The sequence below is a fragment of the Eudoraea algarum genome (genome assembly GCF_050589645.1).
In the GTDB taxonomy this organism is placed as follows: Bacteria; Bacteroidota; Bacteroidia; order Flavobacteriales; family Flavobacteriaceae; genus JBNGOQ01.
This window is the reverse complement of sequence record NZ_JBNGOQ010000005.1, coordinates 90,314-147,984: the sequence shown is the minus strand read 5'-3', so window position 1 is coordinate 147,984 and position 57,671 is coordinate 90,314. Positions and strand designations below refer to the sequence as shown.

Annotated in this window: 48 protein-coding genes and 2 tRNA genes (1 of these 50 cut by a window edge); 17 read left to right on the top strand and 33 right to left on the bottom strand. The window is 45.1% G+C overall.

What is annotated here, in order from left to right; all coding sequences use genetic code 11:
- Positions 1-24 carry the final stretch of a phosphoribosyltransferase family protein gene (locus ACRD67_RS18990; protein ID WP_430968841.1) on the top strand. The gene continues 474 nt to the left of window position 1, outside the view, so only the last 24 of its 498 coding nucleotides appear in the window; the start codon falls outside the window, past its left edge; the stop codon is at positions 22-24.
- Here the strand turns inward: ACRD67_RS18990 and ACRD67_RS18985 are convergent.
- Complete coding sequence (locus ACRD67_RS18985) at positions 16-531, bottom strand: shikimate kinase (protein WP_430968839.1); 516 nt, start codon at positions 529-531, stop codon at positions 16-18. The two genes, ACRD67_RS18990 and ACRD67_RS18985, sit on opposite strands and share 9 nt — an antisense overlap.
- Before the next feature lie 160 nt (positions 532-691).
- Between ACRD67_RS18985 and ACRD67_RS18980 the strand changes: the two genes are divergently transcribed.
- A tRNA-Lys gene (locus ACRD67_RS18980) sits at positions 692-764 on the top strand.
- A 431-nt stretch (positions 765-1,195) separates the two neighbouring features.
- Here ACRD67_RS18980 and ACRD67_RS18975 read toward each other — a convergent pair.
- Both ACRD67_RS18975 and ACRD67_RS18970 read right to left on the bottom strand, forming a co-directional pair.
- Positions 1,196-1,654 carry a RidA family protein gene (locus tag ACRD67_RS18975; protein ID WP_430968838.1) on the bottom strand — a complete coding sequence of 153 codons (459 nt, stop codon included), beginning with the start codon at positions 1,652-1,654 and terminating at the stop codon, positions 1,196-1,198.
- A 16-nt stretch (positions 1,655-1,670) separates the two neighbouring features.
- Complete coding sequence (locus ACRD67_RS18970; protein WP_430968836.1) at positions 1,671-2,738, bottom strand: alkene reductase; 1,068 nt, start codon at positions 2,736-2,738, stop codon at positions 1,671-1,673.
- A gap of 107 nt (positions 2,739-2,845) precedes the next feature.
- Here ACRD67_RS18970 and ACRD67_RS18965 point away from each other — a divergent pair, with 107 nt between their 5' ends.
- Entirely contained in the window at positions 2,846-3,193 is a 348-nt protein-coding gene (locus ACRD67_RS18965) for a winged helix-turn-helix transcriptional regulator (RefSeq protein ID WP_430968834.1), read from the top strand.
- A 1-nt stretch (position 3,194) separates the two neighbouring features.
- A complete protein-coding gene (locus ACRD67_RS18960) occupies positions 3,195-4,688 on the top strand; it encodes an amidohydrolase family protein (protein ID WP_430968833.1) in 1,494 nt (497 codons plus the stop codon).
- Between the two features lie 54 nt (positions 4,689-4,742).
- On the opposite strand, the gene ACRD67_RS18955 is transcribed toward ACRD67_RS18960, so the two are convergent.
- The 5 genes from ACRD67_RS18955 to ACRD67_RS18935 are packed head-to-tail and all read right to left on the bottom strand — an operon-like array spanning position 4,743 to position 10,383.
- Entirely contained in the window at positions 4,743-5,219 is a 477-nt protein-coding gene (locus ACRD67_RS18955) for a nucleoside deaminase (protein ID WP_430968832.1), read from the bottom strand.
- A gap of 41 nt (positions 5,220-5,260) precedes the next feature.
- The gene (locus ACRD67_RS18950; protein WP_430968830.1) at positions 5,261-6,211 is read right to left on the bottom strand and encodes an XdhC family protein; all 951 of its coding nucleotides are present in this window, start codon (positions 6,209-6,211) and stop codon (positions 5,261-5,263) included.
- Positions 6,212-6,214: 3 nt separating this feature from the next.
- Complete coding sequence (locus tag ACRD67_RS18945; RefSeq protein WP_430968829.1) at positions 6,215-6,730, bottom strand: hypothetical protein; 516 nt, start codon at positions 6,728-6,730, stop codon at positions 6,215-6,217.
- On the bottom strand, positions 6,720-8,972 hold the full coding sequence (locus tag ACRD67_RS18940; protein ID WP_430968827.1) for a xanthine dehydrogenase molybdopterin binding subunit: 2,253 nt from the start codon (positions 8,970-8,972) through the stop codon (positions 6,720-6,722). Before ACRD67_RS18940 ends, ACRD67_RS18945 begins: the two co-directional genes overlap by 11 nt.
- Positions 8,973-8,976: 4 nt before the next feature.
- Entirely contained in the window at positions 8,977-10,383 is a 1,407-nt protein-coding gene (locus ACRD67_RS18935; protein WP_430968825.1) for an FAD binding domain-containing protein, read from the bottom strand.
- Between the two features lie 392 nt (positions 10,384-10,775).
- On the opposite strand from ACRD67_RS18935, the gene ACRD67_RS18930 reads away from it, so the two are divergent.
- The 3 genes from ACRD67_RS18930 (at position 10,776) to ACRD67_RS18920 (ending at position 13,768) form a co-directional block, all read left to right on the top strand.
- A complete protein-coding gene (locus ACRD67_RS18930; RefSeq protein WP_430968824.1) occupies positions 10,776-11,549 on the top strand; it encodes a MerR family transcriptional regulator in 774 nt (257 codons plus the stop codon).
- A gap of 22 nt (positions 11,550-11,571) precedes the next feature.
- Positions 11,572-12,426: an alpha/beta fold hydrolase gene (locus tag ACRD67_RS18925; protein WP_430968822.1), complete on the top strand. Its 855-nt coding sequence runs from the start codon at positions 11,572-11,574 to the stop codon at positions 12,424-12,426.
- A gap of 187 nt (positions 12,427-12,613) precedes the next feature.
- Positions 12,614-13,768, top strand: coding sequence for a phosphatidylserine decarboxylase (locus ACRD67_RS18920; protein ID WP_430968820.1), 1,155 nt, complete (start codon positions 12,614-12,616; stop codon positions 13,766-13,768).
- Between the two features lie 191 nt (positions 13,769-13,959).
- On the opposite strand, the gene ACRD67_RS18915 is transcribed toward ACRD67_RS18920, so the two are convergent.
- Genes ACRD67_RS18915 through ACRD67_RS18905 form a run of 3 tightly spaced genes read right to left on the bottom strand, consistent with a single transcriptional unit; the run spans position 13,960 to position 17,945 of the window.
- The gene (locus ACRD67_RS18915; protein ID WP_430968819.1) at positions 13,960-16,512 is read right to left on the bottom strand and encodes a TonB-dependent receptor domain-containing protein; all 2,553 of its coding nucleotides are present in this window, start codon (positions 16,510-16,512) and stop codon (positions 13,960-13,962) included.
- Positions 16,513-17,418: a FecR family protein gene (locus ACRD67_RS18910; RefSeq protein ID WP_430968817.1), complete on the bottom strand. Its 906-nt coding sequence runs from the start codon at positions 17,416-17,418 to the stop codon at positions 16,513-16,515. It lies immediately after the preceding gene.
- 11 nt (positions 17,419-17,429) lie between these two features.
- Positions 17,430-17,945 carry an RNA polymerase sigma factor gene (locus tag ACRD67_RS18905; RefSeq protein ID WP_430968815.1) on the bottom strand — a complete coding sequence of 172 codons (516 nt, stop codon included), beginning with the start codon at positions 17,943-17,945 and terminating at the stop codon, positions 17,430-17,432.
- Positions 17,946-18,279: 334 nt separating this feature from the next.
- On the opposite strand from ACRD67_RS18905, the gene ACRD67_RS18900 reads away from it, so the two are divergent.
- The 3 genes from ACRD67_RS18900 to ACRD67_RS18890 all read left to right on the top strand — a co-directional run bounded on the left by ACRD67_RS18900 (position 18,280) and on the right by ACRD67_RS18890 (position 20,647).
- Positions 18,280-19,335, top strand: coding sequence for a hypothetical protein (locus ACRD67_RS18900; RefSeq protein ID WP_430968814.1), 1,056 nt, complete (start codon positions 18,280-18,282; stop codon positions 19,333-19,335).
- A 53-nt stretch (positions 19,336-19,388) separates the two neighbouring features.
- Positions 19,389-19,823: a DUF6438 domain-containing protein gene (locus ACRD67_RS18895; RefSeq protein ID WP_430968813.1), complete on the top strand. Its 435-nt coding sequence runs from the start codon at positions 19,389-19,391 to the stop codon at positions 19,821-19,823.
- 134 nt (positions 19,824-19,957) lie between these two features.
- Positions 19,958-20,647 (top strand): dioxygenase family protein, encoded by a 690-nt coding sequence (locus ACRD67_RS18890; protein ID WP_430968811.1) that lies wholly within the window; start codon positions 19,958-19,960, stop codon positions 20,645-20,647.
- Positions 20,648-20,669: 22 nt separating this feature from the next.
- Here the strand turns inward: ACRD67_RS18890 and ACRD67_RS18885 are convergent, their stop codons facing one another.
- The 10 genes from ACRD67_RS18885 to ACRD67_RS18840 form a co-directional block, all read right to left on the bottom strand.
- Positions 20,670-21,827, bottom strand: coding sequence for an alpha-hydroxy acid oxidase (locus ACRD67_RS18885; RefSeq protein WP_430968809.1), 1,158 nt, complete (start codon positions 21,825-21,827; stop codon positions 20,670-20,672).
- 32 nt (positions 21,828-21,859) lie between these two features.
- Positions 21,860-22,195 carry an L-rhamnose mutarotase gene (locus ACRD67_RS18880; protein WP_430968808.1) on the bottom strand — a complete coding sequence of 112 codons (336 nt, stop codon included), beginning with the start codon at positions 22,193-22,195 and terminating at the stop codon, positions 21,860-21,862.
- An 11-nt stretch (positions 22,196-22,206) separates the two neighbouring features.
- The gene (gene fucP, locus ACRD67_RS18875; RefSeq protein ID WP_430968806.1) at positions 22,207-23,529 is read right to left on the bottom strand and encodes an L-fucose:H+ symporter permease; all 1,323 of its coding nucleotides are present in this window, start codon (positions 23,527-23,529) and stop codon (positions 22,207-22,209) included.
- Between the two features lie 20 nt (positions 23,530-23,549).
- Positions 23,550-24,329: an L-fucose dehydrogenase gene (locus ACRD67_RS18870; protein WP_430968804.1), complete on the bottom strand. Its 780-nt coding sequence runs from the start codon at positions 24,327-24,329 to the stop codon at positions 23,550-23,552.
- A gap of 11 nt (positions 24,330-24,340) precedes the next feature.
- Complete coding sequence (locus tag ACRD67_RS18865; RefSeq protein WP_430968803.1) at positions 24,341-25,174, bottom strand: amidohydrolase family protein; 834 nt, start codon at positions 25,172-25,174, stop codon at positions 24,341-24,343.
- Complete coding sequence (locus ACRD67_RS18860) at positions 25,164-26,030, bottom strand: fumarylacetoacetate hydrolase family protein (protein ID WP_430968802.1); 867 nt, start codon at positions 26,028-26,030, stop codon at positions 25,164-25,166. The genes ACRD67_RS18865 and ACRD67_RS18860 overlap by 11 nt, the downstream gene beginning before the upstream one ends.
- A complete protein-coding gene (locus tag ACRD67_RS18855) occupies positions 26,031-26,807 on the bottom strand; it encodes an SDR family NAD(P)-dependent oxidoreductase (protein ID WP_430968801.1) in 777 nt (258 codons plus the stop codon).
- Positions 26,808-26,812: 5 nt separating this feature from the next.
- Positions 26,813-28,147 (bottom strand): alpha-L-fucosidase, encoded by a 1,335-nt coding sequence (locus ACRD67_RS18850; protein WP_430968799.1) that lies wholly within the window; start codon positions 28,145-28,147, stop codon positions 26,813-26,815.
- 10 nt (positions 28,148-28,157) lie between these two features.
- Complete coding sequence (locus tag ACRD67_RS18845; protein ID WP_430968798.1) at positions 28,158-29,483, bottom strand: L-fuconate dehydratase; 1,326 nt, start codon at positions 29,481-29,483, stop codon at positions 28,158-28,160.
- A gap of 73 nt (positions 29,484-29,556) precedes the next feature.
- Positions 29,557-30,450, bottom strand: a complete 894-nt coding sequence (locus tag ACRD67_RS18840) for an AraC family transcriptional regulator (protein WP_430968797.1) — start codon at positions 30,448-30,450, stop codon at positions 29,557-29,559.
- A gap of 320 nt (positions 30,451-30,770) precedes the next feature.
- Here ACRD67_RS18840 and ACRD67_RS18835 point away from each other — a divergent pair, with 320 nt between their 5' ends.
- From ACRD67_RS18835 to ACRD67_RS18825, 3 genes are all read left to right on the top strand, one after another.
- A complete protein-coding gene (locus ACRD67_RS18835) occupies positions 30,771-32,006 on the top strand; it encodes a ComEC/Rec2 family competence protein (RefSeq protein ID WP_430968796.1) in 1,236 nt (411 codons plus the stop codon).
- A 169-nt stretch (positions 32,007-32,175) separates the two neighbouring features.
- Positions 32,176-33,603 (top strand): alpha-L-fucosidase, encoded by a 1,428-nt coding sequence (locus ACRD67_RS18830; protein WP_430968794.1) that lies wholly within the window; start codon positions 32,176-32,178, stop codon positions 33,601-33,603.
- Between the two features lie 47 nt (positions 33,604-33,650).
- The gene (locus ACRD67_RS18825; RefSeq protein WP_430968793.1) at positions 33,651-33,998 is read left to right on the top strand and encodes a ribose-5-phosphate isomerase; all 348 of its coding nucleotides are present in this window, start codon (positions 33,651-33,653) and stop codon (positions 33,996-33,998) included.
- Between the two features lie 157 nt (positions 33,999-34,155).
- Here ACRD67_RS18825 and ACRD67_RS18820 read toward each other — a convergent pair whose 3' ends face one another.
- Together ACRD67_RS18820 and ACRD67_RS18815 are read right to left on the bottom strand one after the other, a co-directional pair.
- Positions 34,156-34,548: a response regulator gene (locus ACRD67_RS18820; protein ID WP_430968791.1), complete on the bottom strand. Its 393-nt coding sequence runs from the start codon at positions 34,546-34,548 to the stop codon at positions 34,156-34,158.
- A 247-nt stretch (positions 34,549-34,795) separates the two neighbouring features.
- Positions 34,796-35,569 (bottom strand): NUDIX hydrolase, encoded by a 774-nt coding sequence (locus tag ACRD67_RS18815; protein ID WP_430968790.1) that lies wholly within the window; start codon positions 35,567-35,569, stop codon positions 34,796-34,798.
- Positions 35,570-35,712: 143 nt separating this feature from the next.
- Between ACRD67_RS18815 and ACRD67_RS18810 the strand changes: the two genes are divergently transcribed.
- Positions 35,713-39,138, top strand: coding sequence for a ThuA domain-containing protein (locus ACRD67_RS18810; RefSeq protein WP_430968788.1), 3,426 nt, complete (start codon positions 35,713-35,715; stop codon positions 39,136-39,138).
- Positions 39,139-39,226: 88 nt separating this feature from the next.
- Here ACRD67_RS18810 and ACRD67_RS18805 read toward each other — a convergent pair whose 3' ends face one another.
- From ACRD67_RS18805 to ACRD67_RS18785, 5 genes are all read right to left on the bottom strand, one after another.
- Positions 39,227-39,901, bottom strand: coding sequence for an ion channel (locus ACRD67_RS18805; RefSeq protein ID WP_430968787.1), 675 nt, complete (start codon positions 39,899-39,901; stop codon positions 39,227-39,229).
- The gene (locus ACRD67_RS18800; RefSeq protein ID WP_430968786.1) at positions 39,898-43,008 is read right to left on the bottom strand and encodes an efflux RND transporter permease subunit; all 3,111 of its coding nucleotides are present in this window, start codon (positions 43,006-43,008) and stop codon (positions 39,898-39,900) included. Before ACRD67_RS18800 ends, ACRD67_RS18805 begins: the two co-directional genes overlap by 4 nt.
- Before the next feature lie 100 nt (positions 43,009-43,108).
- The gene (locus ACRD67_RS18795; RefSeq protein WP_430968785.1) at positions 43,109-44,194 is read right to left on the bottom strand and encodes an efflux RND transporter periplasmic adaptor subunit; all 1,086 of its coding nucleotides are present in this window, start codon (positions 44,192-44,194) and stop codon (positions 43,109-43,111) included.
- Between the two features lie 21 nt (positions 44,195-44,215).
- Positions 44,216-46,561 carry a TolC family protein gene (locus tag ACRD67_RS18790; RefSeq protein WP_430968784.1) on the bottom strand — a complete coding sequence of 782 codons (2,346 nt, stop codon included), beginning with the start codon at positions 46,559-46,561 and terminating at the stop codon, positions 44,216-44,218.
- 313 nt (positions 46,562-46,874) lie between these two features.
- Positions 46,875-49,109: a carbohydrate binding family 9 domain-containing protein gene (locus tag ACRD67_RS18785; protein WP_430968783.1), complete on the bottom strand. Its 2,235-nt coding sequence runs from the start codon at positions 49,107-49,109 to the stop codon at positions 46,875-46,877.
- A gap of 187 nt (positions 49,110-49,296) precedes the next feature.
- Here ACRD67_RS18785 and ACRD67_RS18780 point away from each other — a divergent pair, with 187 nt between their 5' ends.
- Positions 49,297-50,001, top strand: a complete 705-nt coding sequence (locus ACRD67_RS18780) for a DJ-1/PfpI family protein (RefSeq protein ID WP_430968781.1) — start codon at positions 49,297-49,299, stop codon at positions 49,999-50,001.
- Positions 50,002-50,007: 6 nt separating this feature from the next.
- Here ACRD67_RS18780 and ACRD67_RS18775 read toward each other — a convergent pair whose 3' ends face one another.
- The 5 genes from ACRD67_RS18775 to ACRD67_RS18755 form a co-directional block, all read right to left on the bottom strand.
- On the bottom strand, positions 50,008-51,120 hold the full coding sequence (locus tag ACRD67_RS18775; protein WP_430968780.1) for a serine hydrolase domain-containing protein: 1,113 nt from the start codon (positions 51,118-51,120) through the stop codon (positions 50,008-50,010).
- A 171-nt stretch (positions 51,121-51,291) separates the two neighbouring features.
- Positions 51,292-52,395: a hypothetical protein gene (locus ACRD67_RS18770; protein WP_430968779.1), complete on the bottom strand. Its 1,104-nt coding sequence runs from the start codon at positions 52,393-52,395 to the stop codon at positions 51,292-51,294.
- 29 nt (positions 52,396-52,424) lie between these two features.
- Complete coding sequence (locus ACRD67_RS18765) at positions 52,425-53,285, bottom strand: TolB family protein (protein WP_430968778.1); 861 nt, start codon at positions 53,283-53,285, stop codon at positions 52,425-52,427.
- 12 nt (positions 53,286-53,297) lie between these two features.
- Positions 53,298-54,455, bottom strand: coding sequence for a hypothetical protein (locus tag ACRD67_RS18760; RefSeq protein WP_430968777.1), 1,158 nt, complete (start codon positions 54,453-54,455; stop codon positions 53,298-53,300).
- Positions 54,456-54,466: 11 nt separating this feature from the next.
- Positions 54,467-55,561, bottom strand: coding sequence for an Ig-like domain-containing domain (locus ACRD67_RS18755; RefSeq protein WP_430968776.1), 1,095 nt, complete (start codon positions 55,559-55,561; stop codon positions 54,467-54,469).
- A 387-nt stretch (positions 55,562-55,948) separates the two neighbouring features.
- Here ACRD67_RS18755 and ACRD67_RS18750 point away from each other — a divergent pair, with 387 nt between their 5' ends.
- Both ACRD67_RS18750 and ACRD67_RS18745 read left to right on the top strand, forming a co-directional pair.
- Positions 55,949-57,313 (top strand): helix-turn-helix domain-containing protein, encoded by a 1,365-nt coding sequence (locus ACRD67_RS18750; RefSeq protein WP_430968775.1) that lies wholly within the window; start codon positions 55,949-55,951, stop codon positions 57,311-57,313.
- Between the two features lie 214 nt (positions 57,314-57,527).
- Positions 57,528-57,614: transfer RNA gene (locus ACRD67_RS18745), tRNA-Leu, on the top strand.
- Positions 57,615-57,671 lie beyond the last annotated feature (57 nt).

Genomic DNA, 57,671 nt, shown 5'->3' with positions numbered 1-57,671 from the left:
GATGATACGGTTTCCCTAGGATAGGGCAGTCTTGATTTCTCCCACCACTGCTTCCAGCGGTTTGTTATCGATCAGAATCGTATGAGGGGCTCTGGAATAGAAAGGGCTACGTTCAAACATGTGCTTACCGATAAACTCTGGAAAATCTTTCTTGGAAATGTTCCGAATCAGTGGTCTCTGCTCCTTTTCGGTGAAAAGTCGATCTACCAGGGCGGGAATACCCATTTTAAGGTAGAACACGGCTTGGGTGTGTTCCAGCATCATTCCCATATTACCAGCATAGCAGGGGGTGCCTCCTCCGGTGGCCAGTACAAAATGGTCTTTGGTCTGTAGGATTTCCTGAAGGCTCCCATGCTCGGCTTTCCGGAAAAAAATCTCTCCTTTGTCCTTAAAAATACTGGATACCGAAGTTTTGTGGACCTCTTCTATATAGGTGTCCAGATCCAGAAATTCAAGGGCCAGTTCATCGGCCAATTGTTTGCCCACAGTGGTTTTTCCACTGCCCATATACCCTATTAAAATGACCTGCATGCGACAATTTTTGGTAAAAATGTAGTAAATCGATGGGATTTCAAAACGAAACTGAAATTTATCTGAAAATCGTCTTGTTAAATAAATTATTGATATTATATTTGCACCCTCCTACTCCCGCCTTGGGCGGGATTCGGAGGGCGAAGCCCTCTAATTTAATGACCTGGTAGCTCAGTTGGTAGAGCATCTCCCTTTTAAGGAGAGGGTCCTGGGTTCGAGCCCCAGCCAGGTCACGGAGTGAAATGGAAACCTGCCTTTCGGCAGGTTTTTTTATGAAATAAAATGGGGCGAGAAGTTTATGGCGAGCGCAGCCGAGGTGAGCCCCAGCCAGGTCACCAGAGGACCAACACAGTTCAGGAATACAAAGCGAGCAAAAACAAATGCTCGCTTTTGTTTTTTGGGAGTGAATGTGGGGGCGAGTCAACCTCGGCCGTTTTTTAATAATATGCGATATCTTCGCCGGCGCGCCACCTGGCCCCTCGCTATAAAAGTCCACTGGACTTTTACTATTTCGCTCGGTCCGGTTTTGACCTTGGGACGGTTGGGTCAGACGAGCGAGACGTCGTCAGCGCCAAGGCGCGGACGGGAGTGAGCCAACCCCAGCCAGGTCACCAGAGATAGTAAAACCCCGACGCTTCCGTCAGGGTTTTTGTTTTAGGGGTTATTATTGCTTTAAGGTAAACGAGGTGGTCAATCCCACACTAAAATTGCGCGGCAGTTTTTCCACTCCAAAAATGGCCCTGGAGTGTTTACCTCGTTCTCCCAAAACACTTAGGAACAGATCGGAGGCGCCATCCACTACAACAGGTGCATCGTCCCAGTTTTCATCGGATTGGTAATAAGCATCTATATGATTTAGTCCCGCTATCCGATTAAAACCAATCTTCTCATTTATTTGGGCCAGTACGTTCAAAGCACATAGCTCCATGGCTTTGGCACCTGCTTCGGTAGTTATTTCCTTTCCCAATCTTCCCTGATATAGGTAGGTTCCATTTCTAATGGGAAATTGTATGGCAATATATGCTGTGTTTCCCCTAATATTTACAGAGACATAGGAACCGCCTGGAGTAGAAGCCTCGGGCAGTTCCAGTCCCAATTTTGAAAGTGCTGTTATTGGATCCATATATCGTGTTTTTGGTTTAATAATCCGTGTATCCCTTTTCCCCTGGGGTATAAAAGGTATCAAAATCCGGCGATACCAATTCGGTCTCGTTCTGTAGCTTTGCCACCAAATCCGGATTGGATATAAAGGGTCTGCCTACATAGACCAGATCCAAACCGCTCTCCAAAATGGCTTCGCCCTTTTCCCGGGTATCCACATCCCCACCGGAAATTACAATGCCTTTGAAGTGTTCTTTGATCGCCTTTTTAATATCCGTCGTAAAATCCGGTGCTCCGAAGGCCACGCGTTGGTCTACAACATGCACATATAACACGCCTATTTTGGCCAACTGCTGGGCCAAATAAATAAAGGTGTTTTCAAGTTGGTCATAGTCAGATTGCATATCGTTGAACGCTCCATAGGGCGAAAGGCGAATGCCCACTTTATCCTCCCCGATTTCAGCCACCACTTTCCTGGCTGTTTCCAGCACAAACCGGGTTCTATTCTGAACGGAACCCCCATACTGATCTTCTCTTTGATTGGATCCGGGATTAATAAATTGGTTCATTAAATAGCCGTTGGCTGCGTGCAGTTCCACGCCGTCCATACCCGCTTCGTTCACCAACCGCTTGGCGGCCAATGCATACTCACTTTGAGTGGTCTCTATTTCCTTAAGACTCATCGCTTTTGGTATTTCGTGGGGTGCCGTACCCTGTTCCGTAAAGATTTCCCCGGCAGCCTGAATGGCAGATGGTGCAAGGGTAATACTCCCTTCGGGCATATTTGCCCTCGCCGTAATTCTACCGGTATGCATAAGTTGCACAAATATCTTCCCACCTTCTGCATGAACGGCATCGGCTACTTTTTTCCATCCCTCGATCTGCTCGTCCGAATAGGCCCCGGGAATACGCGGATATCCAATACCATTGGGTGATGGCGAGGTACCCTCCGTAATAATGAGCCCTGCACTTGCCCGCTGCCGGTAATAGGTCGCCATTAATTCGTTGGGAATGTTGTTGATAGCCCTGGAGCGCGTTAAGGGCGCCATCACAATTTTATTATCGAGCTTTAATTGTCCTAATGTCTGTGGTTCAAATAAGTTCATTTTATGTTTTTTGCTTTAATTAGTTTCCAAAAGTAACTAATATTAGTTCATAAAATGAATTATTGTATCTTTGTCAACGAGAAAGTAGTAACCAAAAGGTAACCCATATGGCTAGAAAACTGATCGAGAACCCGAACGAGTGTCCCATTACCCATTCCATGAACATCATTGGGAACAAATGGACCTCCATCATCGTATACATGCTGGCCGACCGAAAACTCAGGTTTGGGGAGCTGGCCGTTCGCATAGACAAGATAAGTAGAAAGGTCCTTACCGATCAATTGAGGGAAATGGAACTCCGGGGCATTGTGGTGAGGGAATCCTATGCAGAAACGCCCCCCAGAGTAGAATATTCCTTAACAGAAAAAGGAGCTAGACTAATCCCCATATTAAACCAACTATGTGCATGGAGCAAGGACATCGAACTTGATTTAGCAGATGAAAAGGTGCGCTGATTTGGAAAAACACAACATCTCTGCCATAGGAAGCGCACTAGTATACATGGCCGTTATACTTGGCTGTTTCTACGGGTGCAAACAAGAAGAGACTGGTGATTTGTTGTTACGTGACATCCATGTTGTCAATGTAATTCGCGGCGAGCTAATCGAATCTCAAGATGTTTTGATTGTAGATGGCCGGATTAAGAGAATAATACCGCACGGACAAGGTAATATAACCGCCAATTTGGAAATCAAGGCCACCGGGAAGTATGTAATGCCCGGATTTTGGGATATGCATGTACATTTTCGTACCCGCAAATTGGAACGGGATTCCTTTAGCTCTCAATTACTTGAAGAAAACAAGGATTTACTTCCTTTATATGTTGCTAATGGAGTTACCAGTGTATATGATATGGGCACGGATATCATTGATTCCTTGCGCCTTTGGCGTGACCAAATACATTCGGGCAAAATCATCGGTCCCAACATTTACCTGACCGGCCCCAAGATTGAGGGAAGCAAAGCAATTTTTGCAAGCTCAATTAAAATTGGTGATAGGGATGATGTGAAAAACGCGATAGCACAACTAACAGAAATGGAGGTAGATGGGGTGAAGATCATGGGAGCTGGTGATCTTGAAGTTGAAAACTATTATGAACTTCTAAAATTGGTCAAGAAACAAGGATTACAATCATTTTCCCACGATTTGGAAATTCTTTCCGCAGAAGAATCTTCCAATCAAGGATTAAGTGCTTTGGCACATTTAAGAGGAATCATACATGAATGTTTCGAGGAATATGACTCGGTGGTAGCACAGATGAACACAAAAGGGGTGCGGACACCATTTCATCCAGAATACAATTCCTATGTAGACTTTATGATTTCCAGACTGGACACTACTATTCTAAGGAATAAACTTGATAAGATGGCCTTAAATGGCACGGCATTAATCTCCACAGTACATTACAACGCATACAGAACCACCCCAAGTTCATACGAAAATGTTTTTTTTAAACCCTTAAGATACGTCGGACCTCTATTCCGTAGGGATGTCAAAGCCAGATATGAACGCTTTGGGAAAGCTTCTGCCCAACAAATGGATTATATTAAACAGGTACATCAGGGAAACACCCAAGTACTTAATATGCTCCCAAAGACCAGCGCAATTTTGCTTGTAGGTACTGATGCTGGTTTTGGAAATCGAGCACCAGGTACTGGGTATTTTCGCGAACTGGAAGTACTGGCGTCAGGTGGTCTTTCCAATGCTTACATTCTGAAAGCTGCGACCTGGAATGCGGCCCGGTTTGCTGGGATGAGCGAATCTGAAGGTGCTGTTGACATAGGTAAAAAAGCAGACCTCGTTCTTTTGGAGAAGAACCCCCTAGGGCATTTGCCCACAGAGGAAACACTTTGGGGCGTAATCAGGAATGGCGAATGGTTCGGCGAAGATAGACTGCAGGGTATCTTAAAATCCTTAGAAGAAAAGCACGATAAAAATTCGGGCAATTGATCGTCCAAAGTTCTAGTTAGGAATAGCATCTATCTGGAAACTCCTATCAAACCATCAATATGCCATTTTATCGGTTTTGCCGGCCCAAGCGTCAAAAACAGCCTTTGCCTCCGCCCTTAAAAAATTCACAAACGCAATCTGCCTACTTTCTATAGCTATCGAGATTTCATCATAAATTAACTGGTCATCAAAATCTATTTGGGCAGCGTCTTTTCGGGTGCAGGCATAAAAGACTTTTTTGGGGCGGGCCCAATAAATGGCTCCGAGGCACATGGGACAAGGTTCACAAGACGTATAAATGATACACTCGTCCAATTGAAAGGTGTCCAGTTTTTTACATGCAAGGCGGATGGCCTCTACCTCCGCATGGGCGGTGGGGTCATTGGAGGAAGTTACCCTGTTACATCCTTCGGCAATAATTTCGCCATCTTTGACGATAACACATCCAAAAGGTCCGCCCGCATTGGCGTCCATCCCAGCTTTGGCAACTGCTATTGCCCGCTTCATAAATTTCTCGTCTTCTGTTGTCATCTGCTTTGGGTCTTAATTCACGTTCTTTTTGTAAAAACAAACTACTTTTTATTCATCAGGCCGATAAGCTGTGCCGCAATGCTTATAGCAATTTCATAGGGGGTCTCACTGTTTATGGGCAGACCGATGGGCGCATGCACCTTATCAAGCTCCGCTTCCGAAAATCCTTCCGCAAGCATCACTTTGCGCATCGTAGCTATTTTTGACCTGCTGCCCAAAACCCCTAAATAACCATAATTGGACCGAATTAGTTGGCCCAATACCAATTTATCATCAACAAAGGTATTGGTCATTATGACCACATAATGATTTTTACCTTCCGGAAGGTGTTTTGCAATGTCCTTGTAACTGACCTGTACTTTGCGATGGGCAAAATTGTTATCGCCAAAGGTGTTCACCTGATCGCGATCATCCAATACGCTTACATGAAATCCCAGTTTCGAAAAAACATCGGACACGGCCAAGCTAACATGACCCCCACCAATAATAAAAATAGCGTTTTTAAAACCAATTGCTTCGCTGTACATCCATTCATGGGGACTTGAAATAGCATACTCGAATCTTCGTTCCAGCGTATGATTGTCATAGCCTATTGCATGGTGGCTCAATCGCAGGGTTCCCCTTTTGTTGTTTTGAAGCGCTTCAATAATTTTTTGAACGGTGCTGGATTGCATTTGCTCCAAGGGGTGGAAGACCACCGTTTGCTCCCCGGAACAGATCATCCCCGAGCTGTCCTCTTTACCGCCCCGATGGACCTGCTTTTTTAAATATATTTTCAAATCGTCCCCACGCAAGGCCCGCCTGGCCTCCTCTACCAAATTGTATTCCATGACTCCGCCCCCTATCGAACCATAAATAAAACCATCCTCGGCTACCATCATCTTGAAACCTTGCCGCCCAGGTGAACTGCCTTGGTTGTGTATGGTGGTCAATAAATAGACTTTTTGACCTGTCTGGATTTTCGCCAATATGTGCTGCCATAATGCAATCATTGCCTATAGAAATATGGTTTCACTGAGGGCATAATAAATCGCCATAAGCGCAGAAAAGACTGCGCTGGCCATAAATCGCCAACTCATGTAGATCTTGTTCTGAATGAGGTAATTGGCCACAAGGGAAATGGGAATATTGAAAAGAAAGGACCACCAGGCCACTTTCAACAAATCCCACCCTATCTGATCGAAATGTAGGGAGAAAATCTTTATAAACAACAAATGCCGGGCAATCCAAATCGGATTAAAATACCCCATGGCCAATGCCGTTTTTGTCAAGGTTCTTTTTGTGCCCAACAACCGCTGCGTTTTCCGTTCTATCCATTGGAACACATTGGGTATTTCCAAGGCATACAGGGTAGCGCCAATAAAAATCATCCCCAAAAGTCGGTAAACGGAAAATTCATTGAGGATCAAGGTGGCGATCAAATCGCCCAGGCCATAGATTATGGCTCCCCTGACCACATTGGTTCTTAAATATTGAAGGCTCATTGACGTACTCACAGGCTTATTTTTCATACAGTGCCATCAACACTTTTTCGGGAGTAAAAGGCGCATCGTATTTTAAGTGATAATTCGGGTTGAACGATTTCACCGCTTCTTGTATGGCAAAATAAGTGCCTATGGCATACATAAGCGGCGGTTCTCCCACAGCTTTCGATTTCTTGATCGCGTGTTCATGTCCATCGGTGGCCACTGCAACGGTTTCGATTTTTTTAGGAGCCGAAAAAATGTCCGGAACCTTGTACGTGGAGAGCGCATTGGATAATAGACGACCTTCTTTGTTATATGAGATTTCTTCCATGGTCATCCAACCGATACCCTGTGCCAATCCTCCTTCGACCTGACCAACATCTACGGCCATATTCATGCTGGCACCAAAGTCATGGGCCATTTTTACCTCCTCTACCTCGTAAGTGCCTCGAATACAATCGATGGTGACCGTTGTAATGGCCGTTCCATACACGTGATAGGCAAAAGGATGCCCTTTTTCCTTGCTCTTGTCAAAATGGATCTCTGGTGTGGCGTAATGCGCATTTTCCGACAAGGCCACACGTTCCAACATGGCTTGGGAGACCACTTTTTCCCAGGAAGTGCCCGATTTTTCCCCGTTGACGTAAACACTATCTCCATGAAAAGAAATCGCAGTTATATCCACCTTCAACAAGCTGGCCGCTACAGCGGATAGTCGAGATTTTAAGCTTTTGCAGGCCATCTCCACCGCTTTCCCGTTAAGGTCCGCAGTTGAACTGGCGGCCGATGGCGAAGTGTTGGCAACGCGTGTGGTGTTGGTCGTCTCCAGTTTCACTTTGTTTGCTGAAATGCCTAAGACCTCCTGGGCTACTTGTAGCATTTTTGTATTGACCCCTTGCCCCATTTCCACCGCGGCCGTACTGACGCCCACACTCCCGTCCTGATAGATGTGTACCAGAGCCCGGGCATGATTCATCGGGGTATTGGTAAAGGAAATACCAAAACAGATGGGCATCATGGAGATTCCCTTTTTGAAATGGTCGTTCTTATGATTGAAATCGACTACTCCCTCCCGTAATTTTTCAAAGTTGAACTTCTCCTTGGCCGTTGTCCACGAAGGCCTGGCGATAACCTGTCTGGCTATTTGTCCATAGGGAAACTCGTCATTTTCGTTCAGCAAATTGGCTTGCTGAATTTCATCCCGCCGCACCTGCATTTCCCGGGCTGCATGTGCTATGGCCGACTCTATGACAAACATGCCCTGTGGTCCTCCAAAGCCCCTGAAAGCCGTATTTGGGGGCAAATTGGTCTTGCAACTGTAGACAGTCGCCATGACATTGGGCACAAAATAACTATTGGTGGCATGAAACAGGGTTCGCTCGGCCACAGCCGTGGACAAATCTGCGGCAGCACCGGCATTTTGAAGAAACTCGGCTTCGTAGGCCACGATTTTCAAATCCTTGTTCAGTCCAATTTTATAGGAAGATTCATAGGGGTGACGCTTACCGGTCATGCGCAGATCGTCATGTCTGTTCAATATGAACTTTACCGGTTTTTTTAAGTGATGTACGGCCAAACCCGCCATAACCGACCAGGGGGTGGCCTGGTCTTCCTTGCCTCCAAAACCTCCGCCCAATCGAATGACCTCTACCTCTATCTTATGCATGGGCACGCCCAATACTTTGGCTGTTGTCCGCTGCACCGCCGTTGGTCCTTGGGTGGACGAGAAGATTTTTATTGCCCCATTTTCCAGCGGAAAGGCATAACAACCCTGACTTTCCAAATAGAGGTGTTCCTGCCCATTGGAAAAAGTTTCTCCCTCATAAACAAAATCGCAAGCAGCAAAAGCCCGATCCGCATCGCCCATTTTAAACGTTCGAGGAGGGCTGATCAATGATGCTTTTTCTTTGGCCTCCCTTGCAGTAACGATTACGGGCAACTCTTCGTAGGCAATTTCGATCAACTTTCTCGCCTTTCTGGCGATCAATTCGGTTTCCGCCACGATTAAAGCAATCGGCTGGCCCCAAAAATGCACTTCTTTTTCCGCGAACAGCGGCTCATCGGCAATGATGCCGCCAATCTGGTTCTCCCCTGGTATATCTTGATGGGTGAAAATTTTCACCACGCCGTTAAGCGCTTCTGCTTTGGAATAGTCTATGGAGGTGATGACAGCATGTGCTTTGGAGGCATCAAATACCACTCCATATAAAGTGTCATGGCGGGTGATAATATCATCTACGTAGAGCGACTCCCCGCGAACATGTGTATAAGTATCAATATTTTTCATCGTCTCATGGGGCGCTTAGATTTTTCAGGGAAAAGTGTGACGGAAACAGCTTGATAAAATGGGCGAAAAACAACTGCCTGCCCAAAAGTCTTTTGTATTGCTCCGATCCCCGGACATCGCTTATCGGTGAAATTTCTTTTTGGAGAACCTGTTCTGCCTTAAGAATGTTTATAGGATCGAGTGCTTTACCTTTTAGAAATTCGACTGTTTTATACAGATATTTGGGTATGGGCGCCACCCCGCCCATCGATGCATGCACCTCCTGAATACTATCCCCTTCCACTTCTATTAATAGTGCACTGTTAACGCTGGCAATGTCAAGATGGGTGCGCTTGCTTACTTTTTCAAAATTGAATTGTGCCTTTGGGGAAGGTACGGGAAAGGAAAGCTCCAAAACCAGTTCATCGGCTTTTAAATCAAATTTTTTATAATCCTGATAAAATTCATTGAAAGCCAAGGTTCGCTTTCCCCCTTTTTTGTCCTGTAAGGTAAGCGTCGAATTCAACGCCAGGAAGAAAATGGTCATATCCCCTATGGGCGAGGCGTTGACAAAATTACCTCCCAAGGTTCCCATATTCCTTATCGGTTCCGACGAAACCAATTTGAGATGTTGTCTTAGGTTGGGAATGATCTCCCGTAATCTTCGGTGCTCAAGAATATCGGTTACCGTGGTATTGGATCCCAAAGTACATCGATTATCGGAAAAGGAAATATGGCGCATGGACCGATCCGCAGCAATCAAATGCACGGCTTCCTCGGTTAAACGATCGGCATGGTGCACGTACAGGTCCGTGCCGTTGGCCACTACCGCCCCGTTTGTCCTTGGTTTCAGGAGTGTCAGTTCTTTTAATCTGTTTTGAATTTCCTTGAAATAGGTTGGGATAAATCCTTTTTCCGCCAAGTCTTCAAAATCCTCCGAACCTTGGGTATCCATCAGCTGTTTTTCCAATTCCAGGCCCGCTTTCTCAATGGATTTATATCCGGTACAGCGGCAAATATTACCGCTAATGGCATCATTGCAGGTAGATTGTCTTGTTTTGTTTTTATTGATTGCATATCCGGTCATGGAAACCACAAATCCGGGGGTGCAGAATCCACACTGGGTGGCAAAATGATCCGCCATGGCCTGTTGTGCAACGTTCAGGGTATCGATGAGATTGACCCCCTCAATGGTCACAATATGTTTTCCATTTGCATTGCCCAGGGGAGAAATACAGGAAGTGATGCTTTCATACCGCATCCTGCTCTGATTTTCTTCGCCCACCAAAACCGTGCATGCTCCACAATCGCCCTCCCTACAGCCAATCTTGGTGCCTTTCAGTTGCTTTTGTTCCCGAATGAAATCGAGTAAGGTCATGCCGGGATTAAGCTTGGTTTGTACTAATTCATTGTTTAAAATAAACTTGATCATCGTATAGGCAAGGTAGTAAAAACTTAATTCATGCTTAGGATCGAATCTGAAATATTTATGGAGGAAGGACTCGAACCGCTAGAGCGATTTGGTAGGGAAATTTATACCTGAATGAGCATAGGGATTAAATCGATCTAGGCACCTGCTCCCGGATTGAGTGGTACAAAACCGAAGGTTTAAAGTCATAAAATTGGTATGCACACATGCAAATACCTGCTGGTACCCGCAACACAGGCTAACTTTTTAAGTAGGGCACCCAAAATTACATGACATCAACACCTTGTGAATCAACCGATTATGAATTAATTTTAAAAAAAGTGATTAAAAAGTTTGACTCTAACCTTAGGTCATAGCCTAGCTTTGCATTATTGAATTAAAAAATGTGGATAGCAATGAAAACTTATGGTGTAAAGGAAGTATCCAAATTATCGGGGGTAACGGTGCGTACCCTGCACTACTACGATAAGATCGGCTTGCTCAAGCCTCGCAATCGGACCGAGGCAGGTTATAGGCATTATGGGCAAGAAGAATTGTTACGCCTGCAACAGATCCTCTTTTACAGAGAATTGGATTTTCCATTAAAAGAGATAAGCGAGGTACTGGACAATCCTGACTTTAACTTGGTCGATGCTCTGGAGAGTCATAAATCGGCCCTAAAAAAACGCGGTGATCGCATCACCACCCTGCTAGCTACAGTGGAAAATACCCTAAACCATTTAAAAAAAGGAAAAAAGATGTCAAAACCAGAGAAATTATACGAGGGATTACCCAAAGAAATGGGAACCACGTACAGAAAGGAAGCCATGGAAACCTATGGCAAAGATGCGGTGGAGCACTCGGAAAACGAATTGCTAAAGCTAGATAAAGGAGATTTTGAAAGACTAAAGAAAGATTTGGACCAAATCCTTAAGGATCTCTTCGCGCTGAGAAATGAAGCTCCTGAAAATCAAAAGGTGCAGCAACTTATTGCCCATCACTACAGTGTAATCAGAACTTTTTGGGGCACTTCAAACACTGCGGACAAACAGGCCAAGGCCTATAACGGATTGGGTCAATTATACGTGAACGATCCAAGGTACACCGCCATTGGTGATGAATTCCACCCAGAATACGCCACCTTTCTACAGAAAGCGATGCACTATTTTGCGGACAAAGAATTAAAATGAACGAAATATCAATGATACAAAAATGAAAAACGCATTATTAATTTTATTACCCTTGTTTCTCCTCCTCTCCAGGCACGGGCTTGAGCCGGAACAGTCTGGTGTTGTGCCAAAAGAAGTAAGGACCGAACAGGGCATATGGAGGTACGAGGTATCCAATAAGGGAAAGAAAGCCATACTGTTTCTTCATGGTGCCGGTTCCAGTAAAAAGATCTGGAAAAAGCAGCACTCCGTTGTACTGCAGGGTTATAAAAATATATTTGTAGATCTCCTTGGCTATGGAGCAAGCGATCAACCCGACTCAGGGTATAATCTAGCCAACTGGATCAAAGGCATTCATTTGGTGCTTGAAAACGAAAAAGTGGACGAGGTTTGCATCGTAGCCCATAGCAATGGGGTAATTTTTGCGAAAGAGTATTACAGGGCCTATCCTGAAAAAATTTCTAGCTTACTATTGCTCGACGGTATGCTTAAACAGCTAATCAAGGACGAAATGCTCGCCTGGATGAAATCTACGCTGGAACGAAGCGATTACGAAAGTTTTATGGCAAACAATATTCAGCATATGCCGGTGAAAGGTTTGTCCGACCAGGATGTAACATTACTGAAGACCGATGCCTTAAACACACCCAAAACTGTTACCATGGCGGAGTTTGAGCTGGTAAATGATCCATCTACCTGGGAAGACCTTACCATTGCCTGCCCGGTGACCGTTGTACATTCAAACAATCCGCTTTGGAATGATGCGTATGTTGAATGGCTTCAACATGCAGCTCCAAACCATCAATTTTACCAATGGAATGATTCTGGCCATTTTATTCCCTTGGAACATCCGGAGCGTTTAAACAGTTTAATCACGGAAGTGGTGCCGGGAAAATAGAAGCTACTAAATCAAAGAGATGCAACAATAGCGTTAGTTTTTGCTTCATATTTGGTGGCAGATCTATGGCATTCGCCGTTCTTTTGTATGCGTTTGATTACGCTGAGCCAACGCCCGGAAATCCGTCTGGTTCGGCAAGGCGTCAATCGAAAATCTAAAAATAGAATCAATATTAAATTAAGTTAACATGAAAAGTACTTTGAGCGTAAAATTTATGATGGCCTTCTTTATGGGATGTCTAATGACCGTGCATCTGTGCGCACAGCAAGATGCTTCACCGGTCCAGGAATTGAAGAAGTTGTATGGGACAGACGCTAAATTTAAGAATACCGCCGACGCCATGTTTGAAAATGTCCATCCTCTGGCGGACGGCTCTCCAAATCCCTGGAAGAACAAAGGCATTGAGGATCTATATTCCTTTTTAAACGATTGGTTTTTCTTTCTCCCCAACACCCAGGACGGGCTAGATCGTATCTTGGAGTTTTCCTTTTTGTACTACAAGAATCCAGCGGGCATGAAATTCATCTTAGAGGAGCCGGGTCGAAGTTGGTCTTTAAAATTTATTGAGGAAAGAGGGAAGTACATGGATAGTCCTGCCTCAACCACCAATATTGAACAATGGCTTTCCGACACCGAATTGCCCAATGATGATTTCGTTTTGCCCATAGGCGGGTTCAAGTCTTTTAACGAGTTTTTCATTAGAGACTTAAAACCAGGCAAGCGTCCCATTACATCGGTAGATGATAATTCTATCTTGGTTTCACCAGCAGATGGTGTTATAAACATGATCAACAATGACATCAGGATAGATGATGAAATTCCTACTAAGGGTGGCATGACTTTGAGCCTTACCAAACTATTGGATGCCTCTACCTATTCGGAAAGGTTTGTGGGTGGTACCGCCCTAGCGGTATTTCTTCTACCCACAAATTATCACCATTTTCATGCGCCCATATCGGGTAAGATCATTGAATCCAAACAGGATGTTGGCGATCGTTTGTTTGGCATGCCGGATATTCTTGATATCATCAATGAAGGAAACATTGCCTATAACAAAGATTATAGTGTTTTTCAGGATTTTAGGCATGGGTATTACATCTTTGAAACCGAAGATTATGGCCTTATTGCCATGGTTCCCATTGGGTTGCAGACCATAGGATCTGTTGTTTTTGAGGAAAAATTTAAGAATATTAAGGCCAATTCCCCTGTAGAAGTATACAAAGGGGATAAGTTGGGGCATTTTGCTTATGGCGGTTCAACCGTTTTGTTGCTTTTTGAAAAAAATAGACTTAAGGCAGTCAGTGTTTCCCTAGGCCAAAAAATCGGGGATTTAAAAAAGTAAATTCCCATCCATCAATTGTAGATTTACATTCGGCATTCAGGTCCGGGCCGGACTGCCGAATTAGATCTATTGATGAAGCTAGGCCATGGGAAGAGGCAACTCTTTGATTTTAGGAAACCCAATCCATGAGCCTTGATCTTCAAACCAAGGGGAAATGCAAAAATCCTTTACAGGCATGTATGGATATTGAATTAGAAGCTCAGCCTAAAAACAAGGTTGGTGGTAAGGTTCAGTGAAAATTTACTGATCTCCCTTAATTCAACAGTACTGTTGTTCTGATCATCAAAGACTTCAAACAAGGCATAGTTTCTACTCAGTTCGTTTTTCCTGTCATACAGATTCAATACAGAAAAACCCAGTTTCCCTATAATGGGGCTATCGTTTTTTGAAAGGTTGAATTCATACATTGTGGAAAAATCCATTCTGTGGTAGTCCGATAAGTTGTCGGCGTTTAGCGCGGCATACTCAATGGATGCATTTTCGTTTTCACCCGAAATACCCAATGCCCTGGTATAAGGAATACCCGTCCTATACCGCCATCCCAACGAAAATTGAAAGTTGTTCCATTTATAGGAATGGGACCAGGTCAGGGAATGTGTGATATTGTTATTGCCCTTGAACGGTTCTCCGGCATTGAGGTTTTCAAAAGTAAAATCCGTGGTTGAATAGGTATATCCCAACCAAGTGGCGTACTTGTTTATCTTCTTCTTCAACAACAGGTCTACTCCTGTCGTAGCGCTGCTCCCTTCCGCAAAAACGTTTTCGGTGGATTCAAACCCTCTCGTGAAAGAGGTAAATCCATCAATATTTTTGTAATAGGCATCCACATCAACGTTCCAACCATTTTTGGAGAATTGAAATCCAAAGGAAAGTTGATCGCTTCTCAGCAAAGGAAGTCCGTCCTCCCCGGCCAAGGCCCAAACCTGATTCTCCAGACCAAAGTCTAGGGTGGCAAATTCAATGATTTGACTGATGGCTTGATTTCTGATCTCGGCTGAGCCCTTTAACCTAAAATGTTCGCCGAAAATCCGTTCGGCATATATTCTAGGCTCCACAAAAGCGGAGTTCAGAGCGGTGTAGTAATTTGCTCTAAGCCCCAGATCTACATACCACGCGCTGGACTTGTTGTAGTTTAATTGGCTGTAAATGGCGTGTGTGGGGCTATTTTGATTATCACTTTCGGTAAAACCCCGGTCTGCAAGCAAATACCGTACTTGGTTTGAAAAAAACTGATAGCCGTTGGTAAAGAAAACGGTTTTGTTCAGGGTCCAATCGGTACGCAGATTAGCCCCTATTTCCTTGATATTGTTCTCCTTGGACACGGAGAAATCATCATCAAAAAATCCATTTTCGCCATTGTAATCAAAGTCGTACTCAGAATAATAAAATTGCGCCCGAGATGAAAATTTGTCGCTCCAATCCCTGCTCCATGTGGTATTTGTGCCCAGGTTTCTAATATTTAATCGATCGCTGGAATCAATTTGGAAATCCATATCGCTAAAGGAATAGTCGAGTTTGTTGGTGGTGAAAAGGTTGGACACGGTAAGCTTATCCTTTTGGGAAAGTTGGGCAATGAGCTTGAGGGTGACATCCGCAAAGTAAAAGTCCTCCCTGTTCTCCGAAAATTCGGGTTGAAATATTTGTTGGTTCTCCGTAATGCTGGTGTTCTGAAATACTTTGCTGGAAAAGTTATTGAAAGCGGGTGTGTTTATAATATCGGTTATGGATCTTCTTCCGGAAATCAGAAGCCCCAAATCCTTGGACACCGGAATTTCCAGGTAGGCATCAGCATGGGTCATGTTTGCCCCCAGGCCGCCCTGTATTCTGGAAGGTACGTTGTTCGTGGTCCTAATATCCACTACCCCGGAGACCCGATCTCCGTATTGGGGTTTTACACCGCTTCTGTATATCCTAATATCCTTTGTGATATACGGGTTAAAAGCAGAGATCATACCGAAAAAATGATCGGAATTGTACATCTTTATCCCGTCCCAAAGGATTAAATTTTGATCGGGTGAACCCCCTCTGATATACAGGCCGGAAACGGTCTCGGACGGACTTTCCACACCAGGCAGTAACTGAACATGCTGCAAAACATCGGGCTCTACCAATCCCGATAGGATATCCAGGTTCTGGGGATTTATTTTTATGGACCCGTCCTGGGTCTTGACAATTCCCTCGGCCAGATATTCGCGTACCACTACCTCGTTCAAAACATAACCTTCCGAGGACATGGTATAGGTATCACATCTCCTTTCTCGAATTTTGGCCATGGGCAGTTCAAGGGTTCTATATCCTAGAAACGATATGTATAGGGTATCCGACGGGCCGTTGTTCGTAAGTCTGAAAAAGCCAAATTCATCCGAAACCGTGCCGGTTCCCTTGCTTGCATTCATTATGGTGGCCCCTTCTACCGGGTGACCAGCAGTCGCGTCCTTTAAGTATCCGCAGATGGTTTTAAGCTCAAGGTTTTTCAAGGTGTAATAACGCTCATCTACCTGCTCAAAAACCACGTTCAGATCCTTCTCAATTCGGGATAGGGCCCCTTGTAGGGAAACCGTCCGTAAATCCAAGCTGATACGTCGGCCCCCGATAGTTCCGGCGTTGTACGAAAACTTAACGTCATACAAAGCCTCAAGTTCGGTAAGTACAGTGCTCAAGGGAACATTTTTATGGCGCGTATTTTCTTGGGCGCCCAGGCCTAAAGAAAACAGTAAAATGAATAGGATAAAGAATCTCTTCATCTACTTTTCAGCGAGAACTATAGTGTTCTCGTTGATAAAAGTAAACTTAATTTCCAAGGGGTCAAAAACGATGGTCAACGCTTTTCTAAGCTCAGCATGCGTAAAACTTCCGGTAAACCGTGTTGTTTCATTAACTCGTTCACTGTTAATGGAAACATTAAACTGTTTTTCCAAAGCTGTTATCACCTGATGCAGGGGCGCATTGTTAAAGCTACTTTCCCCTTGTGTCCATTGGGGCGAGTTGGTCCCTGGCCTCCAGTTCTCAAAAGCCCCGTTTGCGTATCTCACAGCCTCTCCTTCTTTAATAGTATATGAGCGCTTTCCTTTTTCAACCCTTACACTGCCTTCAAAACACACCACCTCAAAGATTTGGGCCTCTGCATTTACCGTAAACTGCGTTCCCAAAACGGTAACGGAGCCATAATCGGAAGCAACAACAAAAGTGGGTCCCTTGGCGACCTTGAAATAGGCTTCCCCTTTCAAAAATAGGTACCGTTCCTTTTCCCAACCCGACTTCTTATATTCCAGTTTGGATTTTGCATTTAATGTTACGGAAGAATTATCGGGTAGCGTTATTTGCAAACGTTCCCCAAATCCTGTGGTATGGTCCACTGTTTGGTCAAAGAAAACAAAATAGCCGATCAGAAGGGCAATGGAAGCTGCCATAGCATAAGTCCATCTGGGAATAGTCCGAACCTTTTTCCTATCCTTTGCAATTTTTTCCTGTACCCCTTCAAAAAGCTTTTCCTTGTCATGGGAAGGGACTTCCAAAACATCCGTACCCTCCAAAATGGCTTGGTAATACCGATAATCCTCCGTTTTTCTAAAAGCCTCCTTTTCTTCCTCGGACAGCTCCCCACTTGCCCATTTGGCTAAAAAATCGTCTATATTGTAAAAATTTTCCATTTCCCGATCCTTTAAATAGCAGTTCCGATTTTTTCCCGTAGTTTCAATAAGGCCAAATGCATCCTTCGTTCCACCGCTTTTTGTGTTATTCCGATAATTTCGGCTATTTCACGATATGTTTTTTTATCCTTTCGGCTCAATAAAAAAACCTCTCGTTCCTTAACGGGAAGGCTGGCTATGCTCTGTTGCAACCTTGCCATAAATTCTTTTTCTTCCATTAGGAATTCGGGGCTGTTCGCATAGGACGGCAGCGAGGCTGTTCGTTGATTGTAGTTAAGAACTACTTTTTGATGTGCTACTTCGTTAAAAAATGCATTTTGAGCTACCTTCATCACAAACGACTTTGCTTTTTCGAAAACTACTTTCTTACAGTTCTTCCATAGCTTTACGAATGCATCCTGGGTGATATCCTCGGCTTGTTGCATGTTTCCACACTTGTAGTAGATAAAGTTGCGGATGACCTCTGAATGATCATCAAAAATTAGCCTAAAGGTCTTTTCATCACAAACAGATTTTTTCTGCGTCATCGTTAAGGTAACATTTCACTTGTCAAAGCTAAATATTAAAACGAATAATTGCCCTTTAATCTGTTTTTTATCGACCAATATCCCTGTTTTGAAACCTAGGCATCTGCCTTGTGGTTGAATCAGGATATGAAATAGGACGAATCGTATTGGTGCTACATAAACCTATGTTTAATACTGTTCATCAATACAACAGGATACTTTTCGTTTACCCTATTTACTTCAAAAAAAAAACATCGCATCCTCCCTCTTCCCTGTCTGGTTTCAAAAAAAAATAGGGTGTTTTAAAAATTGCCTGTTGTGTAAGAAAGAAAACGTTCAATTTAAAATGATACTTATGAAGAGCTTAAAAAACTGGCGATTACTTTTAGCGCTGTTCTTGGCAATGGCTATCGCACAATCCTGTGAAAAAGATGAACTTCCTATAGACCAGGGTAGCGTAACGGACACTACGGGAACGGATACTGGCACAGGTACGGATAATGGCGATGGCAATCCGGATACGGGGGGCAACACCGGAACCGATAATGGGGGCGATACCTCCGGTGATGGCGATGGTGCCCAAGGTGATGCCGGGAGCATAACCCTGTATACCGTAAATGGGGACAACATTTCCAAAGTAACGGACTACAAGGTCAGTGGAAAAGAGCTGGAGTTTCAAAAGGACACACAAAAGCACCAGGAAATCTGGGAGCTGGTCAAGAAGATTATTCCCCTGAACCACCGATCTAAAATGAGCCGGTTTATGATTTTTGCCGGTGAGGGCGATGGAACAGCCGGTTATGTGTACAATACCTCCCAAGATCTTTCCAAATGGGAAATGGGCATTGCCATTGATTTTGCGTATCAAGGCGGATTTAATGCCGGTGGGGAACTGGCTTATACGATCATCCATGAATTTGGACATATATTGACCCTGGATAATACACAAGTGGATGCCTCGATATCGGAAGCCAACTGTAATAACTTCTTTACCGGGGAAGGCTGTGCGAAGACCGAGTCGTACATCAATAAATTGTACACAAGATTCTGGGCGGATATCTGGGGGGAATTTACCAATTTGGGGCAAAGTCAAAGCGCACAGGAAGCATTTTATAACAAATATCAGGATCGCTTTGTCACCGGATACGCCTCCACCAATCCTGGAGAGGACATCGCAGAGGTGTTTGCCACTTTTGTGACCAGGAACGGGGGTCCCAGCGGAAACTCCATCGCGGAGCAAAAAATACAGCTCATGTATGATCATCCGGAGCTCATTTCCCTGCGAAACTATGTCAGGGATAACATGGCCTCAGCAAAAGGAAGGAGTTTCTTGCCCGCTGCCGGAAAATGGAAAAAGGCCAATACGTTTGGCGATCCCAAAAAGACACACTGTTCAAAACCTACAAGGTAAACATAGGCCAGAGTCCCGAAACTTTTCCGGGACTCTGGTCAAAAAAAGTATGGATGAAAAAAGCAATGATGTTATTGATTTTAGTTGTGCTCTCCTGCAAGTCGGGCAAAAATGGAGCTATGGATACGAACAACGAAAATACGCTTCTCTATTACTCCAAGGGCCCCTGTTTGGGCAAGTGCCCTGTATATGATCTATGGGTGTTTACCAACGGGACCGTACTGTTCAAGGGAGTGGACAAGGTAAAGCATAAAGGCGAGGTTACAATGGAACTGTCCTCGGAAGAGATAGGGAACCTGGCCTTGCTACTGGAACACAATTTGGCCGAACCTACGATTTTCGGAAAAGTCAGGGATCTGCCCGTCACCACCTTGCGGTATGAAGGAAAGGAATATGAATACTATGTTACAAAAATTGATGGGCAACTAAAAGAAGTTAACTCAAAAATTGAGCAGTTGGTAAACCGAATCCTATCGCATTCCGATTGAATGTATTTTAAAAGTGTTGCGGGCTGTAATCCATCCACGGAAGGCAGTCCGGCAACCACAAATCATGTGTCTTTTAAAAATAATGAAAAATAAAATTTAACCATAAAATCCTTCAATCCTAAATCAATATCAACATGGACAGAAAAAAATTCATTAAAAATCTGGGCATGGGTGCCGTAATAGCCCCTATAGTACCTGTAGCACTGGTCTCGTGTACCAAAAGCAATGACAATCCCGACATAACACCTAGCGGTTGTGCCGTATCTCCCTCGGAAACCGCTGGTCCGTTCCCGATAAAGACCCCGGCAGACTGGGTTAGGGAAAATATTGTCGGTAATCGGAAGGGGGTTGCCTTACGCATCAATTTGACGGTTCAAAACACCAACAATAATTGCACTGCTTTGGAAGGGGCCCTGGTAGATCTCTGGCATTGTGATGCTGCCGGCAATTATTCGGAATACAACAACCAACTGGATGGAAGTTTTACCAGTGCGCATTTTCTTAGGGGAAGACAAACCACCAATGCCAACGGACAAGTGTCTTTCATCAGTATTTTTCCGGGCTGGTATCCAGGAAGGGCACCTCATCTTCATCTGGAAATCCTGGATAGAAGTGGTAAGTCCTTATTAATTACCCAAATTGCGTTTCCCGAAGATGTTTCCAAGAAAGTGTATGCAACATCTGGATATAAGGGTGATTTTGATACTTCCAACACACAAGACGGCATATTCACGGACAGCTTGGCCCAAAATATGGCGGATGCCGTAAGCGGCAATACCGCCGATGGATATACTTTGACAAAAATTCTTAGGGTTTCCGTATAAAAGCGGAATACCAACCGGCCTGTCAAGAAACCAAATGATCCGGTAAATCCTTAATCTTTTCACAGCATATTTGCTCCAATACCTGCTGCAATTGGGCCTTTAACAAGGAAATAGTGTGATCCCCTCCCCTGGTTCCCAATGCGGCAACACCGTACATAAATGCACGGCCCAGAAAAGTAAATTGGGCTCCGCTGGCCAGGGATCTTGCCATATCCGGGCCCGAACGGATACCACTGTCCATCATTACCGTGATTTGGTCGCCATAGGCCTCCGCAATCCTGGTCAAGGGCTTAATGGTAGATTCCCCGGCATCCAATTGCCTTCCCCCGTGATTGGACACGATAAGGCCGTCCAATCCCAAACGAATGGCTTTCTCCGCATCTGCCTCGTTAGCTACTCCCTTAAGCACCAGTTTGCCCTTCCACATATCGCGGATCGGTGCAATTTTCTCCTCGTTCAATCTGCCGGAAAAAGTTTCATCCATAAACTTGCCCAGCTGTTTCAGGTCCAGGTTTTTGGCCATATACGGTTTTAAGGTCTCAAAATTCGGCTGTCCTTGGGCCAGTGTTTTTAACGCCCATTGCGGTTTCCCCAGAATTTGCAGCATGTTCCTTAGGGACATCTTTGGGGGCATGGCAAGGCCATTTCTAATATCCCGTGGTCTAAATCCAAAAGTGGGCACGTCACATAAAATGACCAGTACAGGACATTCCGCCACTTCGGCCCTTTTGATAATATCATCCCTGAGTTTATCTTCTGTTGGATGGTACAATTGAAACCATGCCTTTCCTTCGGTAATTTCGGCTATGCGCTCAATACTGCTGGTGGTGACCGTGCTCAACACGAAAGGAATATTATGCTCAAATGCGGCCTTGGCCAAAATTTCCGGGGCATTGGGCCACATTAGCCCTTGTAGGCCCACCGGAGCTATTCCAAAGGGTGCATCATAAGTATGGCCGAACAGTTGGGTCCTCATATCGGAACTCGTATGCTGGTTCAAATAGTAGGGCAAAAGTTCTACCTCACGGAGCTCTGAAGTGTTCTTATAGAGGTTTACATCCTCGTTACAGCCGCCGTCCAAATATTCGAACGCAAATTTAGGGATGCGCCTTCTCGCCCTCTTCCTAAGATCTTCCACGGAAGGAAATCTAGCATCGAATTTTATTGTTTTTTTGCCCATGATCGGCTCATAAATACGGTTTTGACTAAAATCTATCCTTCCAGCACAAATATGGGGTGCATTTCCACCCACTTTTCCCCTGGTTTGGCCATGGGAAGTGCCTGTTGATAGGTCCACATTAAATCCTCCCATTCCTGTACTTTGGGATTGTCCTGATCCATCCTGGCTTTTTTTTCCATAGAGAAAGCGTCCTCTGCTTCCAGGTTCATGAACAGCCTGGTTCCCAAGCGGTATATTTCCATTCGTACAATCCCGGCATCCAAGATACTTTTCCTTATCTCGGGCCATATTTTTTTGTGATGGGCCTCATATTCCGCTATCAATTCGCTGTCGTCCTTCAAATCCAGTGCAAATGCATATCGTTTCATTTTATTTTGTTTTAGCCAATAGCATATACCTTAAAAGTTCTATACCCGTAAATGCTCACCACCACAAAGCAGAGCAAGGGAAGAATAAAGGAGAAATTTACTTCGGGCACGCCCAATATCCTGACGTCGGCATAGGCACTACCGCCAATATCCAGAATCAACCCCTGTAGAATGGGCATAAAGGCACCTCCCACAATGGCCATGACCAGGAAGGCCGAGGCAGGTTTGGCATCTTCTCCCAGTCCGGTCAACGCGATCCCATAAATGGTGGGAAACATCAAGGACATACAGAACGAAATCAGCACCAAACAGTAGAGCCCGCCGATGCCCTCGATAAAAATGGTTCCCAAGCAGCATATAATGGCGAACAAGGACAAAAGCATCAGCAATTTTCCCGAATTGATAAAGCGCAACAAATAGGTGCATAAAAAACGGCCCAGTAAAAAGATACCTAGGGCCACATAGGCATAATTCACCGCATTCCTGTTGTTTATCCCTAGATTTTCCGCATACTGATAAATATACGTCCAACACATAATCTGCGCCCCTACATAGAACATCTGTGTTACGACCCCGCCAACAAAGCGTTCCTTCTTAAAAAGGCCTCGAATGGAATCCCACATACCGCTTGTCTGGTCCTTCTTATTTTTCTCGGGCATCTTCACCAGCGCTATGAGGACCAGCATGAACAGTACAAAGAGACCCAGACCCACATATGGATTTCTGATGACCATGAGATCGGACGTCTTTACAGCAGCTTTGGCCGTTCCGGAAAGGGTTTCGTAGATGCTGTTGCCCTGCTCGTCCAGATTATCGGATTGCAGAGCGCCCAAAATAAAGGTTTGGGCCACAAAGAGTCCGGATAGGGCGCCGACCGGATTAAAAGCCTGTGCCAAATTTAGGCGTTGGGTTGCCGTCTCTTCCGCTCCCATGGATAAAATAAAGGGATTTGCCGTGGTCTCCAAAAAGGCAAGGCCAAACGTAAGGATGTAGAGTGCCATCAAAAAGAAAAAATAGTTTTCCAGGGCCGCTGCGGGATAAAAAAGCAATGCCCCCACTGCATAGAGGACCAAGCCCATAAGAATCCCTGCTTTGTAGGTATATTTCTTCACTACAAAAGCGGCCGGTAGGGCCATGGTGAAATACCCTCCATAAAATGCCGCCTGTACCCAAGACGCCTGGGTATTATTGAGCTCCAAGATTTTTTTGAAGGCCGATACCATAGGATTGGTAATATCATTGGCAAAGCCCCAAAGCGCAAAAAGCGAGGTGATCAAAACAAAGGGAAGCAGTACTTTTTTCGCTACGATAGGTATTTTCTTGTCGTTTTTCATGGATCAACGTATCAGCAGCGCTACAGTGTACGGTCTAAATGGGTATAGCCCCCATCCACAAAAAGCAACTGTCCGGTAGTATGACTGGACTTTGGAGATAGCAGAAAGGCTACGGTATTCGCTATTTCCTCTATAGTGGTCATTCTGTTTTCCAAGGGGATTTTAGAGGTAATCTCCTTTCGTTTTTTTTCCGGATCCGGGAAGGTTTTTAACCAACGTTCATATAAGGGTGTTAGGCATTCGGCCACAATCACCGCGTTCACCCGTATTTGGTAAGGCAAAAGTTCAACGGCCCATTCCCGGGTAAGGGCATTACGTCCCCCATTGGCCGCGGCATATCCCGATGTTCCCCCCTGCCCGGTAACCGATGTCTTGGAGCCTATATTGACAATGGCGCCTTTGCTTTTTTTAAGTTCTGTCAGTGCGTAGTGTGCCATAAGGTAGTAATGGGTAAGGTTTCGGTTTATAGAGGTGATAAAATCCTCATAATTCCCTTTCTCCAAGCCTATGCCATCGTTTATGCCCGCATTGTTCACCAAACCGTCTATCCTGCCGAATTTTTGAATTACCGTGTTTACCGCGGCTTTGCATTGATCGGGATCGGTGAGTTCCGCCAGGGCGTAGTATGCCTTTCTATTCTTGGCTTCGATTATTTTTACAGCGTTTAGAACGTGCTCCTTATTTCTTCCAACGATTACCGGAATCGCCCCTTCATCCGAAAGCACATTGACGATACCATTTCCTATGCCCTTGGAACCTCCGGTAACGATAATAATCTTCTCCTGTAGTTGTAAATCCATACGTAGTGCCTTTAAATTGCCAGTTGATATGCAGAGATCGCGTTCTTACCAAAAATCAGGTCTTTTTCGACCCAGGAGCGTTGTTCCATATAACGATCTAGTATCCCCTTTACGTCGCCGTAGGAAGCCGCCAACAAACATACAGGCCAGTCGGACCCGAACAGCACCCTATCCGCCCCAAAAGCTTCCAACACCGTGTCCAAAAATGGAACAAAATCACCTTTTTCCCAATTAAAGCCTTTGGTCTCCGTGACCAATCCCGACAATTTACAGTAAACATTGGGACATTTTGCCAGTTCTTTGATATTTAATTTCCATCCGGGGTCCAGGCCTTTGGAAATCCTAGGTTTTGCCATATGGTCCAAAACAAACGTCTGGGCAGGAAAATTATGTACCAAGGCAATAGCCGAAGGCAATTGTTGTTGATACACCAAAATGTCATAGGCAAGGTCAAACGCGGAGAGTTGTGCTATTCCCCTTTGAAAATCAGGTCTCAGCATGAAATATTCATCAGGTTCATCCTGAACAATATGACGTACCCCCTTGAACAATTTGTTCGACGAGAAGTGTTCCAAACGCTCCCTTACATTGCTCTTCTGTAAATCTACCCAGCCCACAACACCTTTTATAAAATCGTTTTTTGCAGCAAGTTCCAGTAAAAATTCGGTCTCAGCCTCCGACTGATCGGCCTGCACGGCAATACAGCCATCAATGCCGTTTTTTTTGAGGATTGGTAGCAGGTCCGATGGCAGAAAATCCCTTTGGATCGCTTTCATGGATTCGTTTATCCAAGAATACCGCTCGGCATCGTACGCCCAAAAATGTTGGTGACTGTCAATAGTCATTTTTTTGATAGGTCTTTGCACGTTGTTTTGAACTTCCCAGGCCTGTTATTCCCAACTCGACCAAGTCCCCCGCTTTCAGATATCTCGGTGGATCTAATCCCAATCCCACACCGAAGGGAGTCCCTGTGGAAATGATGTCGCCGGGAAGCAGTGTCATAAATTCGCTAATATAGCTTACTAGTTCTGGAATTTTGAATACCAGGTCGGAGGTATTGCTGCGCTGCATGGTCTCCCCGTTCAACTTCAACCAAAGATCAAGCTGGTGCGGATCTTTGATTTCATCCTGGGTAACCAAAAAAGGTCCCAAAGGGGCAAAAGTATCGCAACTTTTTCCTTTTACCCATTGGCCTTCGCGTTCCAATTGATATTCCCTTTCGCTATAGTCGTTGTGCAGGACATAACCTGCAACATGATCCATAGCATCTTTCAGGGGTACATAGGATGTGCGCTTACCGATAACTACGGCCAGTTCCACTTCCCAATCGGTCTTTTTACTCCCCTTGGGAAGTATCAAATCATCATTAGGGCCCACAATGGCCGTTGTTGCCTTAAAGAACAACACCGGTTCCTCAGGGATTTCCATACCGCTCTCGGCAGCGTGCTGCGCATAATTAAGTCCCACACATACCAGCTTGGAAGGACGGCATACGGGTGGCCCTAAACGTGTTTCCTTATCGACCAAGGGGCATGTAGATCCATTTTCCGCAACCCATTTTTGCAAACGTCCTATGCCATCCGTGGCAAAAAACGTTTCCTCGTAATCCTGCCCAAAAGCCGTTACGTCCAAACGTGTACCATCTGGTTGTTCCACCCCTGGTTTTTCCTTGTCCGCTATTCCAAAACGTATTAATTTCATTTATCCATTTAGTTTTATAAATCCGCCATCTATGGGGAAATCGGTCCCCGTTATAAAGGATGCCTCATCGGAGCATAGATAAAGGGCCAGATGCGCCACTTCCCCAGGTTTTCCCATACGACCAATGGGTTGTGTTTTTGAAAGCTTTGCAAACATCTCGTTCTCTTTCCCCGGATATGTCTTTTTAATAAACCCATCAACAAAGGGCGTATGTACCCTGGCAGGGGAAATACTGTTGCAGCGAATGCCATAATCCAGATAATCCTTGGCCACGGAATAGGTCATGGTAAGTACGGCTCCCTTGGACATGGCATAGGCAAACCGATCGGATATACCTACAGTGGAAGCGATCGAGGCCATGTTCAAGATGATGCCCCCATGTTCTTTCATGGTCGTAATACAGGCACGGATACAGTTATACACCCCTTTGATATTGACCTGGTACAATCTATCCATATCCGCTTCTTCCGTAGACTCTACATTTCCCACATGGGCTATTCCCGCGTTATTGACCAAAATATGGATCTTGGCACTCTCAGTGATGGTTTTTATAACCCCCTGTACTTCTTGTTGTGACGACACGTCGCATTGATGGGCCATAGCCCTGCCTCCGGTACTTTTGATCTCATCGACAATGGATAGCGCCCTTTCCAGATTCAGCTCCAAGATATGCACTGTAGCGCCTTGGTCTGCAAATGTTTTTGAAATGGCCCCGCCTATGCCACTCCCCCCACCTGTAATGACCGCAGTTTTACCTTTTAAGCTAAATAGCGACATCTGTATTATTTTAAGGTGATTTCTATTATGGTATCTATATGCTCCCTTTTATTTTCGGGTACGCTAAATTTCAATTCGCCCTTTCTCAAAGTGAAATCTACAGGCGTCTTATCCGTAAAAAAGGAAATCTTTTTTATTTTCCGATCAAAATCAGGAATACGTACCTCCTCACCTGTCAGCTCCAAAATATGCAAATACAGGATATTCCCTTTTTGCGTGGACACAATTTTTTCCTCCACCGTCACATTTCCTTGCCTTGTCCCGTAAATGGTCTCCCCATTGGCCTGTAACCACTTTCCAACCGTTCTTAACCTGGTTTTGTGCTCTTCCTGAATTCCGCCGTTGGGCATAGGCCCTACATTTAAAAGAAAATTGGCATTGTTTCCTGCCGCTTTCACCAGATAGAGAACAAGTTCCTTGACCGACTTGTGTTTTCCGTCCTGAAGGTTAAAGCCCCATGATTGATTAATGGTTTCACAGGTTTCCAAGGGTAAGCTTCCAATTTCCGCACCTCCAAAACCTGTAGTGTTCTTTCCGGGAAGATCTCTTTCGAACATTTGGAAATCCTCCCCGGCAATCGGAAGTTCATGGTGATTGTTTCCAATAAGCAGTTTTGGATCTACCTCGTGGATCATTTTATACGTCCGTTCCAGCTTCCAATCAATTCCTTTTATCCGATATTCCACGGCCTCGTGCCAATCGGTCTTATGGGGTGCCTGATCCCACCATCCATCGAACCAGAATCCTGCGATATCATAGTTCTCCGCAAGTTCCTTGATCTGGGCGTCTTGATAGGCCAAATAAGCCTCCCAATTCCCTGTTTCCGGTCTGCCCGTTTTTCTGCCGGTCCAGCCGCGGGGAAAATAATCGGGATGGTGCCAATCCAATTGCGAATAGTAGGCAAATAATTTTATGCCCTGTTTTTTGCACTCTTGCTCCAACATCCTAAAGATGTCTTTCCCGTACGGCGTGGCCGCCACAATATTGTAATCCGAAACCTTGGAATCGTACATGGCAAAACCATCGTGATGTTTTGTAGTAATGGTAATGTACTTCATTCCCGCTTCCTTGGCCAAGGTCACTATTTCCTTGGCATCAAAATCGATTGGATTAAAAAAAGTGGGCAATAGTTCATAGCGATCTATCGGTATGTCCTGATGTTGCATTACCCATTCGGCATCGCCCAGTAAGCTATAGACGCCCCAGTGGATGAACATGCCGAATTTGGCATCCTCGAACCATGATCTGGCCTCTAAATTCTCTTTGGCGGGAGTATATTTTTCCTGGGAAATAAGGCCTTGACAAATGAGGACGAGGAAGAGGATCACTATTTTTTTCATAAGGTATACTTTAGTGTTTGTCTGCTAATTGTGATTGCCAGATGATGCCTTCCGGAAAGCTATATTGTTCCAAGGAAGCAGGTTTCATGGTTATACTGTACCCAGGGAGCGTAGGCGGCATATAGGCTCCGTTCTTAAGGATTACAGGGTCGTAAAAATGTTCGTGCAAATGATCTACATATTCAATGATCCTATTTTCCAGGGATCCACTTATCGCAATATAGTCTATCATGGACAAGTGTTGTACATATTCGCAAAGGCCTACACCTCCCGCATGTGGACATACAGGAATATTGAATTTAGCAGCCATCAATAAAATGGCCAATATTTCATTTACACCCCCTACCCTGCAACTATCAATCTGGCATATCCCTATGGCCCCTGCCTGCATCAGTTGCTTGAACATTACCCGATTTTGACAATGTTCCCCTGTGGCCACCTTAATGGGAGCAACCATTTTTGCGATTCTGGCGTGGCCCAAGATATCATCGGGACTTGTGGGCTCCTCGATCCACCAGGGGTCGAATTTTTTCAACTCCTCCATGTTCATAATTGCCTCTTCCACGTCCCATTTTTGGTTGGCATCCATCATCAGTTTCAAATCTGGGCCTATTTCTTCCCGGATTATGGCGGCCCTGCGCAAATCGTCCTTCAAATTGGACCCCACCTTTATTTTCATGTGTCTAAATCCAGAAGCTTTGGCTTCTTTGCACAAACGCCTCATTTTATCATCCGAATATCCCAGCCAACCTGCGGAGGTAGTGTATGCAGGATACCCCTCCTTACACAATTCATCTATACGTTCTTGTTTGGTATCTGCATGTTTTTCTAAAATTTCCAACGCCTCCTCAGGACGTATGGCATCTGTAATATAAGTGAAATCGATGCAAGAAACCAGTTCTTTAGGGGTCATATCCGCGAGTAATTTCCAAAGCGGTTTGCCCTCTGCCTTGGCGTAAAGGTCCCAAACGGCATTGACCAAAGCCGCCGTGGCCAAATGAATGACGCCTTTTTCCGGCCCAAGCCAACGCAATTGGCTGTCTCCTGTTATCATTTTCCAAAAGTTTCCCATATTCTCGGTAAAACTCTCAAGCGTTTTCCCAAGGATTAAGTGGGACAGCGATCTGATAGCGGCAACACAAAGTTCATTCCCCCTACCTATGGTAAAGGTGAGACCATGTCCTTCCAAATCCTTGGGATGATCGGTCTTTAAAATGACATAGGCTGCGGAATAATCCGGATCGGGGTTCATGGCGTCAGAACCGTCCATGGTGTCGCTTGTAGGGAAACGAATGTCCTTGACAAGTACTTCCGTAATTGAAGTTGATGGAAACATGAATGGGTTGTTTTTAGACAAAGCTAGGTTTGATGCACGATTTTAACCACCAAATAAGCCACCAAGAACAATACTATTTTTGCCCAAATTGTTCTTGAATTGGTTTTTGGGTATGAAATTGAACAAAGGTACTGGGAGCATTTCCGGTAATCGCCTTGAACTGCCTATTAAAATTTGAAATGTTGTTGAATCCCGATTCGTAGGCTATCGCCGTAATGTTTAGCTTATCTTCCAACAGCAGTTTACAGGAGTACCCTATTCTAATTTCATTGAGGTATCGGGTAAAGGTCTTCCGGTGGACCCGTTTAAAAAATCTGCTAAATGCGGAAGCATTCATTCCAATCACTTCGGCCACATCACTGGCCTGGACAGAATCCTTAAAATTTTTAAAGACGTATTCATATATTTTGTGAAGACGTTTGTTCTCTGTTTTCAGGAAAGAATTTACATAGCCCATACTCGACAGCGGCTTATACCGTTGGTGCCTTGCCAAGACCTGCAAAATTTTAATGAACCTTATCATTCTGTCAAATGGATCTGGATCTAACAGCGCTCTTATCCTTTGTACAAGGCCTGCATCTATTTCTAGAAACAAAATGCCGCGTTCTGCCCTTTCCAAAAGGTCGGCAATGGATCGAAGCTCGGGGGCCGATAAAAAATCGGTGCCCAAAAAATCCTTTTTGAAGTGAACCGCAATCGCCTCGGCTACCTTATTGGAGGCCGTATCGAAATAGGTCTCGTCATTGGACCACATATGCGGGAGGTTTTTACCTATAAGCACTAACTCTCCTTGCTCAAATTTCTCTATGCCATCCCCTATGAATCTCGTTCCCGAGCTTTTTTCTATGAGCACAAGTTCCAGTTCAGGATGGTGGTGCCAAACTTTTAGAAAATGTGGATAATGGTTATGGGTTACCGTAAACGAACTGTTCTCAAAACTGGTTCTATCCAACAAATGCAGTTTCATCTATTCTATTTTATGCTTATTGAACAACATAGGTAACGGGCCTATAACAAAACGGTGCCTATTGCCTCTCCGTGCTACACAATAAAGGTGCACCAAGCATGAACATAAAGATAGGAATACTTACATTAATTATACTCTTTTTGTGTGGGTATCCATAAACTGGCAAAAAAAGTATCGCATTTGGTATATTATTTGGTAGATACCGTCTTCAAATTAATGGACTTTTAGGTGTATCAAAATACCGTTCGTGCGTCCATACCTAAGCTGGGATATGAAGTACGGCCCTTATTTTACATTGACCACAAAAGTAGATAGACTATATGCGAAGAACACCACATTTAATCGCCATTGCATTTTTCATCATCTGCTGGGGGTGCAGTGAAGGGGAATCAGGCGACAAGGAGGCCGAAACGGGAAAAAAGTTGGAACCCTGGGAAACCGGATATCTGGATATCCATCATATCAACACTGGTAATGGGGATGCCTCCTTTATGGTCTTTCCCGACGGAACCAGTCTCTTATTTGATGCCGGCATCCTGGATAAGGAGCAGTTTGAAGCAAAGTATGCCCCTCTCAAGGCTACCGCGACCATCCCAAATGATTCTCTTTCCGCAGCGGAATGGATCGCAAACTATATAAAGCACTGTTTTCCCTCTGATCACAAGCTCAAAATAGACTACGCGTTGGTCTCCCATTTCCATAGTGATCATTACGGAAGTCTGGTTGCACTGGCCCAATTCATCCCAATAGGCAAAATCATTGACCGAGGCTACCCCAAATACGATTTCCCTATAAACCTTCGCGAATATCTCAAAGAGGACAAGCTGTTTCAAGATTATCTTTCCTTCATTGAAGAGCGCAACATTTCAACGGAAATGTTGATTCCGGGCAGCAAGGAACAACTACTGCTGCTCAACAAAAGAAATTCCTTCCCTAATTTCCATGTTCGGAACATAAAGACCAACGCAACTATTTGGACAGGTGTCGCCAATGACACCCTTAACTATTTTACGGCAGAGGATATGCTTTCCCATTACGATGGAAAGTACAACGAAAATCCTTTGAGCCTGGGCATAAAGATAAGCTATGGGTCCTTTGACTATTTCACCGGAGGGGACAACACGGGTTTACAAGGGTACGGACTCCCCTCTTGGTTCGATGTGGAAACCCCTATGGCCAAGGTCATCGGAAAGTTGGAGGTGACCACCTTGAACCATCATAGCAACCGCGACGCGACCAACGAGTTCTTCATAAAAAACACCAACCCCAAGGTTGTAGTACAACAATCCTGGTGTTCGGACCATCCGGGTCAAGAAGTGTATCAACGTCTTATATACAAGGACAGCACTACCGAAGAGCGCGACATCTTTGCGACCAATATGCATCCCGAAACCCTGGTCACCTATGGGCCGTGGTTCAGGGATAACTACAAAAGTTTACGAGGGCATATCGTGGTCCGTGTTTACCCAAAAGGTAATCTATTCAAAGTTTTTATCGTTGACGAGGCCACCCTAGAGATCAAACAGGAATACGGCCCCTATCATTCCAAGAAATAATTAAGCTACGACCAGCTTAGGTATGCCACATTTAAGACAACATAACGTTAAAGCCATAATTTCCCAAAAACCAGTTGAAACGATTTCGTTATATTTCAATAAAAAAGGGAATTGCGTTGAGCAGGTCGCCCTGTCCAGCACCAAAAACAGCAAAACTTAAGTGTAGACTATGAGAACAACGCTATTATTATTAATTCTCTCCTTACAAATCACCATAGCAGGTGCACAGACCTATCAAAATTCCTGGGAAGCACTGGATGCCAGGCCGATTCCCACATGGTTCGAAGATGCCAAATTCGGAATATTTATACACTGGGGCGTATATTCCGTACCCGCTTGGAGAAAATTGGAACCGGGCCTGTATGCCTCTTATGCGGAATGGTACTATGCCAAGGTAATGTACAACCCGGATAATGGTGGGGTGGCCTTTCACCGTAAAAATTATGGGGAAGACTTTGAATATCGCGACTTTGCCCCGCTTTTTAAGGCAGAGCTGTTCCATCCCGAAGCATGGGCCAACTTATTCAAGAAATCAGGGGCAAAATATGTGGTGCTGACCAGCAAGCATCATGATGGCTATTGCCTCTGGCCAACTAAAAGTCCCTATAAAAAAAATTGGAATGCCATGGATATCGGTCCCAAACGGGATCTCTTGGGCGAATTGTCCACGGCGGTAAAATCGGCCGGACTCAAGATGGGATTGTATTATTCCATTATTGAATGGGAAAGCAGTTGGACCCATAGGACAGCATCGGGCTATTACTTGCCAAAAAAAATAGTGGATCGCCATAAAATACCCGAGGACGAATATGTGGACAGGCATTTGATGCCACAATTAAAAGAACTGGTGGAAACCTATGAGCCTTCCTTGATTTTTTCAGACGGGGGCGAATGGGACGGAAAGGAAGAATACTGGAAAACCAAGGAGTTCCTTTCCTGGTTGTACAGTGAATCCCCGGTTAAGAACGAAGTGGTGGTAAATGACAGATTTGCCAAAAATATGCCCGGCAATCACGGAGATTATTTTTCGAGCGAATACAAGGATGTGGATGAAAGTAGACTGGACCATCCCTGGGAAGAAAGTAGGGGAATTGGCGGATCTTATGGCTTTAATAGGGCCGAGGGCATTGAAGACTACAACAGTTCGGAGGAGCTTATCCATGAATTGATAGACATTGTGAGCCGCGGGGGAAATTTACTGTTGAATGTAGGGCCGACGGCCGATGGCAGAATACCTGTGATTATGCAGGAACGATTAAAGGATATAGGTAGCTGGTTAAAGGTCAATGGCGAAGGTATCTATGAAACCCGAAAGATGGCCGTGGATATCCAAAAAAGGACACGGGAGGCGGTTTATTTTACACGCAAAACGAACGCATTATTTTGCATTTTTACCCAATGGAAGGATACCATCCAAGTAAGTCTTTTGAAGGGTGAGCAGATAAAGGATGTAAGCATGCTGGGGTACGATGGAAAACTAAAATGGAAACTGGGTGAAAATGATACGTTGATTATCGAAATCCCCAAATTGACTATTGATAAAATACCCTGTTTGTACGCCTGGACCTTAAAAATTGAATTTGAGGAAACGGATTAATGGTGCTAATTTTACGGTATTCCTTTTTAAAATATGCTTAGCCATCCATGCCTAAAGTTGTGTACAGGGTTTACGTCATAGAACTATCTAAACGGATATTCACGGAAAATACCAAATTTCGTGAGGCCAACCCACAGTTTAATGGGGTATTGGAGTGCCTGTATGTAGGTATGACCAGCAAAACACCCAAAGAACGATTTGTGCAGCACAAGACGGGATACCGCAATAAAAAAGGCCACAAACTCTCCTCTAACATTGTGCAGAAATATGGGATGTATCTACGTCCCAGCCTTTACAATCACATAGGGGCACTGACACGCACCGAGGCACTACGCATGGAAGAGCAACTGGCCTTGGAATTAAGGCGGAAGCGGTATGCGGTATGGTACAACTGAAATCTCGCGACCCAATACCATGTGGACCGGATTCATCCAATAAACAAGGGTATTAAGCCACAAACCCACAAGGAGCTTGCATGCATTGGGTTATCCTGCGAAACGTACAGGTTCTGATCCTACTTCCGCAGCTATGCCCAAATTGGGTAGTTTTGGTTTAAGCACTATGGGCCTGGACAATATGCTTCCGTAAATCTTCGATTTTCAAGGGCTTGGTAACAAAACCACGTACGAATTGTGGATATTGTTCGGCCAAAACTTTGTCTTCCTCCGAATCGGATGAGGTGACCACCAGAATATCGATGTTGGTCGGAAAGGATTCCAGCACCATAAACTCCAAAAACTCAAATCCCGTCATCACCGGCATGTTTATATCGAGCAATACCAGTATGGGTTCTGTTTTCCCCATCTTAAAACGCAAATCGTCCAAGGCCTCTTCCGGGTCGGTAAAGGATTTGACCCTATCCTCTAAACCAAGTTGCCTTATCAACACCTGGTGTAGTACATTCACCATTTCCATGTCATCTACTAAATAAATTTCCGAATACATCGCTTTTTGATTTAGAATTTCTTGTTACAATGTATGCAAGCTTCGTTTTAAAAAGAAAACTTTGTTGTAAACTACTGGTTCCTAATGGTAAAGGGTTCCAAAAATGTGGTTTCTGATATCCCCTGAAGGAATTTTCGATCAAAAGACAAGTAGGAATTTGAAAAAGGAAAAGCCGCTTGGATGTAGGATTTTAACACATTGCCACGGGGCATACGCAGGGGAAAAACTTGTGTTGAACGCTATCGCCCTAAAACCCCAGTTTAATGTTCTGCGTTAGGGAATTTAGGTAGCGCTGCTCATCAAGGCTATAGAGAATAGGAGGCCGACTTTTGGTTTTTTCCTTACTGACACCTACCTTGGTCAGTATATCTGATTTTAAGATCCGCTGTCGGAAATTTCCACGGTCTATGGGCCTATCCAAAATGGCCTCATAGAGCTTTTGTAATTCCGGGATTGTAAAGGTGGGGGGCATAAAGCTTAATAACAATGGTTTGCTGAGCAATTCCGAACCCAGTACTTTTCGAGCTTCCGATACCAGCAAGGAATGGTCCAATGCCAAGGTATCCGTCTCCTTCACATTTACCCATCGCCCGTTCTTAAAAAGCGGGCCTGTTTTTAGGTCTACAGGCTGGCGGTTCAAGATACTATAATACCCTATGGTCACAAACCGTTGGGAAATCCAATCAATGATATCGCTGGGAAGTATGGAATTTTTAAAGGCACTGAGTTCGCTGGCAAAATTACGATCGGCCGGGCCATAAGTCCCGAATTGACCCAAAATGGGAAGGTCAATCTGGGTCTGTTCATAAAGAATACGTTTGGCCGCGTCATCGATATCCTCATCCTGATAGACGAACCCGCCAGGAATAACCCAAATCTCATCCTGTATAGGCTGAACGATAGGAACCTGTAACTCCTGCCCGTTAAATCTAAAAATCACACAGTTTATGGACAACTGTGGAATGAACCTCTTAAAATCGCTGAGCATGGCAACCATGGCTTCCTGTGTGAATTTAGTCATCCCTTTTTATCCGAGCGTTTTTAGGTTATCAACTTAAATATAAGGTATTAAATCTAGAAGTTTGGATTTTTTTCATACATTTGAGTGAGTTTCACTCATTTAAATGAATTCCTTGTATCCTTCAATCAAATAAGCACGTAGTCATGAAAAAAAAGATCCTTATCGGTGTATTGGTGTTGCTTGCCATTTTGGCAGCCGTTGCCTTTTATATGTTCCGTCCCGTAGAAATAAAAGTGTTGGTTTTTTCGAAAACAGAAGAATACCGCCATGATTCCATAGAAGCAGGTATCGAGGCCATCCAAAAGTTAGGTGCGCAACATGGTTTTACCGTGGAAACCACCGAAGACAGCTCCAGTTTTAACGAAAACTACCTAAAAGGTTTTCAGACCGTTGTTTTCTTAAACACCACTGGCGATGTGCTAGACCAGGCACAACAGATCCAAATGGAGCGTTTTATCCAGGCCGGTGGGGGTTTTGTTGGGATTCATTCGGCTACCGACACCGAGTACGGATGGCCGTGGTATGGAGAACTGGTAGGCGCGTACTTTGAAAGCCATCCTTTAAATCCCAATGTTCAGGAAGGTGAACTAAGTGTTATTAATGCAAACCACCTAGCAACGGATTCATTGCCTGCTCTATGGAAGACCGAGGATGAGTGGTACAACTTTAAGTCGATCAATCCAGAAAACCAGGTGTTGATCACTGTGGATGAGACTACGTATAAGGAAGGCACCAACGGGGCCTTTCATCCAATATCCTGGTACAAAGACTTCGATGGCGGCCGCGCTTTTTATACGGGAATGGGCCATACCATAGCACAATTCACCGACCCCCTCTTTCTAAATCATTTACTGGGCGGCATTAAATACGCCATCGGTGTAGGGGTGCCGATAGATTACAGTTTGGCTTATGCAGAAGTGGTTCCCGAGGAAAATCGATTTAACAAGCAGGTTTTTATCCAAAACTTGGCCGAGCCTATGGAGCTCGATTTTCTGAGCGAAAACAAAATCATCTTTGTAGAGCGAAAAGGGGCCGTACATGTGTACGACCTGGAAACGGGCAGCGATAAGACCATAGCCCAAATGGATGTGTTCTCAGAGCTTGAGGATGGATTATTGGGCGTAGCTGTAGATCCAAAGTACCAGGAAAACCATTGGATTTATCTCTATTATTCCGAAAACCGCGGAGCGGACCAACAAAACCTGTCCCGTTTTGAACTCAAAAACGACAGCCTGGACCTGGCTTCAGAAAAAATATTGCTTCAAGTAGGTACGCAAAGGAAAGAATGCTGCCACTCCGGGGGTTCTTTGGAGTTTGGCCCAGAGGGGAACCTGTTCCTATCCGTAGGGGATAATACCAACCCACATGGATCCAACGGTTTTGCCCCTATTGATGAACGCTCCGGCCGATCACCCTGGGACGCCCAAAAATCATCTGCCAACACCAACGACCTACGAGGTAAGATCCTTCGCATTAAACCCGAAATAGACGGTACCTATAGTATTCCTGAAGGAAACCTTTTCGCTAATAATGAAGAGAAAGGGCGCCCGGAAATATATATTATGGGCAACCGCAACCCATTCCGTATTTCCATAGATTCCCGAACAGGCTATCTGTATTGGGGAGAGGTTGGGCCAGACGCCAGTAAGGACTCCGTAGCGGTAGGTATCAAGGGTTATGATGAGATCAATCAGGCGAAAACCGCAGGAAATTATGGCTGGCCCTATTTTATTGCGGACAACAAGGCCTATAACGACTTTGATTTTACCAGTAACACTGCCGGTGCTGTCTTTGATTCCCTGGCACCGATCAACAATTCCCCCAACAACACAGGGATGATGCAATTGCCCCCTGCGCAACCGGCCATGGTCTATTACCCTTATGGCGCTTCGGAGGAATTTCCTGCCTTGGGAACGGGAGCGCGCAATGCTATGGCAGGTCCTATCTATTATAGTGAGGATTATCCCAACAGCGGCCGTAATTTTCCCGATTATTTCGATGGAAAACCATTAATCTACGACTGGATGCGAGGATGGATATTTGCCGCCTCGTTACATACGGATGGGTCTTTGGAAAAACTTACCCAGATCGTGCCCAATATGGACTTTCACAACATCATTGATATGGCCTTTGGGCCCGATGGTGCGTTGTACATTTTGGAATATGGCACGGGCTGGTTTTCCCAAAACGTGGATGCCACGCTTTCCCGAATCGATTTTATCCAGGGCAACCGCGTTCCGGTCCCCCATATCGCTTCCGACAAAATTATTGGTGCCGATCCCTTGACTGTCAAGTTTTCGGGCAGGAACTCCATAGATTATGACGGTGATGCCCTAACCTATGCATGGACCTTCGGTGAGGATGGGGAGGAATCTACAGAATCGGAACCCACCTACACCTTTACCGAATCTGGGAAATATAAAGTTACCCTTATCATCAAGGACGAGGAAGGTAATAGCGCCAGTGCGGAGACCGAAATCCTGGTAGGCAACGAATTGCCGGAGCTCTCCTGGGAAATAACAGAGGGGAACAGTAGTTTTTACTGGCCCAATCAGCCTGTTAACATTGCTTATAGGGTAAATGTCAGCGATGCTGAGGATGGTAACCTGGCCGATGGATCATTGGATGCTTCGCGGGTAGCGGTTTCCTTCAATTACCTTGCCCAGGGTAGCGATAAAGTGCTCGCCGCCAAGGACCATGCGCAAATGGCAGATGAAGCCTATGCCTCTATTGGTAAAAACCTGGTCAACAACACCGACTGTATTGCTTGCCATAAGGAAAAGGACAAATCCATAGGGCCCTCCTATATGGATATTTCGGAGCGGTATGCACAAGATGAGGGCGCGCCGGAAATGCTTGTCGGTAAAATAATCAATGGTGGTGGAGGAAATTGGGGTGAAACGGCAATGGCCGCCCATCCGGATCTTAGTCCGGCCGAGGCAAAACAAATGGTAGAATACATTCTTTCCCTTTCGGAAACCACCGAATCCACCGTCTCCAAATACCCTACAAAAGGCAACTATACCAACCGCGAGCATATGGAGACCGATACAAAAGGGACCTATATTCTAACGGCCAGTTACACCGATTTGGGCGGCGGAAAAATAGAGCCCTTGACCGCCAAACAATCCTTTGTACTTAAATATCCCAAATTGCAAGGGGAAAACTTTGACGAGGGCTCCTCCAATAAAATGAACCTCAAGGCCGGTTCCGCACCCGGATTGGAGGAGGACATGGGCATTGCCATTGGCCAGAAAGACGCCTATTTTATGTTCAAGGACTTGGATCTTACCGGGGTGACCGGAGTAAAAGGAAGATTCGCCGTGGCAAAAGGAATCATGAAAGGTGGAGAAGTAGAGTTGAGATTGGGCACCAAAGAGGGAGAGCTGATAGGTAAGTTTGTTATAAAAGTGGGCCTCACGGATTTTGGCATGAAGGAATTTGTACTGGACCTACCACAAGCGGTAAACGGCAAAAACGACCTGTACTTTGTTTTTAAAACGGAGGATGAGGAGGCTAGTACCATGGTCACCGCTGTAGACTGGATCGAATTCATGAATACGAAATAAATAACATTTTTGACGTCGTGGGCTCGACTGTGCCACAAACAGGAGTGTAAGCATGTAAAGCTGCTATACCATGCAAAGGTAAGGCCCTTTAGGTCTTGTCTTTGGTGCTGTGCCTGATATACTTTTCCACCACCACAGCAGTAATGATGACCATGTAGAACTGGCCCAGCAGACCTACCAAAATAGCGGCTTTCTGCGCGATGGATGTTACCGGGATAATTTCACCGTATCCTATGGTCAGCAAGGTAATATAGGCATAGTACATAATACTGTCCGCTCGCAGGTCAAAGTCATGCTGCGACATCAACACTCCCTCAAAAGAGCCTGGCGCTACCAATTCTATGGACAGGAATAGGAAGAAGGCCAAAAATCCCAAGGCAATGTAACCACTCATAAGGCCCATGATCACATTCTTGTTCACATATTGGGCTCCCCATACCTGTTGCACAATATTCCAGGTTACGATAATGTAAAAGACAAAATAAATGGACATCCGCGCCAACAGGTTTCCTTCAGTTGTCCTGGTAATCATGCTGGAACCGAAAACCACCAAAGAAGCAAGAATCAGTAGGATAAGAAACCACATGAGCTTCTTTTTTTTTGAAATCAGCAAAATACCGGCACAGGTGTTCAACAGGAAAAGAATAGGCAGCAGAATATTTTCGTGAAAATCATAGGGAACGAACAGCGATCCAAAAAGGATGAACGCCTGTGTGATCAAGAAGAACTCAAACCGGTGCAGATATAAGTTCTTCAGTTTCATTCCTCCAACAATTTTGAATCAAATTCATAATCCTTGTAATGTACCTTGAACAATGCACTGTACAAAGCGGGAATAAACACTAGGGTAATGATGGTGCCAAATAACAAGCCCACCATAATACTTACGGCCATTCCTTCCCACATTTCACCGCCGCTTAAGTACAGGGGGATCAATCCCAATACGGTGGTAAAAGTGGCCAACAAAATGGGTCTGAACCGTTGCAGACAGGCAGCGATTACCGCATCCTGTTCGGTGCGGCCCAGCCGTTGTTCCACCTCCATGCGGTCAATCAGTACTATAGCGTTGTTGATGACGATTCCTGCAAGGGAAATAACCCCCAAAAAGGGCATGAACCCAAAAGCTTCCTGAAAGGTCAATAGGCCAATAACCACGCCGATCACCGCCAAAGGGATGGTGAGTACCACCATCGTCATTTTACGGACCGAATTGAATTGAATGATGAGCAAGAGCACTATGAGAAAGCCGGAAATGGGCAAGTACCCAATGACCGAGCCCATACTTTCGGCAGTACTCTCGGCATCGCCCCCAAACTTATAGGTATACCTTTCGGGCCAGTTTTGCAATTGTTCCTCCAACCAAGGGGTAATTTCGGCGGTAATGGCACTGGCATTTGCATTTTCCCGTAACTCGCTACTGATATTGATCGTCCTGCGCAGATCCAAACGTTTTATCTTGGCATACTGCCACTGTGGCACGATGGAAGCGACCTGTAAAAGCGGGACACTTCTTCCGGATTGCTGTGAATAAATGTTCATGGTTTCCAGCGAGGCCAGGGACTGTTGCTGGTTATCGTCACTGCGCATTAGGATGGGAATCGATTTATCCTCTTCCCGGTATTCGCCTGTTGTAAAGCCATCTAACACGGTACGCAGGGAAGTAGCAATATCCTGGCTGCTAATCCCTGCCGATTGTGCCCTGTTTTGATCGATCTCTATGAGAAACTTTTTAGTCTTGGGGCCCCAATCGTCCTTTACGTTCTTTGTTCCATTAATGCTGGATAGTTTTAATTTGATGCTTTCCGAAATTTTGGAAAGTTCGTCCGGACTACTTCCGGACACTTTTATTTCGATCGGTGTTCCGCCGCCTCCGGCTCCCAGAGCACCCACCTTGATATCTGCATTGGGAAAATTACTAAAGGTAAAACCATCCAGTTTGGCAATCATTGCGTTGTTCTCGTTGAACGAGGAAGTATTCACCAGAATATGCGCGTAGTTGGAGTTTGCCTCGTCCGGAGAATAGCCCAAATCGTAAGATTCCGGTCCTTCTCCAATATAAGAGGACCAATTTACGATCCCCAAGGTGCGCGATGTATTTGTTTTTAGGGAATCTGTCATGTATTGTTCTATTTTTTTTACTACTTCGGTGGTACGCTCGATCCTATTCCCCTGAGGCAGGTTAATATCTACGGTTATCATATTTCGGTCGCTATCGGGAAAGAAAATAAAGGGAATCTTGGTAAAACCCCATAGGGAAAAGAAAAAGGCAACAAAAATTAGGATGATCACCTTGTACTTGTTCCCCAGGGCGATAAGGATCAAATCCTTGTAATAGCGCTTTAGATTATTGATTATGCGGTCTACCAGACTCGGTTTTTTCTCTCCTTTGGGGGAGACTTTTAGGAAGAGATAGCAGAACATGGTAATCACTGTTAGTGCAATAAGCCAGGAAGATGTTAAGGCAATGGTGATGACCACAAAAATGGGCCCCACAATATCGCCCATTATCGTTGGCGATAGGAAAAAGGCCAGGAAGGCCGCAGAAGTGGTAAGCGTGGAAATCAACAAGGGCATCCACAATTCCGAAAACGCATCAACGGCCGCCTTCTTTTTCTCAACGCCTTGTTCCAATTTTACCATAATGGTCTCGGCCACTACAATGGCATTGTCTACCAACATGCCAAGGGCCATAATCAGTGCGGCCAAGGTGACCTGATTTAATCCTATGTTCATTAAGCCCATGATCATAAGGGTCATGATGGTAACTATAGGAATAAGGCTGGCGATGACGAAACCCGTACGAAAGCCCAGAAAAATAAGCATCACCGCAAGCACAATACTGATGGACTGCATGAGGTTGACGATGAAATCGCTTACTTTTACATCTATGTAATCATCTAGCGATGACACGCGGGTTAGTTCCAATCCCACAGGAAGTCTTTCCTGCCAGTCGGCCACCACCAGATTAACTGCCTCCCCTAAGGCCACCACATTGGCATTCTCCTTAAGGTTCACATGGAGGGAAATGGCATTTGAGCCATTTACACTTACAATCTGGTCTGGCGGATCTATATAGCCCTTGGTGACGGTGGTAATATCTCCCAATTTTACGAGTTGTGAGCCATCGCCCACGGTAATCAACATATCGCGAATATCCTGGACCGAATCAAAGTTGCCAGTGGGTTCCAGGATAATCCGCTCATCGCCAACGTTTACCTGCCCTCCCGAATTAAGGATATTGGTAGAAGCAATACTTTGCTGCAACTTTGAGGCCGATAGGCCATACTCCTTTAAGCGGGTATTGTCGAACTCCACAAACACACGTTCGTTCTGAACGCCACCCAGTTCTACCTTGGCGGCATCGGGCAACTTGATCAAATCATCCTTGATATCATCGGCATAGGCTTTCATTTCAGCGTAGGTGAACCCATCCGAGGTCAAACCGATTACAATACCATATACATCACCAATCCCGTCATCGTTCAAATCGGGTACAACCCCTTCGGGCAAGCCCTCTATATCATCCAGTTTTCTACGCAATCGATCCCAAACCGCTTGCATTTTTCGTTCGCTTACTTCATCTTTTAAGGTGACACTCACCACGGAAAGGCCGGTCCTGGAGGTGCTGGTCACCTCATCCAATTCCGGAAGTTCCTGGGCTTTCTTTTCAATCTTATCGGTCACCAATTGCTCTACCCTTTCCGGACTCGCCCCGGGAAAGTTAGAAACAACCGTGGCTACCCGTATGGTATATGGGGGCATACTATCCCGTGACAAATCAAAATATATGGAAACTCCTAAAAGGACGATAGTGGCCAGCACCATAAAGGTAATCCGGTTTTTTTCGATGGAGAATTTTGCTAGGTTCATGCGGTTGGCGTGTTATGTTTTAGTATTCCGGTCGTAATGCACTTTTGTTTTTCTTCTGATCGACACTATTGTGGCGGTTGTATTCAAACCCGATTTGTCTTTATTGCAATTTTACTTCTTGGCCGTCCAATAGGGTCTGCAGTCCTGCCGTGGCAATTTTTTGCCCCGCTTCCAAACCGGACCTAACCTCGAAGCCATCAGCATTCAAGCTTCCTACGGCTATTTGTTGTTTCTTCACCCTTGCCTTATCCCCTTCGCCCTCGACCACAAAAACAAAACGGCCATTGCCGTCCTCTCCAACGGCATGGGCAGGGACTACCAATACATTGCCGTTGGTTGAATAATCCCCAAAATCGAAAGTAACATTGGCGGCCATACCACTTTTAATGGTAGTATTGGGTTGGACCACGGTAACACGCACCGGATAGGTGGCCGTATTTGCATCAACTGCAGGGGAAACTTCGGTAACCTTTGCCTTAAATTGCTCGCCCTGCAAGGACGGGAAGCTTACCTGTACTTCCATATCTTCTTTTATCCCGTTAATGGCACTTTCGGGAATTCCCAAGGAAATTTCCATATCCGTACCGGAATTTAAAATGGCCACCGACTGCCCAGGCTGCACATTTTCATCCAACTCGGCCGATACCGAGGCGATGATACCGTCCTCCGGTGCGTAGATATAGCCATACCGTATTTGCTCCTGCTGAATATCCACACCCCGTTTGGCAGATTTGTAGCTTTCCTCTGCATTTTTAAAGGAGTTTTTAGCCGCTTCAAAATCACTGAGCGATGTACTGCCCTTCTCGTACAAGGACCGTATCCGGTTCAGGTTCAATTTTGCCGTATTCATTTGCGATTCGGCGCTGTTTACTTGGGTGACCGATTGCTCATAGGACAAACGGGAGGCTACATTGTCCAATTTGGCCAATAATTCTCCTTTTTTCACCCTTTGCCCCAACCGCATATCAAATACGGTGATGATGCCCGAATTTCTAAAGCTCAGGTTAATAATCTTATCGGTGCGGGCCGTACCACTGAACGTTCGTACCTTTTCACCGCCCAAAAAGCCCACTTCTTGATATTTTACAGGCCTAAGGACTTGTTTTTGTGCTTTTTCCTCGCTTCCGCAGGCACACAGCAGTACTGCGAAAAAAATAATCGAGAGCATCTGGTTTATACGTTTCATAGGTTCCTTTGTTTAGAGGTGTTAGTTTCTATTGTTTAAAAATTCGAAAAAGCGTTGCTTGAACGCCTCATTTTCCTGATCTGAATTCAGTAAAAAATAATAACCGAGGTTGCGTTCCAATTGTAAGGAGCTGATCAAATAATTATAGGTGGCGGTGGCACGAGCCAACTGGGCGCTCAAATAATTATTCTGGGCATCCAAAAGCTGCACGATATTCACTGCGCCATTGGCATAGGAAGCACGGGTCAATTCCAGGGCCTCAAAGGCCGCTTCCTCGGATATTTTGGACAGGGCAATATTGGAAATTTGGTTGACCAGGTCCAGCACGCCGTTTCTCACATTGGTGGCTATGGTCAACTCCGTATTCTCCTTGTTGATTTCCAATTGTTCCCTTTGGATCATCGCGGTCTGTTTGTTGATATTGGAAAGGTTTTGATTTACAATAGGTATGGAAAGGCTGAGCCCTGCATTGTAGTTGTTGTCCACCAAGTTAAACCCCTGTGGGGCAGTACTGCCCGCTCCAGACCGGCTAAAAGTCCTGTTGTATTGCCCCTGAAGTGCCAAAGTAGGTAAGAACCTGCCGTAAGCGTTGAGTTTAATATTGCGCTCCGTAGCGGCTAAGTTATAGCCCAAGGACCTTAGTTCCGGTGCGTTTCGGTTGGCTTCCTCAATCAGGAAATCTATAAAAGGTTCCCTAAGGGCGGGGTCATCCAAAAGGGAGAATATTTGATCGTAATTGTACCGCTCAAAAATACCTTCGTTTAGTTCCACCTCCTCCACATCGATTTCCAAATCTGTGGGATTGTTCAACACCTGATTTAAGAACACAAAGCCCTGCTCTAACTGGTTGATCGCCTCTACCATGGCCTGTGTATTTTGTGCCATTTCACTTCTAAACCGAAGTACATCGGATTTTCCCGCTTGGCCGGCCTCAAAATTCTGCTCCGCAATTTGGAGGTTGCGTTTGGTGAGTTGCTGGTTCCGTACCTGTATCTGGGTATTGGCCTTTAAAATCAAGGTGTTGAAATAGGTATTGGAGGCCTCAAAAATAAGGTCCAACTCGGCCGCGTTAAAGGACTCTTCCTGCGCCTTTTGTAAATTTCTTTGAATGGCGATATTGGCATTGGCCGCTTCGGAAAACAGCGTTTGGTTTAAAGTGATGTTACCCGCTGTAGAAAACTCAGGATTTTGTCCGTTACTGATTTCCGCCAAATCCGGATCAATGTAGGTACCGGTCCCGGACGCGGTCAAGGAAGGCAAATAGTTGCTCTTGGCAGATTTTAAATCCTGGGTGCTCAGCTCCACGTCCTTTTGGGTGGACCGTATGGATAGGTTGTTTTTTAAGGCATCATCGATAACGGTCAGTACATTATATTGTTTCTCGGACAGCACATTTTTAAATTCCCCAATAAAATCGATTCGCGCTATTAAACTGTATTTGATCGGAACCCCTATAAGTTCTGCCGTGTTGTAATTAAGCGTCAGTCTAGGAGTATAATCAATGTAAACCGGTAGATCGGCCAAGGGAGTACCGCTGATATAGGCTTCAATACTCAAGGCCACCCGGCGAAAAAATTGATCGATATTGTCGTCCGATTGATTGGTGGCCAGGATACCATCGGCTACATCATCAGTACCATTAATGGTAAAGGAAGGCAGTTTTTTTTCGATAAAGGTATTGGCCAGGACCCTGTTTTCTGCGTGGGTAAGAAAAAATCCGCCAGCAATATATACCGCATCAATGCCTTCCAAATTGGAAAGGATATCGTCTACGTTTTCAAACGGAATAAGCTTGTAATTCGCCCCAAGCTCTTCAAACTCCCTATCAAATGTTTCCTTCAAGGGGAGAATATCCACCAAACCCGCTTCTATGACAATACCCAGGTTTTCAAAATTGGTCAGTTCCTTGAAGGTTATAAAGTCTTCTTTATAGGACTCGGATTCGATCAAATAGGTGAGGTTAGCTATTCCAGAGGTTTTTTTTGACAGATCGATCCCATTCAAATCCTGGTTTACCGCGCCAAAAAGTATGGTTGGTTTTTGGTGTACAGGTGTTTGATTGATAATTTGATTGTTAATGGGACCAAAGGCCAAAATGATATCTGTATCATTGGCCAGTAGGCGATTATAGTTTGCCTGGGCTTTCTGTAAATCATAGCCATTGACCAGGATGTTGTCCTCGCTAAAGTTAAGGACGGCATCTTCTCCCACAACCGCGCTAATTTCGGACTCAAGACGGTCCAGCAAGGGTTGTACCTCCTCGGTACGGAAATCGAGAAGCATCCCTATGTTATAGCTTTTTTTGGTCTGGGCAAAGACTAACGAGCTAAAAAGCAATACGATGGCAGTGGCATAATATTTTTTCATTGGTGTTCTTTTTTCATCAATTTTTAAGAGTCGTCCCGTTTCGAATGTAGCACACGACACCTTCCCAGTAGCATATATTGCTTAGGGACCGATATCTTGGCACAAGCGCCCTACCCAATCGGAATGGTCCGGTAATTTTCTTCCTTTTATATTGGCGTGTGGAAGCTCCCTAAGAGCTTTGTATTACAGGGGCTACCTTCTCCTATTAACAAAAGATTTTGTTAATATAACCAATTAAGCGGTAATTTTTATTCCCCTTTTGGGTTTATTTCGCCAAGAGGCCTTGAAAATTTTGAGTAGGTCCTCGAGGTTTTTAGGGCCGCCAAGCGTACCCGATTTTAAAGAAGAGTGTTTGGTTAAGCTGTCGCAGGGATATATCTTGAACGTTGACCGTGTTTTCAAAACCTTCCAAATTGTCCACATAACCCAAAAAGATGACGGACTGTGGATTCAGTTTATAGGACAACAGGAGCTGGGCAAATACCGATTGATCGATGCGGTTAACCCTATTGTCATCAAAAAGCTCAGGGTTCCGTAGCGTATGACGGTATTGCATCACCACCCTAAAGAACATACGGGGATTAAAGTTGTACGCCGCTTGTAGTTGGGTCAAATTGGCGGTAAAAATGGTCTCCCCGGAGAGATGGAGCCTTAAAAAGCGATGATTCACCGTCATATCAATATGTTTTCCAATCCGGATGTCCGACTCCAATCGAAACTGCAGGTTATCGGTCTTGCGCGTATTTTCAAAATCGACCGCGGGGCCTAGGTTGATCCATCCGTTGATCCCCAGATTGCCCAATGGCTGTATATCAAACCCGGTCCAAAGGCGTACCAACTTGAAGGTTTCCCCTTCGGTCCGTTGCCAAATAATATCGGGATTGATCCAATAATTCAACTGTAAGGGCCCGTTGAAATAGGCACTGGTCCAAATACCTTCCAAGTCCAATATCCCATCCATGGATTCCCGTCTAAAACCACCCGCATTCCAACCCACATTGCTGTACCAGGTGGTTTCCTTTGGCCAAAACCGCCTTTCAACAAATGCGCGGTACCTACGGAAATCTACCTGGGGTACAAAACCTGCATCGGCCCGAAAACCTGAAGGTCTGCTTTCGTAGATAAAGGTTCCCTCCCAGTTACGGGTATCGAAATCTGCCTGAAAGTTGATCGAATTCCCATTAAACGTAGTACTCCTTAGGTTATTTTCGGCCACTACAATGCTATCGTACTTTGTTTCCGTATGAAGATATTGTGCTCTCAAGGTAAGCGGTTTCCAGGGTCTTACAAAAGCATCCAGGCCGCCCACGTGATTGAAATAATTGCCTCCCTCCCTACCCGTATACAGTAGGCCTATGTTGGAGTTGTTGCCTATATCCCTGCGGTATCGGGCAATAACATTGGTGACTTCCTGATCCAAGGAAACACTCTCCGAGCCTTGAAAACCCGGCAATATCAGGTTATTGACACGATCCTGTGCAAGCAATAGTCCCACAGCATTTTTGTTTATTTTACCGCTTATTTTAACCCCGTAAGACGGATCTGTAATAGTCCTGGTAAAAAAAGCTTGTAGCGGGGTGTTGAAAAAATCCGCTCCCTCCAAAAAAAAGGGGCGTTTTTCGGGGAATTGCAGGGCAAAGCGGTTGTTGACGTCCAATTGAGCGGCATCTGCCTCCACTTGGGAAAAATCGGGGTTAAACGCCAGGTTCAGGGTAAGGTCCGATGTAATGCCCCAGCGTGCATCCAGGCCAAGGTTGCTGGCAATCTGTCCTTCAGTCAGTGAGCCCTCGGGAAAGTCCTCCCTTTCATCAAACCTGTTCAGGGTAAAGGTAGGTGTGAACTCCAAATTTACCCCAGGTCTTATTCCCTGCAGACCAGTCATCAGGTTGGCCTGGCATAATAGACAGTTGTTTCCCTGGTCGATTGGCATGGAATGAAAGGATTTTTTTAAGCTTCGGGGATAGGTTCGAAACCCAAAAAAGCGCCAGGTCTGTACCTTTTCGCTTGCGGGGAATCGCAAAGATTTAAAGGGAATGGCGCCTTCCACGATATATCCGTCCCCCGTAATCCTGCCAGACGACTTCCAAATGGCGTCCCAGCTAAGATCTCCATCGCCAACCTGCTCATCAAAGATGCCATCTTGCTGCACCCCAAAAGGGTTTACCGTAAAAAAGAAGGCTCTGCGCGAATCGTTAAAGGGGTCAATAAAAAGGGATACAAAATCATTGTCGTCCAATTTGTCCCTATCATTGATAATTGCCCTAATTGCCTTGGTATTCGAATCTTTTGCCTCGAAGGAGAAATATAAATATTCCGAATTGTAGGCCAACCGCAGCGTGGTGGCCACCTCTGCTTTGGTATTGTTTCCTGGATCGGTCTCAAAGGCTAGGGGCACTTGGTCTGCCTGTGACCAAAAGGTCTCATCAAGGCGGGCATCCAACTTAATTTCCTCGACCTGCACCTTTTTAATATGGAACAAACGATTTTCAATTTGTTGGGCGTTGGAAAGTAGGGGTATGAAAAATACGAGTAGATATTTGCGTATCATGGTTTGGAATTGGAAGGCCACAGTTAGGGGCCTAATTCCAAAACAAGATATTGGGTAGTTCCGCTCCCAGGACCTTTTGGATAGGCTACTTTGTCCGAATGCTTCCACCTGCACGTTTTTGGGTTTTAAAACGGACCATCTCCAGCTGTTTAAGGATACCTTTGACAAAAACACAAACTGCTGTCCTATGAAATATGTTTCCATTGTACTCGTGGTTTTGAGCGGCATTTTACTGGGCGCTACCGAAAGAGAACGCCCAAGGGAGGAAATCAAAACAGTTTACGTGGCCATATTTCTTTACAATGGGGTAGAGCTTTTGGATTTTAGTGGTCCGGCAGAAGTCTTTGCTGCAACCGCATTTAGGGATGAACAGGGACAATACCGCAGACCGTTTAAGGTGTATACCGTGGCAAAAAACACCGAACCGATACTGAGCCAGGGTTTTCTACGAGTGGTTCCGGACTATTCCGTTGCCAATGCGCCCACCGCGGATATTGTGGTGCTGCCGGGAGGGGCTACGGGCAGTTCACGTAGGACACCGGAGGTAATGGAATGGGTCAAAAACAGTTCCAAAAAGGCAAAGATCATGATGTCGGTCTGCACGGGCGCTTTCCTCTTGGGTGATGCGGGCCTTTTAAAGAATAAAACGGCCACTACATGGTACGGGGCCATAGAACGGTTCAAAAACGCCTACCCCGAAACCGAGGTCCTGGAGAACACCCGCTATGTAGATCATGGGAATATTGTCACCACAGCCGGAGTATCTGCCGGAATTGATGGCGCCCTACATATTGTAGGTAGGTGGATCAATCCCGAGACGGCAAGGTCCACGGCTGAATATATGGAATACGACAAATGGGTTCCTCAGGACGGCACGGTAATAGCTCCCTGAACCGTATTAGTTTACCACAGCAGGTAAAACATGGCTGTAGAGTAGGGAAATAGGTTTTAGCTCTTCTTGGTATGAGGCCGTACTATCATTGGTAAAAACAATCACCATATCGTATCTTGGGATGACAAAAATAAACTGGCCCCAATGGCCATAGGCCATATACATTGCCGGCGGGTTCGTTACCTTTTTCTTTTTATCCAAGGGCAAGAGCCACCACATATAGCCGTACCCGGTATTGGAAACCCCAGCGATACTTTCGGCATGTGGAACATGGGGTCGGGTAGCCTCCCTTACCCACCATTCCGGAAGGACTTGTTTGCCCTCCCATTTGCCTTTTCGAAGATAGAGGTATCCTATTCTAGCCATGTCCTTTGGCCGGAGAAAAAGTCCGCCCCCGGTATGGGGAATCCCCCTATGGCCCCAACTCCACTTGGCCTTTGTGATGTTCAATGGTTCAAAAAGATAGTCCTTTGCAAAACTCTGGGTAGGCATGCCCGAGGCATTTTGCAACAAACCTCCTAAGAGAATGGCAATGCCGCTGTTGTAATACCATTGTTTCCCCGGTCGGGTTTCCATTTTGTAATCCAACACGTATTTCATGCGATCGCCGGAATAACGGTTAAGCGCGCCCAAATGCCGTTCCCCGGTCCATGCTTGCCCCGTTCTCATGGTGAGGGCGTGCTTGAGGGTCATGGCCCGCTTATTTTCATCCAAATAATCAATTTGGGTATACTCCGGGAAAAAGTGGAGCACAGGTTGATCCAGATTTTTGATGAATCCATTTTGAATGGCCACACCAACCAAGGTAGAAGTAATACTTTTGGTCACGGATTGCAGCGTATGCGGTGTTGTTCCCTTATAGCTCCCAAAAGTTTCATCAACAACCAAATAACCGTTCTTAATTACCGTAAAGGAACTTATCGGTTCAAGAATTTTCTTCTGCTTGAGCAAGGCTACAAAAGCATCGATCTTCGCCTGGTCCAAACCTTGCTCTCCAGCCTTACCTTGGCGCCACTGGCTCTTGGGAAAGTAGTCCTCTTGCTGCCCGGTCAGTGGAACGACTGTCAGTATACATAGGCAGGACAATACCCATCCCCTGAAAAAACCCGTTTTACCCATCAATCATTTTTTACGCTTCCGATTTTTTACCTTGTAGCTTCATCGGACATTCAAAATACCGAATTTCCTGCATCGGAGTACCGTTGTTAACACTTGTTTAGTAGTAAAAGCGCTTAACAAGCTCATAAAACAAAATTATTCCAAAGATATAAATCTACTTGGCCTTCCTACTTAAACCTCATCCTTGGAAATCAATTTAAGGTTATAGGAGTCCGATTTTTTATCCCGTAACATCACGAGTATATACGTGCTGTCATAGTCCGAAATATGGGAAATACTGCCCAATTTTATGTTCTCCCGTTTTACACCCCGCTCCCGGGACGGTGCTGTAATGGCCTTGGCGTTAAACAGGTCCTTGCCACTGATTTTCGTCAAAGGATGCACATTATTGCCTACCAGTACATAGTCCTTTCCCTTATGTGTATAGGAAATAATGCCAGTGGGTGTGTTCCCGGCACCGATTTCGGCAACCGTTTTTCCGACCAATTTTTTGTTCCCGTTCAATTCGCTTAATTTAAAGGTGACCAAGGGGGTACACATATAGCCCGCCACTACGTGCCATTGATTTTCCAACTGAACGGGCAAGAATCTATAGATGGGGGCGTGGGTTTCGTTTCGTCCATGGGAAACGTGATATACCTGTACGTTAGTGGTCAGCATATCTTGATCAAACGGAAATGCCACCCTGCGCAGTCCGGATGAAAACTCTTCATTGGACAGGCCCGAGATAATGAGTTCTCCATTGACATAGTGCATATCGGTAACAGTATAGGTCCTGGAGGGTCTTTTCCAGGTCTTGTGATCGGCCGCCGGGGCGTTGGTGATTTCTTTTTTGGAGTGGCTTACATTTTCCAGGGGAAATTCACCTAGCCCGTCCTTTCCCAAACGAAAAAGGGCATAACTGGTTTCCTCCCCGTTTTTTTTGCTTACCGCAAAGAATACGTTTTTGGAAGCCGGGTTAACCGCCATATCCAGTATGGTGATATCTTTTGTAGATGCGCCCATGGCCGCTGCCAGCTTTTTGTCCAGTCCCTCGAGGGTCAATTCATGGATTACCATTTCCTGTGTGTCCTGAACGTCAACAGCATATACTGTCATTCCCGTGTTATCACCGATAAAAAGAATGTTCTCAGGTCCAAAGGCGATGGCCTTGATCGATTTGATTCCCGGATTCCCATAGGTAAAGCCGGTTTTTAAATTTCCAGGTTCTTCCGCATAGGTGCTGAGCGCAAAGACCACACCTAGCAGCGTTACAATTGTTTTTTTTAGTTTCATATCTGTGCATTAAGGTTTATAAAGCTGTCTTAAAAACTGTTTTTGTCCGATACCATTCTTTCATTGCCCTTCATATCAACAATAAATAGTGCGGGCAGTCCCTCTTGTGTACCCTCCATCACATCCCTGGTAAAGGCGATGTATTTGTTGTCCGGAGACCAATGGGGATAGAAAGCCTGATACCCTTTCTTACGCACCAGAACCTTACTCTCTCCTCCCTCAGCTGGAATGATGCGCATTTCGAAGGCTCCGTCAACAACTGTGATATAACTTATTTGCTGTCCGTCGGAAGACCAGCTCTGATGAAACTCGCCCTTGGGTGTGTCCGTGAGCTGTTTTAAATCTGTCCCATCAGGATTGATCGTATACAAATCGGGCTCGCTCTCCTCATCAACAGCTCTTCGGAAAAGTATCTTGCTCCCATCGGGTGACCATCTTGGCGTACTTTCAATAGCTTCGGTATTGGTGAGCCGTCGTGTATGTTTGCCCTCACTGTTCATGATATAGAGCTCGTTATTGCCTGTTCTATTGCTTGAAAATACAATGGACCTGCCATCGGGAGAATAGTCCCCGTCCTCGCTATTGTAGTCCCCTTCCGTTAGTCTTTTCACTTCTTTGCCCTGGGGATTGAACCGATATATTTCGTGGTGGCCATCCCTTACCGTAGTAAACATGATATGCTTACCATCGGGAGACCATCGGGGAGCAAAATCCCGTTCCGGATGTCCTTCCAAAATTTGGAAATCGCTTCCGTCCAGGTTTACCGTATAGATGTCCTCTATGGAATGGATGTAAAAAAAAGCAATCTTTTCCCCGTTTGGGGACCAAACCTGGGCACAAGCGAAGCTACAGGCTAAAAATGGCAACAGTGTCATTAGTATATTTCGCATAGGTCTTTGATTTTAAAGTGTATTCACATTTAGGGAAGTCAGGTCAAAACCTTCCCTTTTATTTTTGGTCAAGAGCACCACATAGTTTTCATTGAGGTTGTCCATTTGCCTAATGTGACTCCCGGGTATCAGGGTCTTATAATGTACCCCGGCCCTTGAAGTTGGATAATTGATGGACTTTCGTTGTGCCGCAAGATCGGCAGGTCGCATTTGTATGAGTCCCCTTTTGGAGTTGGCGATCAAGATATACTCTTCCCCTTTCTTTCTATACGTACGGATATCAATGGGATGACTGCCTGGGCCAATTTCCGCTACCGTACGGGCACGGATCTTCCCACCATCCCGTAAATCCACCAAGGGAATGGTAATTAGCGGCGTACAGGAATACGCCGCCAATAAATGTTGCTGTCCGTTGATTTGATATTTGATGAAGGTATTGATGGGAGAACTCGTTTCGTACTGCCCGTGGGCCCCATGGTAGAACTCGACCCCAGTGGTGGAATGTTGCTGGTCAAAGGGAAATTGGGCCACTCTAAAGGTGGATGAAAATTCCTCATTGGAAAGCCCCGAAATATATAGCTGTCCGTTATCATATACTAAGTAACGAATAGTGGCAGTATTTTTAGACCTGCCGCTACGCCATTTGGCGCTGGGTGTAAATGCACCTGAAAGCTTTAATTGATTATAATACACGCCCTCCAGGGATACCTCACTTATCTTTCCCTGGGGGCTGATCTTCATTAGGAGGGTGGCGTCATTGAGATAGTTGGGGTCAAAAATATCACGCTCCCTGCTGTTTGACCCTCCGTAGGACACCGTACAATAAATATTCTGGGATATTGGGTTCACCGCCAGATCATGGATCAGGATATCCTTACGGGGTCTTCCCAAGAGGGCACCGATCTTTTGGTCAATATCCCTGATGTCAATGGGCGCAGCAGACGAGGGTTTCTTATCATCCTTAAAATCAAAGGCGTAGACCGATGCTCCTTTGGAATCCCCGAGAAAAAGAATACCATCGGGGCCAAAGGTTAGTTTGGACATGGATCGGATATTGGGCGTCCCATAGATGAACGTCCCTTCATGGGCTTCTTTTTCCAAGGCATCTCCCGAAAGGAAGGAAAGCGATGTACAAGCAAGTACGCCCAGAACGATTGTTATTCTTTTCATAATCAAATGGTTTATAGTTTTTGTTTTATGGGTACAAAAGGAATTTTTAGTTCCTTAAAGGTTTTGGGGGTATCGTTGGGATTATTTAGGTCCACATCAAATTTTCTCCTGAGATTGTTTCCCGCCAGGTCTTCCAACCAGGCGTTGATTATAATAAGGTGCTTGCCCTCGCCCCAAGGCCGATTTGGGGTAAAAAGCCAGTCCTGTTCATTACGGGCCAACAGTATTGTGCCATTTACCCTTTTGTTTTCCATGTTTACGACTACGATGGTGCTATGTAAAAGACCGTAGTCCATCACCTCATTAAAGGTTATTTGAAGCGGTTCTTTGGTACCCGCATCCGGTAACTGTACATGCCAGTCATCGGGAACGGGCGATTCCCGATCCACTGCTACTACCGTAAACTCCTTTACAAAATCATGGGTCAGGGTGGCACCTTTGTAATCTGTCCATTTCTTATCAATGACCAGTCTATATCGCCGGCCTTCCACCAAAGGCAGACCTAATTGTAGGTTGGGCTGCACGCCCCGTTTGATCCGGCCTGGATCTAGGAATACCGTAAGCCGTTTTCCTTCTGGGTCCCAAAGTTCCTCGGACATCGCCAAAAAAGCTTCTGTTTCCAGCACCTTTTCCGGCATTCGATAGAGTTTTATATATTGTCCCGCTCCCCCGAAGCGCATGGGCTTGGAAAATTCTATATAAAACTTGAGTTGGTTCATAGGGAGTGCCGAGGTACTGGGGTATATGTTTGCCACATAGGCGGATGGATCGTTCCTTTCAGCTGGAACGCTAACCTTATATCGACCTAATCTTCCCAAAGTTGAACCGATCACAACGGTATATTCTGCGCCATTCACAAACCCATATTTAGGACGAAATAGGATTTTATGACCCTCCTTCCGGTAGTCCCCGATAAGCTCGGGCATTAGAACGGATTCATTAAGTTCTCCGAAACAAACGGATATCCGTTGATCAATACTATCCCCTTGCCCTATTTCCAGCCCTTCTACAACAATTGCAGGCAATGTGGGCTCATAGGTCACAGCAATGGGACCAAAACTGGTTTGAAGAAAAAGTGTTGTCAAAAGGACAATCAGTGCTCCCATTACCTGAAATTTAAAGGGTTATCGTCTTGGTCTTAAATGATGGTCTTTGGAGGTCAACAAAGGATGGTGGGTAATAAAGGATTGCTGGCTTAAATTACGGATATTGATTATTGGTCCTTCCAAAATCAATAGGCCTTTTGTATGAATGCATCCAAACGTACGTTTCTGCATATCTCCCTTCCCAGCTGACAAATATTCTCTTTATCGTCCATGATATTTAACAGAATCTTTAGAATTCTATTTACTACTTTTATCAGAGCACGCCACTTAGGGGAGTTTGACTCCGATGTATCCAAGCCTATTTTGGACAGCTACCTAGGAATGTAAAATGGCTACTTTGGTCCTCAAGAATCGTCCCAGGTGAAAAAGCTATAGATATCTTATGAGATGATGAAGAGCGTTACGCTTTGTACTATTGCCTTGTCGGCATTGCTTACCGTCTTGGCATCCACCCATCTGGTCCATGCACGGGATGCATCGGAATCTACCGAGTACCGTTGCCCTCCATGTGGGTGCAATCAGGATGCCATCGCATTTGCCTACCCAGGAAAATGTCCTTCCTGTAACATGCAACTTGTGGCGGTTCCAACGGGTATCACTAAAACCATAGACCATCAATTGGCACCATATCTGGAAACCGGGATGTTGGGCGCTATATACACCAAATTGATTTATCCCATATTCGCTGTTGGGATATTGCTGTCCCTATTTTTACTTTTAAAAGGCATACGGGGCCGATCTCTAAATGTTTTTCTCACGGGAATTATCCTGGTCCTTTCGCTCTATGGCTTTAAGAACCAGTTGTATGCCGTGAATTATAGCCTTACGAATACCTATAAGAGTTTGTTCACTCCCATTTCTTTTATCGTAGTATTGGGCCCCTTACTCTTTTTTTACATCAAAAGCCTTACGGTGAGCTCCTTCAAATGGCATAGAATGTACCTATACCATTTTGTTCCAGGCATACTGGTTTTCCTGTATTATGGGATTCTCGCCCTACTACCGGAAGAAATTAAGCTACAGTTTATGTTTTCGCCCTTTGAAGTCTTGTTCAGCCATTCGGAACAAATAGCAGCTGTACTACTTGGGGGTGTTTATCTCTACTTTGCCGTTAAGAACTATAACCATTGGAAGGCGGACCATCCGGTCCGTAATAGGAAACTGGCATCCTGGGTATTCAGGTTTTTATTGGGCCTTGCCCTACTGCTCGGATTTTGGGGCATCATGATCCTAGTGAATCTATGGATTTACGATTTTGGTGTCGCCACCGTTTCCTATAATCCGTTGTGGTTGGTCATGGGCATTACCCTGCTGTGGCTGGGGGTAGAGATTGCATCGAATCCTAAATTCTTTTTATTGAACAAAAGCACGAATCTGGTGAACGGAAACAGGGTCATGTCCGTGGAGGAACTTTCCAATTTAAAAAATGGGCTCAAAGGGTTGATGGTGGATCAAAAGTTATATACCGATCCCAACCTAAGCCTAAATACACTGGCGCTGGCCTTGGATATCAACCCTAAATATCTGAGCATGATGCTCAACAATTCCCTGGGAAAGAACTTTTACGACTTTATTAACGAGTATCGCATTGAGGATATCAAAAAAAGATTGGCAGACGGAAGCAATCGCAACCTCACCATAGAAGCTATTGCCAATCAGGCTGGTTTTCGTTCCAAATCGAGCTTTAATGCCGCCTTTAAAAAACAGTTGGGCATGACTCCAAGGGAGTTTATGAAACAGGGCAACCCATAGTTCAAGTTGCCAGGAACAGAGGACATCTGCACATGCCATAATCTACGCACCATCACCTCTGCCATTGTCTTACCAGATGGTTTTTCCAAGAAATAAAGTGCATAAAATTATACTAATCCCCCCTTTCTTAAAATTTATTTTAAGTAGCGATAAAATGAACGCGTGTTGTAAAACTTGTTTATATTTGCGCACCAGTTTTCCAAATTATGGTCATGCCCACGTGGCGGAATTGGTAGACGCGCTACCTTGAGGGGGTAGTGTTCGCAAGGACGTGCTGGTTCGACTCCAGTCGTGGGCACCAAGGCCCCAGCTCCCAACAGGGACTGGGGTCATTTTTTTATCGCTATGTGCTACGTTT

Excerpts from the sequence above, each read along its gene's own strand:
- ACRD67_RS18985 (WP_430968839.1), bottom strand. The coding sequence starts at position 531 with ATGCAGGTCATTTTAATAGGGTATATGGGCAGTGGAAAAACCACTGTG.
- ACRD67_RS18975 (WP_430968838.1), bottom strand. The coding sequence starts at position 1,654 with ATGGATCCAATAACAGCACTTTCAAAATTGGGACTGGAACTGCCCGAG.
- ACRD67_RS18970 (WP_430968836.1), bottom strand. The coding sequence starts at position 2,738 with ATGAACTTATTTGAACCACAGACATTAGGACAATTAAAGCTCGATAAT.
- ACRD67_RS18965 (WP_430968834.1), top strand. The coding sequence starts at position 2,846 with ATGGCTAGAAAACTGATCGAGAACCCGAACGAGTGTCCCATTACCCAT.
- ACRD67_RS18955 (WP_430968832.1), bottom strand. The coding sequence starts at position 5,219 with ATGACAACAGAAGACGAGAAATTTATGAAGCGGGCAATAGCAGTTGCC.
- ACRD67_RS18950 (WP_430968830.1), bottom strand. The coding sequence starts at position 6,211 with ATGATTGCATTATGGCAGCACATATTGGCGAAAATCCAGACAGGTCAA.
- ACRD67_RS18945 (WP_430968829.1), bottom strand. The coding sequence starts at position 6,730 with ATGAAAAATAAGCCTGTGAGTACGTCAATGAGCCTTCAATATTTAAGA.
- ACRD67_RS18940 (WP_430968827.1), bottom strand. The coding sequence starts at position 8,972 with ATGAAAAATATTGATACTTATACACATGTTCGCGGGGAGTCGCTCTAC.
- ACRD67_RS18935 (WP_430968825.1), bottom strand. The coding sequence starts at position 10,383 with ATGATCAAGTTTATTTTAAACAATGAATTAGTACAAACCAAGCTTAAT.
- ACRD67_RS18930 (WP_430968824.1), top strand. The coding sequence starts at position 10,776 with ATGAAAACTTATGGTGTAAAGGAAGTATCCAAATTATCGGGGGTAACG.
- ACRD67_RS18925 (WP_430968822.1), top strand. The coding sequence starts at position 11,572 with ATGAAAAACGCATTATTAATTTTATTACCCTTGTTTCTCCTCCTCTCC.
- ACRD67_RS18920 (WP_430968820.1), top strand. The coding sequence starts at position 12,614 with ATGAAAAGTACTTTGAGCGTAAAATTTATGATGGCCTTCTTTATGGGA.
- ACRD67_RS18915 (WP_430968819.1), bottom strand. The coding sequence starts at position 16,512 with ATGAAGAGATTCTTTATCCTATTCATTTTACTGTTTTCTTTAGGCCTG.
- ACRD67_RS18910 (WP_430968817.1), bottom strand. The coding sequence starts at position 17,418 with ATGGAAAATTTTTACAATATAGACGATTTTTTAGCCAAATGGGCAAGT.
- ACRD67_RS18905 (WP_430968815.1), bottom strand. The coding sequence starts at position 17,945 with ATGACGCAGAAAAAATCTGTTTGTGATGAAAAGACCTTTAGGCTAATT.
- ACRD67_RS18900 (WP_430968814.1), top strand. The coding sequence starts at position 18,280 with ATGAAGAGCTTAAAAAACTGGCGATTACTTTTAGCGCTGTTCTTGGCA.
- ACRD67_RS18895 (WP_430968813.1), top strand. The coding sequence starts at position 19,389 with ATGAAAAAAGCAATGATGTTATTGATTTTAGTTGTGCTCTCCTGCAAG.
- ACRD67_RS18890 (WP_430968811.1), top strand. The coding sequence starts at position 19,958 with ATGGACAGAAAAAAATTCATTAAAAATCTGGGCATGGGTGCCGTAATA.
- ACRD67_RS18885 (WP_430968809.1), bottom strand. The coding sequence starts at position 21,827 with ATGGGCAAAAAAACAATAAAATTCGATGCTAGATTTCCTTCCGTGGAA.
- ACRD67_RS18880 (WP_430968808.1), bottom strand. The coding sequence starts at position 22,195 with ATGAAACGATATGCATTTGCACTGGATTTGAAGGACGACAGCGAATTG.
- fucP (WP_430968806.1), bottom strand. The coding sequence starts at position 23,529 with ATGAAAAACGACAAGAAAATACCTATCGTAGCGAAAAAAGTACTGCTT.
- ACRD67_RS18870 (WP_430968804.1), bottom strand. The coding sequence starts at position 24,329 with ATGGATTTACAACTACAGGAGAAGATTATTATCGTTACCGGAGGTTCC.
- ACRD67_RS18865 (WP_430968803.1), bottom strand. The coding sequence starts at position 25,174 with ATGACTATTGACAGTCACCAACATTTTTGGGCGTACGATGCCGAGCGG.
- ACRD67_RS18860 (WP_430968802.1), bottom strand. The coding sequence starts at position 26,030 with ATGAAATTAATACGTTTTGGAATAGCGGACAAGGAAAAACCAGGGGTG.
- ACRD67_RS18855 (WP_430968801.1), bottom strand. The coding sequence starts at position 26,807 with ATGTCGCTATTTAGCTTAAAAGGTAAAACTGCGGTCATTACAGGTGGG.
- ACRD67_RS18850 (WP_430968799.1), bottom strand. The coding sequence starts at position 28,147 with ATGAAAAAAATAGTGATCCTCTTCCTCGTCCTCATTTGTCAAGGCCTT.
- ACRD67_RS18845 (WP_430968798.1), bottom strand. The coding sequence starts at position 29,483 with ATGTTTCCATCAACTTCAATTACGGAAGTACTTGTCAAGGACATTCGT.
- ACRD67_RS18840 (WP_430968797.1), bottom strand. The coding sequence starts at position 30,450 with ATGAAACTGCATTTGTTGGATAGAACCAGTTTTGAGAACAGTTCGTTT.
- ACRD67_RS18835 (WP_430968796.1), top strand. The coding sequence starts at position 30,771 with ATGCGAAGAACACCACATTTAATCGCCATTGCATTTTTCATCATCTGC.
- ACRD67_RS18830 (WP_430968794.1), top strand. The coding sequence starts at position 32,176 with ATGAGAACAACGCTATTATTATTAATTCTCTCCTTACAAATCACCATA.
- ACRD67_RS18825 (WP_430968793.1), top strand. The coding sequence starts at position 33,651 with ATGCCTAAAGTTGTGTACAGGGTTTACGTCATAGAACTATCTAAACGG.
- ACRD67_RS18820 (WP_430968791.1), bottom strand. The coding sequence starts at position 34,548 with ATGTATTCGGAAATTTATTTAGTAGATGACATGGAAATGGTGAATGTA.
- ACRD67_RS18815 (WP_430968790.1), bottom strand. The coding sequence starts at position 35,569 with ATGACTAAATTCACACAGGAAGCCATGGTTGCCATGCTCAGCGATTTT.
- ACRD67_RS18810 (WP_430968788.1), top strand. The coding sequence starts at position 35,713 with ATGAAAAAAAAGATCCTTATCGGTGTATTGGTGTTGCTTGCCATTTTG.
- ACRD67_RS18805 (WP_430968787.1), bottom strand. The coding sequence starts at position 39,901 with ATGAAACTGAAGAACTTATATCTGCACCGGTTTGAGTTCTTCTTGATC.
- ACRD67_RS18800 (WP_430968786.1), bottom strand. The coding sequence starts at position 43,008 with ATGAACCTAGCAAAATTCTCCATCGAAAAAAACCGGATTACCTTTATG.
- ACRD67_RS18795 (WP_430968785.1), bottom strand. The coding sequence starts at position 44,194 with ATGAAACGTATAAACCAGATGCTCTCGATTATTTTTTTCGCAGTACTG.
- ACRD67_RS18790 (WP_430968784.1), bottom strand. The coding sequence starts at position 46,561 with ATGAAAAAATATTATGCCACTGCCATCGTATTGCTTTTTAGCTCGTTA.
- ACRD67_RS18785 (WP_430968783.1), bottom strand. The coding sequence starts at position 49,109 with ATGATACGCAAATATCTACTCGTATTTTTCATACCCCTACTTTCCAAC.
- ACRD67_RS18780 (WP_430968781.1), top strand. The coding sequence starts at position 49,297 with ATGAAATATGTTTCCATTGTACTCGTGGTTTTGAGCGGCATTTTACTG.
- ACRD67_RS18775 (WP_430968780.1), bottom strand. The coding sequence starts at position 51,120 with ATGGGTAAAACGGGTTTTTTCAGGGGATGGGTATTGTCCTGCCTATGT.
- ACRD67_RS18770 (WP_430968779.1), bottom strand. The coding sequence starts at position 52,395 with ATGAAACTAAAAAAAACAATTGTAACGCTGCTAGGTGTGGTCTTTGCG.
- ACRD67_RS18765 (WP_430968778.1), bottom strand. The coding sequence starts at position 53,285 with ATGCGAAATATACTAATGACACTGTTGCCATTTTTAGCCTGTAGCTTC.
- ACRD67_RS18760 (WP_430968777.1), bottom strand. The coding sequence starts at position 54,455 with ATGAAAAGAATAACAATCGTTCTGGGCGTACTTGCTTGTACATCGCTT.
- ACRD67_RS18755 (WP_430968776.1), bottom strand. The coding sequence starts at position 55,561 with ATGGGAGCACTGATTGTCCTTTTGACAACACTTTTTCTTCAAACCAGT.
- ACRD67_RS18750 (WP_430968775.1), top strand. The coding sequence starts at position 55,949 with ATGATGAAGAGCGTTACGCTTTGTACTATTGCCTTGTCGGCATTGCTT.